Raw genomic sequence first — 56,758 nt, forward strand, 5'->3', positions numbered from 1 at the left:
CTGGCGCAGGGCGAGCTTGCCGCGCACATCGGCGTAATGGGTATGGCCTGCTCGCAGGCTGTCGATAGCAGCCTCGACGATGGGGCCCGGGGTGTCGAAGTCCGGGTCCCCCACCGACAGCAGCAGGATGTCCTTGCCCTCGGCCTGCAGCGCCAGGGCGCGGTAATGGATGTCCCAGGCGGCGGCGCCGTCGCCGGCGATACGTTGGGTCAGCTTGGCGTAATGCATGGCAATCTCCCTTCAGTACGGGGTCAGTCGACGAGAATCTTCGGGTTTGAGCTGCCCCACACGGTGTACAGGTCAGCCAGCAATGCACCGTTGATGTCTTCCATTTCGCCCTGGGTGATCTCACCCCCGGCCTGCTTGCCGAACAGCACCACCTCGTTGCCGTTCTTGACGTCGGGGAAGTCGGTGACATCGACCATCAAGGTGTTCATCGACACCTTGCCCACCACCGGCACGCGGTGGCCGTTGATCAGCACATGGCCCTTGTTGGTGAATACCCGGCGGTAGCCGTCAGAGTAGCCGACGGTGATATTGGCCAGGCGCGCGTCACGCGCCAAGGTGAAGGTGCGGTCATAGCCGACAGTATTGCCGGCCGGGTAGCTGTGCACGGCGGCCACCCGCGACTTGAACTGCATGGCGCGCTGGTACTCGGTGCGCGCCGGCACGGTATCGCCGAACAGCGCACCGCCGGTGCGGACCATGTCCAGGCGCGCCTCGGGCACCTCCAGGGTGGCGAAGGAGTTGGCCGCGTGCAGGGTCAGCTGGCTGCGGTCGAGCTTGGCATGCTTGATCAGCCAGTCGGCCTGCTGGTTGAACGCTGCCAGGCCCTTGCGTACATCGTCCTTGTCTTCCACAGCGAAGTGGGTCATCAATGCCACCAGCTTCAGGTGCTTCTGGTCGGTGATCTGCAGCGCTTCACCGCGCCCGCTCCAACTGGCCATCTCTACCCCGTTGCGGCTCATGCCGCTGGAATTGAGCGCCAGGTGAATACGCAAGGTCTTGCCATGGCGCTCGGCGATGGCGTCAGCCTGGCGGGCAAATTCGGCGCTGCCGACCAGTTCTTCCATGTCGTATTGCAAGGCATCTTCCAGCTCGCTCAGGCTGGCCAGGCGCACCCGCACCAGTTGCCCGGTAAAGCCGCTGGCCCTCACCACGCGGGCTTCCTCGTTGCTGGCCACCGCCACGCAGGGCACGCCAAGGGCAATGACCGAGGGCATCACCAAGCCGATGCCGTGGCCGTAGGCATCGGCCTTGAGCACGGCGCACAGCTTGGACTTGCCACCCAGCTCCGCTTGCAGGGTGCGGATGTTGTGTTGCAGGGCGCTTGCGCTGACCTCGACCCAGGCATTGCTGTTTTGCACGGTCAGGGCGTTGCTGCCGTTGTCCATCGACAGCGGTGGTGCGGCATACAGCGGGGCCTGGCCGGTGATCAGCAGGGCCAGGGAAGCAGCCAGAAGCGTGCGGCGAAATGGCATGGGGGTTTCTCTTGTCATGGGTAATGCGCCGCTGTCAGCAGACGCAGGTATGTTTGAGTTCGATAAAGGTCACGCCTGGCGTGGCGAAGCCGCAGGCCAGGTCTGCCTGCAAGGCATCCAGGTCGCGCGGCTGGCGCACTGCGCAGCCAAATGCGCGGGCCAGGCCGATGAAGTCGGGGTTGCGCGGCAGCACGCCAACCGGCTCGATGTCCAGGCCAAGCATGTCGTCACGGATCTGCCCGAGGGCATCGTTGTTCCACAGCAGCACCACCAGCGGCCGGTCCAGTTCCTCGACGGCGGTGGCCAGCTCCTGGGCGGTATAGAGGAAACCGCCGTCGCCGACCAGCACCAGGCCGGGGCGGTGGTCAGTGGCGAACATGCCGCCGATACCTGCCGGCAGGCCGTAGCCGAGGGTGCCGTAACCGGTGGGGTGCAGCCAGCTGCGCGGCGCCCGGCTGGCAAAGGCGTAGTTGCCGGTGTAGGCCAGTTGGGTCATGTCGCTACTGATGAAGGCGCCATCCGGCAGCACCGCTTCGATGCGATCGAGGATGGCCTGGTGAATGGCCTGCAACGGCGCATGCCCGTCACGGATGGCCTGGCGCAGGGCGGCCACCGTTGCGATAGCCTGACGAGGGTCGCGATCGCCCTCGGGCAAGGACGCCAGCAAGCCGTCGAGGGTCTGCCGCGCATCACCGTGCAGGGCCACGGCGCAGGGGTAGAAGTCGTTGAACTTGCGCGGGTCGATGTCCACCCGCAGCAACTCGCCATTGACCGGCAGGCGCTCGCGCCAGAAGTCGGTGTCGGCCATTTCGGTGCCCACCGCCAGCACCACATCGGCTTCGCTGATCAGTTGCCAGCCTGGCGCCACGCACAGGCTCGAACCGGCATTGAGCGGCGCCTCGGGAGGCAGCAGGCCCTTGCCGGCGACACTGGTGAACAGCGGCGCGGCCAGGCGCGTGCTCAGTTGCTGAAGTTGTTCGGCAGCGTGCAACGCGCCGCCGCCAGCGATGATCATTGGCCGTTTGGCTGCGGCCAGCTTCAGCGCGGCCTGGCCCAGCGTGGCCTGGTCGGGCTGGCCCCGCCCTGGCCGGCGCACCACCTCGTCGCTCCAGTCGCGGGCAACGGGCGCGGCCAGCACGTCCAGCGGCACCGAGATGTGCACCGGGCGCGGGCGTTCGCTATCGAATACCGCCCAGGCACGGGCAATCAGTTCGGGCAGGTCGTCGGCGCCCAGCGCCACGGCGGAAAACGCCGTGATCGGCGCAGTCATGGCGCGCTGGTCCTGGGTTTCATGCAGGCAGCCCCAGCCTTTGCCCAGGCTGGCCGTGTGGTTGACGCTGGAAATCACCAGCAGCGGGATCGAGTCGGCATAGGCCTGGCCAATGGCGGTGGCGGCATTGGTCACGCCTGGGCCGGTGATGACAAAGCACACCCCCGGCCTGCCACTGACCCGGGCATAACCATCTGCCATGAAGCCGGCGCCCTGCTCATGCCGGGTCAGCACATGGCGGATGCCACTGCCGGGCAAGCCGCGGTACAGCTCCAGGGTATGCACCCCAGGGATACCAAACACAGTATCCACCCCGTAGTTGGCCAGCAGCCGTACCAGCGCCTGGCCGGCAGTCATCGGGCGCTCATGCATGTTGATCTCCTTGCGGCTGGCCGAGGCGGATCAGCGCATCGACCGCGGTGGTGCCGTGGGCACCGACCATCAATGGGTTCACATCCAGTTCCAGCAATTGCCCGGCGTTTTCACAGGCGTAGTCGGCCACGGCACGGATCGCCGCCACCAGTGCCTGCAGGTCGGCCGCCGGGCGGCCACGGAAACCTTGCAACAGGCTGGCGCTGCGCAGGCCCAGCAGCGCGGCGCGGATGGCGCTGTCGGTGGTCGGCAGCAACAGGCTGACGCTGTCCTTGAGCAACTCCACCAGCACGCCGCCAGCGCCGATTACCAAGGCCAGGGCGAAATCGTTTTCACGCTTGATACCGACGATCAGCTCGGCCAACGGCGGCGGCGCCATGGGTTCGAGCAGTATCTGGTCGAACGGCACGCCTGGCGCATAGGCGCCGATGCGCTCGCGCATCTGCACCAGGGCGGCCTGTAGCGCCGCTGCATCACGCAGGTTCAGCGCAACCGCACCGGCTTCGGTCTTGTGCGGCAACTGCGCACTGACAGCCTTGAGCACCAGTGGGTAGCCCACCCCGGCAGCATCGTCCAGCGCGCGTTCAGGGGTACTCAGCACCCCGGCCGGCACCGGCAGACCAAAGGCGCTCAGGGCTTGTTTGGACTGCCATTCATCCAGCAGCCGGCCAGCGCCTTCGAGGGGCTGTGGGCTCAGCGGTACCTGCGCCGCCTCGCCCTGCTCCAGCAGGCGCTGGCGGCTGCGTTGATACGCCACGATCCGCCCCCACGCCGCCAAGCCATCTTCAACCCCTTGCAGCGCAGCGATGCCGCGCGCATGCAGGCGTTCACGGGCGGCTGCCGGCAATAGCTCGGGAAACGCCGAGGTGACGAAGCCGATCTTGCCGTGGCGCTCCAGCGCATCGCAGTACAGCGCCAGCAACAGGTCGCATTCCTTGCGCTCGCCGGTGAACTGCGCCGGGTAGTCGAGCACCAGCATGGCCGCATCCGCCGCGCCGCACAGGGTGCTGTCGAGCATGCGTTGCAGGGCCGCTTCATCGCCCCAGATCGCGGTGGTGAAATCCAGCGGGTTGACCAGGTTGGCGTAGGCCGGCAGCACGTGGGCCAGCGCGGCGACCTGCCCCTGCTCCAGGCTGGGCAGGCTCAGCTGGTTGCGCTCGGCGTAGTCGGCGATCAAACCGGCGTCACCGCCCGAACAGGCCAGCGCGAGCAGCCGGCCATCGCCAGGCAGGCGGCCACAAGCGGCGGCCTTGAGCGTCTCGACGAAGCTCACCGGGCCACTCACGCGAATCACGCCCAGGCGCTGGAACAGGCTGTCATACAGGGCATCGGAGCCAGACAGCGAGCTGGTGTGGCTGAGCGCCAGTTCCGCACCGATCTGCGACACGCCGGTCTTCAGGGCAATGATCGGCGTGCCCTGCTGCAGCGCCTTGTACGCAGCGCGGGCAAAGCCGGGCACGTTTTTCAGGCCCTCGAGGTGCAAGCCGATGGCGGTCACCCGTGGGTCGTCGAGCAGCACGTCCATCAGCTCGGCCACGCCCAACTGCGCCTGGTTGCCGACCGACGCCATGTAAGCCACCGGCAACGAACGGTCGCTCATGGACAGGTTGTAGGCGAAGTTGCCGCTTTGGGTGAGGATCGCCACGCCCTTCTCTACCTGCTTGCCACCATGGGCCACCGGCCACAGGGCGGCACCGTGCAGGTAGTCGAGCAGGCCATAGCAGTTGGGGCCGAGCAAGGCCATGTTGCCGGCCGCCGACAGCAAGCGCTGCTGCAGCAGGTGGCCTTGCTCGCCGCTCTCGGCAAAGCCCGAGGCATAGCAGATGGCACCCCCGGCACCGAGGGCGGCCAGCGCCTCGACGCAGTGCAGGGTCAGCTCACGGTTGGTGGCGATGAACACCGCGTCAGGCGCGCAGGGTAAGTCCGCCACCTGCGCTACACAGGGGATGCCCTCAAGGCTGGCGTGCTGCGGGTTGACCAGCCACAGCGGGCCGGCAAAGCCACCTTCGGCACAGCGCTTGAGGGCCCGGGCCATGCTGCGCCCGCCCACGAAGGCCAAGTGCCGTGGCGCCAGCAGGCGCTTGAGGTTGTCACGAATCGAATGCGACATGCTGATTCTCCAGGGCGATCAACGCAGCAACGGGCGCAGCAGTTCGCGGGCAATGATGTGCCGCTGGATTTCCGAGGTGCCCTCCCAGATCCGCTCGATGCGGGCGTTGCGCCAGATGCGTTCGACCGGCCCTTCGTCCATCAGGCCCATGCCGCCAAAAATCTGCACGGCTTCGTCGGCGACCTTGCCCAACACTTCGCTGGCGAACAATTTGGCCATGCCCGCTTCGCCATCGGTCATGTTGCCTTGGTCCATCTTCCAGGCGGTGTGCAGGGTGAGCAGTTCGGCGGCGCGGATCTGCGTGGCCATGTCGGCCAGCTTGAACGACACGCCCTGGTAGCTGCCGATGGGTTGGCCAAACTGCTTGCGGTCGGCAGCCCACTGCAGGGAGGCGTCGAGTGCGCGCTGGGCTTGGCCGACGCAGTTGGCGGCGACCATCACGCGGCCGGCGGTAAGCCAGGCGTTGGCCACTTCCCAGCCCTTGCCGACCTCGCCCAGCACCTTGCTGGCCGGTACCCGGCAGTCGTCGAAGAACAGCTCGTAGGTGTGATAACCCCGGTTGCTCACGCACTTGGGCCCGCGGCGGATGGTCATGCCGGGGGTATCCCGGTCGACCAGCAAGGCGGTGACCGCATTGCGCTTGCGCCCGTTGTGCTCGTAGGTGTCGGTGACCGCGAAGACGATGGCGAAGTCGGCATGGCCGGCGTGGCTGATGAAGTGCTTGCTGCCGTTGATCACGTAGTCGTCGCCCTGGCGTACGGCACGGGTCTTGATGGCGTTGGCGTCAGAGCCGGCGCCGGGTTCGGTCAGGGCGAAGCAATCGGTCTTTTCACCCTGCACGCACGGCAGCAGGTAATCGGTGATCTGTTGGTCCTTGCAGGCCATGAGAATTTTCGAGGGGCGCGCGACGAACACGTGCAGTGCCCAGGAAACCTTGGACAGCTCGCGCTCGATCAGTGCCTGGGACAGGTAGTCGAGGCCACCGCCGCCGACTTCCTCGGGCATGTTGAAGGCATAAAACCCGGCGGCGATGGCCTTGCCGCGGATCTGCGCGGCAAGCTCCGGCGACACGGCGTCGGCGCGGTCCACCGCCTCTTCATGGGGCAGCAGTTCCTTGGCCACGAAGCTGCGTACCGCTTCTACCAACATTTCTTGTTCTTGGGTCAGTTGGAAATTCATCTGCGAAGGTCCTGGAGGGGGAACGGGTTATTGGCCAACGAAGTGTGGCGGGCGGCGTTGCACCGAGGCCTTGAGCGCCTCGGCGCCGTCCTGGCTACGCCCGCACAGCAAGCCGGCCTGGCGCTCGGCCTCGAGCTGCTCGGCCAGGGTGCGTTGCGCGCCCTCGCGGATCAGCCGCTTGGTCTGCGCGTAGGCGAAGGTCGGGCCGTTGGCCAGGCGGCCGGCCAGTTCGGCAGCCACTGCAGGCAACTGCTCGTCGGCGCAGACCTCGCTCACCAGCCCCGCCGCCAACGCGCGATCGGCGCCCCACAGTTCATCGAGGAACAACAGCCGTTTGGCTTGCTCGCTGCCGATCAGCCGCGGCAGGTGCCAGCTGGCGCCGGCGTCGGGGCTGTAGGCCATGCTGGTGTAACCGGCCTTGAAACGGGCCGAGGCGGCGGCGATGCGCAGGTCGCAGCACAGGCTCAGGTCCATGCCGCCGCCGACGGCGGTGCCATTGATGGCGGCGAGGGTGGGTTTGTCGAGGGTGTGCAGGCGCAGCATCAGGGCGTGGGCGGTCTCGGTCCAGCCGTAGCTTTCCAGCGCGCCCCGGGCTTCGGCTTCGGCCCACTCGGCAAGGTCGGCACCAGCGCAGAAGCTGCGCCCGCTGCCGGTCAGCACCACCACGCGTACAGCCGGGTCGCTGTTGCAGGTGTCCAGCAGGGCATGCAGTTGCTTGAGGGTGGGGATGTCCAGCGCGTTGCGCTGTTCGGGGCGGTTGAGGGTGATCCAGGCAACGCCGGCTTCGACCTTGCTCAACAGTGACGATGACGGGGTAGTCATGGGGGGCCTCTCGGTATTGTTGTTAGGGGTGGAGGGCTTGACGAGCTGATACTAAACGAGTGTTCAACAAGGTGGAGTGGGTTGTTACAACTTTGCACAACTCGGGTTTTTGCGGTGAGCTGTGAGATAGCGGGGGGCTGCTTTGCAGCCCTTTCGCGGCGCGAGGCCGCTCCTACAGACGACCGCGTTCTGTTGGAGGAGCGGCCCCGGCAGACCCAAGCCCTACCCCACACTCGGCGCCAAGGCCCCCTGGCGCCGACGGTTCACCACGAAATACGCCGCATAGCACAGGGCAATGAAGCCAAAGCCCCAATACAACGACGGCCGCTGGGTCTCATCCATGGCCAGGAACACGAACAGCGAGCAGCACAGGGTGATGCACAGCAGCGGCACCAGCGGATACAGCGGCGCCTTGTACTTGAGGTCCTGCAGCTGCCCACCATCGCGCAGAAACGCCTTGCGGAACCGGTACTGCGCCAGGGCGATGACGATCCAGGTCACCGTGCCAGACATGCCACTCACCGCCATCAGCACCATGAACAAGGTGTCGGCGGCGATGAAGCTGGTCATCAGCGACACCAGGGCAAAGCACAGGGTGATGCTCAGGGCACGCAGCGGCACCCCGCGTTTGCTCAACGGCGACAGGCTTCTGGGCGCCATGCCCGTCTTCGACATCGCCCAGAGAATGCGTGTGGAGGCATACAGCCCGGAGTTGCCCACCGACAGGATGGCGGTGAGGATGACGAAGTTCATCAGGTCGGCCGCATAAGGAATGCCGACCATGTCGAATACCTGCACGAACGGGCTTTCCATCAAGCCGGCCTGCTCGTAGGGCACGATGGCTGACAGCACGGCAATCGCCAGCACGTAGAAGATCAGCACGCGGAACACCACGTTGCGCACGGCGCGGGGGATGCTCTTTTCCGGGTGCTCGGTCTCGCCGGCCGCCACGCCCATGATTTCGCAGCCCTGGAAGGCATACACCACGGTCATCATCACCGCGAACACCGCCGACAGCCCGTGGGGGAACACCGACTCGCCCATCAGGTTGTTCAGCATCGGCGCCGGCGCCCCGCTGTTCAGCGGGATGGCGCCAAAGATCACCAGCAGGCCGATCACGATGAAGCCGAGGATGGTCGCCACCTTGATCCCCGAGAACCAGTACTCCGCCTCGCCAAAGGCCCGCGTGGCCAAGGCATTGAGGCCGAACAGCACGACCACGAACAACGCCGACCAGTACCAGATCGGCACCTCGGGAAACCAGCGGGTCATCAACATGCCTGCAGCGGTGAACTCCAGGCCCACGGTGGTGGCCCAGCTCATCCAGTACACCCAGCCGATCATGAAGCCGGTGGCCGGGCCGATGAACTTGGTGGCGTGAGCCTGGAACGAACCGGAGACCGGCATCTGCACCGACAGCTCGCCCAGGCAGACCATCACCAGGTACATCAACAGCCCCGCCACCAGATAGGCCAGGATCGCGCCCATCGGCCCGCCCTGGTTGATGGTCACGCCCGAGCCCATGAACAGACCGGTGCCGATCACACCGCCCAGCGACAGCATGAAGATGTGCCGGCTTTTCAGCGCGCGGGTGAGCTGGATCTTGCCTTCGTGAGTGTCAGTCATGGCGCATCCCCCCGTTGCTGGGGGTGCGTGGCAACGCGGGCGCGCCGCTTACAAGCGTTGGTTCAAGGAGGGGCTGAGCGCTACGGCATGTCATTATTGTTATCTCCAATAAGCCTCATGGACCGCGTGCAACACGGTTGCCATCGATTATTGGAAACGGATGTAAGGTGCCGTTGTACGAACCGCTCGAAGATGTAAAAAGTCGTAAGTTTTTTGTACGTCAGCGCTGGGTCAGCTGTTGCAGGGTCGTGCGGGCCTGTTCCAGCTGGGCTGTCAGCGGCTCGCCGAGCGCCAGCAGCGCCTGCGCGTCGTGACGCTGCGCTGCCGCCTCAAGGCGGCGCAACAGCGCAGCCAGGCCGGCAAAACCCAGGGAATCGCAACTGCCCGCCAGGCGGTGCGCAAGGTGCAACACCTCTGTGCAGTCCATGGCCTGCAGGGCATCGGCCAACGCGGTAGCGTGTTGCTCGAGCGACTGGCGCAACACCGCCAGCAGGTCCTGAAGCTTCTGCTCACCGAGCAAGCTGCGGTGGGTTTGCAGCAGCGACCAGTCCATGCCCGCGCCATCAGCAGGCGCAGCCAGCTCGGCAGGCGCCGCCTCGGCCAGGGCCTGGCGCAGCTGGCCCAGCCGCAGCGGCTTGGCCAGTACCCCCTGCATGCCGGCGGCCAGGTAACCGGGCACCTGCGCTGGCTGCACCCCGGCGGTCAGCGCCAGGATGCGGCTGTCACGGTTTGGCCCTGGGGTGGCGCGGATACGCCGGCACAACTCCACCCCGTTCATGCCGGGCAAGTGCACGTCCAGCAGGATCAGGCCGAACCGCCGCTGGGCACAGGCTTGCAGGGCTTGCTCGGCGTCCTCGGCAAAGCACACCCGGTGGCCATCGCGGGCCAGCAAGCCGCCCACCACCTCGCGGTTCAGCGCCACGTCCTCGACCACCAGGATATCCAGGCTGGCCGAGGCTACGTGAGCGTGCTCACGGGCGACGGCAGGCTGCCCACGCGCCATGTCGAGCTCGAACCAGAAGCAACTGCCCTGCCCTGGCACGCTGTCCAGGCCTATGCACCCGCCCAGCTTTTGCACCAGGTGCTTGCAGATCGCCAGGCCCAGGCCGGTGCCCCCGTAACGCCGGGCCACGGCTTCGCTGGCCTGGATGAAGCGGTCGAAGATCTTCGCCTGCATGGCCGGTTCGATGCCGATGCCATTGTCACTGACCGACACCCGCAGCCGCTGCCCGCGTTCATCGCTGGCCAGCACCTGCACCCTCAGCGTGACCTGGCCGTGCTCGGTGAACTTGATGGCGTTGGCCAGCAGGTTGCTCAGCACCTGGCGCAGGTACTGCTCGGCGCCGTGCTGGTGCTCGGCCAGCTGCCCGTCGATCGCCACGTGCAGCGTATCGCCGCGCTCCAGGGCCATGGGTTCGAGCAATGCCAGCACCTCCCCGCACAGCTGGCGCAGCGAGAAAACCAGCGTTTCGGCGTGGCTTTCACCCTCTTCCAGGCGGGCAAAGCAAAGCACCTCGTCAAGAATGGCCAGCAGCCCCTCGCCGGCCTTGTACAGGGCCTCCAGGCGTTGCCGGTCGGTAGCGTCGAGCCGGGCCCCACGCAGCAGTTCGGCCATGCCCAGAATGCCGTTGAGCGGCGTGCGCAACTCATGGCTCATGGTCGCCAGAAAGCGCGACTTTGCCAGGTTGGCGGCTTCAGCCTCGTCCTTGGCCCGGGCCAGGCTCGCCGTGCGCCGCTCGACCATGGCCTGCAGCTCATCGCGCTTGCCCTGCAGCGCCAGGCGGTCGAGCTCGCGGCGCTCGATGTCGCTGAGGATGGCCCGGCGCATATCGTCCAGCGCATGGGCCACGGTGTCGATTTCGTCCGGGCGCGCCGAGCGGCGCCGGTCCAGGCGCAGCGGCTGCTGCCAATGCCCGGCACCGATGCGCCGGGCAAACTCGGCCATCACTTGCAAATGGCGCGTCACCAGGCGGTAGAACAACCCCGACAGCGCGACGGCCAGGCCACATAGGAAAACGCCCATCCACAGCAGGCTGGCCAGGCCTGTGGCATACAGCCGCCGGTGCACCGCGCCCAGGTCGATGCTGACCTCCAGTTCGCCAAGGTGCCGCGCGGGCCCCGAGGGCGGCTGGTAATCCAGGGGGAAGCGCTCGATGCGCAGGGGCCCCTTGGGCTCGGCATCACCGCGCAACAGGGTGAAGTCATCGCTGACCAGGCGTACCCGGGCCACATCGGAAAAGTCCACCAGGCCACGCAACTGCACATCCAGTTGCGCTTCGTCGAGGTCCCACAGGCTGCGCTCGAGGCTTGCCAGGTAACCGGCGCGGATCAACGCCATGCGCGCTTCGATATCGCGCATCTCACGGCGGTATTCGAAGTACAACTGCACAGAGCTGGCCAGCACGGTGAAGCACAGGCTGAACAGCAGGATGAACAGCAGCAGGCGCCGCAGCAGGCCATCGGTGCGCAGGCGGATCATCGCGCGTCCGCCGGCAGGTCGATCATGTCGCGGTAGGTCACTTCGCTCTGCTCCAGCCAACGGTCGATCTCGCCGGCTTCGCGCATGCGCTGCAGTTGACGGTCGATCTCGTCCATGTGCTGGCTCAACGGTGATTGCCGCGACACCGCAACGCGCAGGTAGTCCACGCTCAGGGCGGCGGGCAAGGCGCGGATGTCTTCGGCGCCGGGCAGGTGCTCGATGAACAGCTCCCCGGTGCGCCGCTCCTGAATCACGAAGTCGATGCGCCCACGGATCAGCTTGCCGAAGTTCTGCTGGCTGGACGAGACCCGCTCGATGTTCTGGTGACGGGCGACGAAACGGTCGAATTCGGCGCCATAGCTTTCACCGTAGAGCAACCCGCCACGGTACCGGGCCAGGTCTTCCAGGTGCTCGAACTGCACGGGTCGACGGCGGTTGTAAAACACCGCCACTTCCTCACGGATCACCGGCACCGAAGAAAACCGCATGCCTTGGTCACGTTGGTCGCTGTCGTAGGCCAGAACCACATCCACCCGCCCGGCGGCAACGTCCATCAGGCAACGCTTCCAGTTGCCCAGCACCATGGTCTGCACGTCTCGGCCCATCCGCGCGAACAACTCACGAACCACCGTTGGCGCCAGGCCGCGCACCTGGTGGCCGTCGCTCCAGGAAATCGGCGGGTATACCGGGTAGTCGCAGTAGCGCACCGGCTCGGCCGCTGCGGCCTGCACGCCTGGCAGCAGCAAGGCCAGGGCGAGCAGGCTGCCAGGGGTGTTCACGCCGCCACGCTGGCAGTGAACAGGTAACCGGTGCCATGGATGGTGATGATCAACTGCGGCTCGGCCGGGTCGTCGTGCAGCTTGCGGCGCAGGCGGCCGACCAGCACGTCGATGGAACGGTCGTTGGGCATCCACTCACGGTTGCGAATCTGGTCCATCAGCTGGTCGCGGCTCAAGGTATGGCCACTGTTGCGCAGGAACACGCTGAGCAACTGGAATTCGCCGTGGGTCAGCAAGGTTTGCCCGCCACGGGGGTCGATCAGGCGCCGGCGGTCAGTGTCCAGCGCCCAGTCGGCAAACTGCTTCAGCGATTGTGCGCAGGCGGGGGTTGGGTGCACCTCGCGGGCATGGCGCACGCGGCGAATCAGGTTTTTGGCGCGCGAAACCAGCTCACGGGGGTTGAGCGGTTTCATGATGTAGTCGTCGGCGCCGCACTCCAGGCCGACGATGCGGTCGATGTCGTCGTTGCGCCCGGTGATGAGGATGATGCCGACCTCCGAGCGCACCCGCAGCTCGCGGGTCAGGGTCAGGCCGTCCTTGCCGGGCAAGCGGATGTCCAGCAGCACCAGGTCGACGTCGTGGCTGCCAAGCAGCGCCTCGGCCTTTTCGGCGGTGTCGGCACAGTGCACGTCGTAGCCTTCCTGGGACAGATAGGCCTGCAGCAAGTCACGAATAAGCGGATCGTCATCGACGATCAATACCCGAGGCATCATTGCGTGTCGTCTCTTTTTTTATTGGTTTGGTCTACACACTCGCGACAGCAGCGTACTCGTTACTGAACGGGCGATCAACAGCCCTCGGGCAGGCGGAAGCGTTGCCGCCCACCGGCCTGCAAGCCATCGACCCAGGCCTCGCAGATCTGCACACCCTGGGCCGGGGTGAAGGTGCCGGGGTTCAGGCCCGATTCGAGCCACAGGCCATCGAGCAAGGCGCTCAGGCTGATCGCCGCCAGGTCGGCGTCAAAGCCCTGCCAGCCCTCTTCCACGGCCAGCGTGGCAAGCAGCCGGCTCAGCTCGTTGCGGTATTCGCCATACGAGTGTTCATGCACCTGGTTGATCGCCTCGGCGGTCTTGACGGCGCCCCAGAACGCCAGCCAGGCATCGAGCAGCTGCGGGTCGAGCAGTTCGGCGCAGAACGAGGCGCGGAAGAACGCCGACAGCCGCTCGCGGGCCGTGGGCGCGGCCTGGGCCATGGCTTCGCGCAACAGGCCCATGACCCGCCCGGTGACCGCCATGTAGGCTTCGGCCACCAGTTCGTCCTTGCCGGCGTAATGGTGGCTGATCAGCCCCACCGACACCCCGGCCTCGGCGGAAATCTTGCGGATCGAGGCCCCCTGGAAACCATGGCGTTTGAGGCAGACCAAGGTCGCTTCGACCAGGTTGGCCTTGCGCAATTGCGGCAGCATGCGGTGGTAGCGGGCTTCCTGGCTCATCGGCGGTTCTCGGGCGGTTGACGGGGCTGAACGACTGTACAACAAGCCGAACGCCATGATAAACCCTGATGGCCACTGCCCGGCGGTTACCCTGTTGCCGGGCTCACCCACAACAACAAAAGCGGCTGCCATGAACGACCTGATCACACGCGAACTGGACCAGGGCCTGCTGACCCTGACCTTCAACCGCCCCGACAAGCTCAATGCCCTGAACATCGCCATGTACCGCCAGTTTGGCGACCTGCTGCTGGCGGCGGGTGAAGACCCGCAGGTGGAGGCGATCCTCATCACCGGCGGCGCGCACTGCTTCAGCGCCGGCAACGACCTACGCGATTTCCTCGACAACCCGCCCAGCGACAGGGACAGCCCGGTGTTCCGCCTGATGCGCATTGTCATGGGCCTGGAAAAGCCGCTGATCGCTGCGGTCAGTGGCGCGGCGATCGGCATCGGTGCCACCCTGCTGCTGCATTGCGACCAGGTACTGGTCAGCCGTTCGGTGAAGCTGCGCATGCCCTTTGCGCCGCTGGGGGTATGCCCGGAGTTTGGTTCCAGCCTGTTGATGCCGCGTATGCTCGGGCATGCCCGCGCCGCCCGCTTGCTGATGGCCAACGAGCTGCTCGATGGCGAGCAGGCGGTGGCCTGGGGGTTGGCCAATGAGCTGCATGACAATGGCGAGCAGTGCCTGGCGGCTGCACGGCAACTGGCGCGGCGCCTGCAGGGTTATCCGCAGGAAGCGTTGCGGGTCAGCAAGCGCCTGCTCAAGGATGGGCTGCGTGAGGCGCTGGAGGCGACTGTGGAGCGGGAGAGCCAGTTGTTTATCGAGTGCTTGCGCACGCCGGAGGCCAGGGCGGCGTTGCGGGAGTTGGTCAGGGATTGAGGATCGGGCGCTGGTCTTGAAGTGCATGGCTTGGTTTTTCTGGCGCCTGTGAGATCGAGCGCCGCCCGCGCGGCGCTTCGCGGCGCAAGGCCGCTCCCACATCTGTTTCGGGCCAGTTATGCCTGAAGCATTGGCGCGCGGCCCCTTTGGTGCTCGCCTCGATATAGCGTCGTACAGACAAGGGGGCGCGCGCCTATATAACAGGACTCACTGGCCCGAAACCCTACCCCGTCACCACTGAGCTGGGCACCCGCACAGGCGTGGCCGCCATCCTGCGCGCCAACGAAATTCAATAAGTTCCGTTACGGCAGGTGCCAAGCCACCCGGCAAGGGCATGCCATGACCCGTCCCAACCGTTATATGGAACCTCTGCGGCCCGGTGCGATAGTGCGGCGGCGCTACTGCGTCGAATAACAACAAGAGGTAAGTCCAATGTCCGTATCGAAACGCTCCGTCGAAGACGCGCCACTCAATGCGTTCCACCGCAAGCTGACGGTCTATTCCGCTGGCGGGCCGTTCCTCGACGGCTATGTGCTGAGCATCATCGGCGTGGCCATGCTGCAGATCACCAATGCCCTGCAACTGTCCGCCTTCTGGGAGGGGCTGATTGCTGCCTCGGCGCTGATCGGGGTGTTCCTTGGCGGGTTCCTGGGGGGGTGGTTTACCGACAAGTACGGGCGCAAGGTGCTGTACCTGGTCGACCTGATCGCCATTGTCGGGTTTTCGGTGGCGCAGTTCTGGGTGGAGTCGGCCTGGGCGCTGTTTGCCTGGCGGCTGTTGATCGGTATCGCGGTGGGCGCCGACTACCCCATCGCCACCTCGCTGCTGGCCGAGTTCCTGCCACGCAAGCAACGCGGGCCGCTGCTGGCCGCGATGGTGCTGATGTGGTTCGCCGGGGCCGCCACTGCCTACATGGTCGGCGAGCTGTTGCTGCGGGTCGGCGGCGATGATGGCTGGCGCTGGGTACTGGCCAGTGCGCTGGTGCCGGGTGCCTTGTTCCTGATTGCCCGTAGCGGCACGCCGGAATCACCACGCTGGCTGCTGAGCAAAGGCCGCATTGCCGAGGCGGATGCAGTGATCAAGCGGGTTTATGGCCCGGACTACTCCATCGCCGACCTGCCGGAGCAAGTCAGCGACAAACCCGTATCGGTGTGGTCGCTGTTCCACTCCGGCTACGGCAAGCGCATGGCCTTCGTCACGCTGTTCTGGACGTGCGCCATCGTGCCGCTGTTCGCCATCTACGCGTTCGCCCCGAAGGTGCTGCAGGCGCTGAAACTCACCGGTGACTGGGCGGCCTATGGCTCGATCGCCATCACCTTGCTGTTCACCCTGGGCTGCCTGGTGGCCACCAAACTGATCAACCGCCTGGGGCGGCGCAAGATGCTGATCCACAGCTTCCTCTGGTCGGGCATGTCGCTGTTGCTGCTGGGCCTGTTCCCCGATGCATCACCCACCACCGTGCTGGTGCTGTTTGGTGCCTACGCGGTGCTGATTGGCGGTGCTCAGGTGCTGGAATACGTCTACCCCAACGAACTGTTCCCCACCGAAATCCGCGCCTCCGCCGTGGGCCTGGCCACTTCGCTATCGCGTGTTGGCGCGGCCGTGGGTACCTACCTGGTGCCGATCTCGCTGGTGTCCTACGGCATTGCCAACACCATGTTCGCCGCCGCCTTGATCTCGCTGTTCGGTGCACTGATCTCGTGGTGGCTGGCGCCAGAGACCAGCAAGCTCGACCTGCAACAGGCCGCCGCGCTGGGCAGCACCAGCGCTGCACCGTCACCATCCCACAAAACTGTCGCTCGTAAAGCCTGAAGGAGCCCTTCCATGACTCAAGTACTTACCGTTGTACGCAATGCCGCTGCTTCGCCCTTGGGCGCACCCGCCCCTGCCCGCCTGCCGATCGGCGAACCGATTGCCCAGGCCGCCACGGCGCAGGAGCAGACCGATGAAGCGGTCGGCGCCAGCATCGGCGTCTGGGAAAGCAGCCCGGGGGTGTTCCGCCGCTACCTGAAAAACCGTGAGTTCAGCCACATCGTCAGCGGCAGTTGCACCTTCACCCCCGACGGCGGCGAGCCGGTCGAGCTGCGGGCGGGCGACGCGGTATTGTTCCCGGAGAACTGCGAAGGCGTGTGGGACATCCACGAGACCCTGCGCAAGACTTACGTGTTGTTCTAGGCGTGAGACAGTTGGGATCGAGACTCAGGCGTTTGGCTGGTTTTGACAGTGCATCTGACTGAGATTTTGGGGCCGTTTGCGGCCCCAAAAAAGCTTGAGCAACACCCTACAACTCCGGGTCCAGCCCTACCTTGTCCCCATGCCAATCGAACCGCTCCACCTCGTGGCGCCGCTTGCGGAAGCTGTACGGCGTCTCGCCATACTGCTTGCGGAACCACAAGATGAAGTGCGACGCATCGGAAAACCCGCACGCCAGGGCAATGGTGGTGATGTTCTGGCTGGTATTCACCAGCAACCGCCGCGCATGGTCCAGGCGCAGCTTGCGCCAATAGTTGGCCGGTGGTTCCTGGGTGTTGGCGACGAACTCGCGGTGCAACTGGCGAGGGTGGGTGCCCACCGCCTCGGCCACGGCCTTGAGCGTCATCGATGCATCCAGGTTGGCGCGCATGAAGGCAATGGCGCGCTGCACGCGGTCGTTCTGGTACACCGAATCACTGGCGGCCTGGCCTTCTTGCTGGTCGGCGCGCTCGTCCACCAGCAGGTACTCCAGCCCTTTCTGCGCCCGCACCGCACCGCAATGCCTGCGGATCAGGTTGGCCGCCAGGTCGATCGCCGTGCCGCCCGGGCAAGTGATGATGCCACGGTCATCCACATAGCTCTTGTCGATCACTGCGGTGGACAGCGGGAAGCGCTCCTTGAACTCGTCGCGCAAGGTGAAATGCAACGCGCAACGCCGGCCATCGAGCAGGCCTGCCTTGCCCAGCACGAACGACGCCGAACACAGGGCAATGATCGGGATGTTCGCGGCATGCACCTCACGCAGCGCATCGAGCAGCCAGCCTGGCGGGTTGCGCGTTTCGCTCAACAGCCCGCCCGCCAGCACGATGTAGTCGTACTGGGCAAACAAGTTCAGCGGCTTGGTTGGCGAAATGGGCATGCCACAGCTGGCGGTGATCGGTTGGTCGTCGAGGGTCATCCAGTCCCATTGGCAGTACACCTGCTGGCTGCGGAACGACTTGTCGGCGGCGAAGCGCAGCGAGTCGACCAGCCCGGCGACGGGCACCAAGGTGAACTGATTGAGAAGGAGGAAACCGACCCGCAGTTCAGGCTTGATCTGCGAGACGGTTTCGGCGGCCTGCGGTTGTTGTAGGTATTGTTCGGCGACCATGGACGCTGCTCTCATCACATCCGAAGTGAATGCCATTCTAAGCGTACACCGGCGTCCGCCCTATCATATTCAGCACTATAAATAGAAGATCTCAGACAAGGCAGGACGCTACGGTTGACTGCCGAGATGCCCCACCAATGCCTCGCTCTTCCTTACTCTGACAAGGGTGCCAGTCCCTCGCTGAGCGAACGCCTACTTCCTATCAATTGTCATGACTGTAATATCGCCCCCCGGCCGCGCTGAGCATCATGTAGGCACAAGACAAACATGCTCAGAGGCACCCCTCATGTACCGTGGATTCTGGTATGCCCAGGCGCTGGACCTGGACAACGACCTCGCCCCTGCCCTGCAGGACTCGATTCAAGCCGACGTGTGTATCGTCGGCGGCGGCTTCCTTGGGCTGTGGTCGGCTATCCGCCTGAAGCAGGCCCACCCAGAACAGACCATTGTCATCGTCGAGCGTGACCGCTGTGGCTCGGGTGCCAGCGGACGCAACGGCGGCGTTGCCACCAACTGGTGGGGCAAGTACCTGTCGGTGCGCACCATCTGCGGCGACGCCGAAGCCAGGCGCATCTGCGAGGCCGCCGAATCGGCCATCGACGAAATCGGCAGCTTCTGCCAGGAACACGGCATCGAGGCCCAGTACCGCAAGGACGGCTGGCTGTGGACTGCCACCAACCCGCGCCAGATGAATTCGTGGCGAGTGCTGACCGACGGCCTGCAGAAGCTCGACGTCAACCCCTTCCAGGAACTGGACCGCCAGACCATTCGCGGGCGGGTCGGCTCGCCGCTGGTGCTGGGCGGCATCTACGACCCCAACGCCGCCACCGTGCAGCCCGCCATGCTCGCCCGTGGCCTGCGTCGGGTGGCGCTGAAGCTGGGCGTGCAGATATTCGAGAAGTCACCGTTCACCCACCTGCAGCGCGGCGCCAGCCCCGTGGTGCACACCGCCAAGGGCCAGGTAAAAGCCAAACAGGTGGTACTGGCTCTCAACGCCTGGGGCGCGCAGTTCCCGGAGCTGCGCCGGATGATCGCGATCATGTCCAGCGACATGGTGGCGACGGCACCGGTCAAGGCCAAGCTCGATGCCATCGGCTTCAGTGGCGGCGAATGCATGACCGACTCGCGCACCGTACTCAACTACTGGCGCAACACCCCCGACGGGCGCGTGGTGTTCGGCAAGCCACTGGGCCAGTTCGCCTACGCCGGGCGCATTGGCAACCTGTATGAAAAACCCTCACCGGCGGCCGACAAGGTCGCAGCCGAACTGCGCCGCCTGTACCCACAACTGCAAGATGTGCCAGTGGTCAGCAGCTGGACCGGCCCCATCGACCGGGCCATGAAGGGTTTGCCGAACTTCGGCTACCTCGACCACCACCAGAACATCAGCTACGGCATTGGTTTTTCCGGCAACGGCGTGGCGACCACCGTGTTTGCCAGCCGCATCATCAAGTCGCTGGTCGAACACGCCAATGACGAATGGGCCAACTGTGGCCTGGTCAACCAGAAGATGAAAATGCTGCCGCCAGAGCCGTTGCGCTTCTTTGGCGCGCACTTGGTGCGTGACGCCCTGGTACGCAAGGAAACCCTCGAAGACCATGATCAGGATGCCGGTTTCGTCACCCGCCGCCTGGTGGCCATGGCCCCGGCCGGCTACGTGCCAGCCCAGAAAAAGTAAGGAACGGACCGTGAGCGAACATATCGTACTGCTCGACGACGAGGGCCTGGCGCCCTCCACCCGCCTCAAGCGCCCCGACTGCGCGCACACCTGGCAGCAGTTTGCCTACACCTGCCCCGAGCAGATGCTCGACCACCTGCAGGACGCGACCATCGCCTTCACCTGCAGCGTGCCGCTGCGTGAGGAACACCTGCGCCAGTTGCCGAAGCTGAAGATGATCTCGCTGGCCCTCACTGGCCGCGATATCGTCGACGTCGATTACTGCGACGCCCATGGCATCGAGGTCGCCAGCGTGCCGGGCTATGCCGCCAACACCGTGGCCGAGCACAGCCTGGCGATGATCCTCGAACTGTTCCGCCGCCCGGCCGCGTTCACCCGGCTGATGCGCCAGGTGCATGCCGGCGAAAAACCGTACCAGAACATCTACTTCAACCACCGCATCCGCGATGTGCGCGACAAGCAGTTGGCGATCATCGGCAGCGGCCCGATCGCCCTGCGCCTGGCGCACCTGGCGCGAGCCTTCGGCATGCAGGTGCTGTTCGAAGACCGCGGCGGCAAGCGCCAGGGCCCGGACTGCCGGCCGCTGGCCGAATTGCTGCGCAGCTGCGACGTGCTGTCGATCAACTGCCCACTGACGCCGGCCACCTACAACCTGATCGATGCCGCGCAGTTGGCGCTGATGAAGCCCGATGCCGTGGTGGTCAATACCGGCCGTGGCGGCGTGGTCAACGAGGCTGCGCTGATCCAGGCGCTGCAGGCAGGCCGCCTGGGCGGCGTGGCACTGGATGTGGTCGAGCAGGAGCCGCTGCACCCAAGCAACCCGCTGTTCCAGCTGATCGACCGCGACGACTTCTTGCTCAACCCGCACATCGCCTGGAGCAGTGAAGATGCCATGCAGCAGTTGATGGACAGCGCCGTGGACAACATCAGCGCTTTCGTCGCCCGCCAAGCCAACGCAAAAAGGATCCGAAGCGCATGACCCTGGTCACCAAGAGCAACTATGTCGATGGCGCCTTCGTCGCGCTGGACAGCAGCAATGATGTGCTGGAAAACCGCAACCCGTCCAACCCCAGCGAGGTGGTCGAGCGTTTCGTGCGGGCCGACCAGGCGCTGACCGAGCGGGCCCTGCTGGCTGCCCGCCGCGCCGCGCCCGCCTGGGCCCGCAGCAACCCGCAGCAACGCGCCGACGCACTGGACTTCATTGGCACAGAAATACTTGCCCGCCGCGAAGAACTGGCCACGCTGCTGGCCCGCGAGGAAGGCAAGGTGCTGCGTGAGGCACTGGGCGAAGTCGACCGGGCCGGCCGTTCGTTCAAGTTCTACGCCCAGGAAGCCGTGCGCGCCGAAGGCGAAAAGTACCCATCGGTGCGCCAGGACGTGGGCATCGATGTGTTCACCCAGCCACTGGGCGTGGTCGCCATCATCGCCCCGTGGAACTTCCCGATCGCCATCCCGGCGTGGAAGATCGCCCCGGCGCTGTGTTTCGGTAACTGCGTGGTGTTCAAGCCGGCCGAACGGGTGCCCTCCTCGGCCTGGGCGCTGGCCGAGATCATCTCGCGGGCCGGCTTGCCCGGCGGGGTGTTCAACCTGCTGATCGGGCCAGGGCGCAGCGTGGGCGACACCCTGATCCGCTCGCCGCTGGTCGATGGCATCAGCTTCACAGGTTCCGAGCACACCGGCCGGCAGATCGCCAGGCTGGCCGCCGAAGGCATGAAGAAAGTGCAACTGGAGATGGGGGGCAAAAACCCGTTGATCGTGCTGGACGATGCGGACCTTGAACAGGCAGTGGAGGTGGCACTGAACGGCTCGTTCTACAGCACCGGCCAGCGCTGCACGGCCAGTTCTCGGGTAATCGTCACCGAAGGTATTCATGACGCCTTCGTGGCGCGCCTGGCGGAGCGCACCCGCGCGCTGAAGGTGGGCGATGCGTTGCAAGCGGCTACCGACATCGGCCCCGTGGTCGATAGCCGGCAGCTGGAGCAGAACCTGTCGTACGTGGCCTCTGGCCTTGAGCAGGGCGCGAAGCTGGTGTGTGGTGGGGAGCGTATCGACAACCAGGCCGGGGCCTACCTGTTCACCCCCGCCCTGTTCACCGAGGTCACGCCGCAGATGCGCATCTACCGCGAGGAGATCTTCGGGCCGGTGCTGAGTGTGCTCAAGGTGAGTGATTACGACGCGGCGTTTGTGGCTGCCGAGGACACTGCATTTGGCCTTTCGGCCGGGATCGTGACCACTTCGCTGCGCCACGCCGAGCATTTCAAACGGCACAGCTCAGCGGGGATGGTGATGGTCAACCTGCCCACGGCGGGGGTGGATTATCACGTGCCGTTTGGCGGCAACGGCGCTTCGAGCCTGGGCTCGCGGGAGCAAGGGACCCATGCGCGGCAGTTTTTTACCCGGGTGAAGACCACTTACCAATTGGCGTAAACGGCGCTTGGTGGCGCCATGCGGCGGCAACTCAGGAATTGAACTACTCGCACGTTGAGGCGCTCTTAAACACTGAGTGGTTTATTTCCTTGGGCTTCACGCTACTGGAGAATACGCTATGCGCCACCTATTCCTCGCCCCCGCGCTGCTGCTCCTGCTGCCTGCCGGTGCTGCCTTGGCCCGCGTCGACGCGGGCGACGTGGCCACCTCGGCCGGTGTTTCCGCTTCGTTGTATTCGACCTTCAAGGACGACAAACGGATCATCCCGGCCCGTGACGAGCTGTCTGCGTTCGTCGCCAGCGGTGGTGCGATCCGCGGCGCCTATGTGGAGTCGGCGCTGGAACAGGCGCGCAAGGACCATCCCGGCCTGCAGGCCAATGATGAAGAACTGGCCCGGGCCATACTCTCGCAGGACGACCCTGTCGCCGACCATTGATCACCCCGCCTCAAGCAAACCCGCACCTACCCTTTTAGCAGCATGAGCAGGTGCGGGTTTGTGCGTCAAAGATTCCGACAGGACTCGCAGCCGGCTGAAGGGGTGATAGGCTTCCAGCAACAATAACAATTGCCGCCGAGTGAGCCGATGAACATCCTCTACGACGAGCGGGTCGATGGGGCGCTGCCTGCCGTGGACCTGCCCGCCCTGCTGCAAACCCTGCATCAAGCGTTGCCGGACCTGGCGATTCTGCACCGCGCGGAAGACCTCAAACCCTATGAATGCGACGGCCTCTCGGCCTACCGCACAGTGCCGCTGCTGGTGGTGCTGCCCGAGCGTCTGGAGCAAGTGCAGACCTTGCTGCAACTCTGCCACCAGCGCGGTGTGCCGGTGGTGGCGCGCGGTGCCGGCACCGGTCTCTCTGGCGGCGCCTTGCCACTTGCCAAAGGCATTCTGCTGGTGATGGCGCGCTTCAATCGCATTCTCGAAATCAACGCCCAGGGTCGCTTCGCCCGGGTTCAGCCCGGGGTACGCAACCTAGCCATCTCCCAGGCTGCGGCGCCCCATGGCCTGTACTACGCCCCCGATCCCTCATCACAGATTGCCTGCACCATAGGCGGCAATGTGGCGGAAAATGCCGGCGGCGTGCATTGCCTGAAGTACGGTTTGACCGTGCACAACCTGCTCAAAGTGGAGATGCTCACGGTCGAGGGCGAACGCCTGACGCTCGGCAGCGACGCCCTCGACAGCCCCGGTTTCGACCTGCTGGCCCTGTTCACCGGCTCCGAGGGCATGCTCGGCATCATCACCGAGGTGACCGTCAAGCTGCTGCCCAAACCCCAGGTGGCGCGGGTGCTGCTGGCCAGTTTCGACTGCGTGGAGGATGCAGGCAGGGCCGTGGCCGAGATCATCGCCGCCGGGATCATCCCTGGCGGGCTGGAGATGATGGACAACCTGGCGATTCGCGCCGCCGAGGACTTCATCCACGCCGGCTACCCGGTGGACGCGGCGGCGATCCTGCTGTGCGAGCTTGATGGTGTCGAGGCAGACGTGCATGACGACTGCCAGCGGGTCGCAGCGGTGCTGACCCAGGCAGGCGCCCGCGAGGTGCGGCTGGCCTGCGACGAGGCTGAACGCGCGCGCTTCTGGGCCGGGCGCAAGAACGCGTTCCCGGCGGTGGGGCGCATCTCGCCGGACTACTACTGCATGGACGGCACCATCCCCCGCCGCGAGCTGCCCCGGGTGCTCAAGGGCATCAGCGAACTCTCCGAGCAGTACGGCCTGCGTGTGGCCAACGTGTTTCATGCCGGCGACGGCAACATGCATCCGTTGATCCTGTTCGATGCCAACCGCCCAGGCGAACTGGAACGCGCCGAGGCCATCGGCGGCAAGATCCTCGAACTGTGCGTGGCCGTGGGCGGCAGCATCACCGGCGAGCACGGCGTCGGGCGAGAGAAGATCAACCAGATGTGCACGCAGTTCAACCGCGACGAAATCACCCTGTTCCACGCGGTCAAGGCCGCTTTCGATCCGCAGGGTTTGCTCAACCCGGGCAAGAACATCCCTACCCTGCACCGCTGCGCCGAGTTCGGCGCGCTGCACGTGCACCACGGGCAGCTGCCCTTCCCCGAGCTGGAGCGCTTCTGATGAGCAAGGACCGCGACATGAGCCAGGCCCTGCTGGACCAGGTCAACCAGGCACTGAGGCTGGGCACCGCGCTGCGTATCCAGGGCGGCAACAGCAAGGCCATGCTGGGCCGCCCGGTGACCGGGGAGCTCGTCGATACCCGCAACCATCGCGGCATCGTCAGCTATGACCCGACCGAGCTGGTGATTACCGCACGCGCTGGCACGCCGCTGCTGGAGATCGAGGCGGCGCTGCACGAAGCCGGCCAGATGCTGCCCTGCGAACCCCCACACCTGGGCGTCGAAGCCACCCTCGGCGGCGCAGTCGCTGCGGGCTTGTCCGGGCCACGGCGGCCATGGGCCGGGGCGGTGCGCGATTACGTGCTCGGCACTCGTGTCATCACCGGCCACGGCAAGCTGCTGCGCTTTGGGGGCGAGGTGATGAAGAATGTTGCGGGGTACGACGTTTCGCGGCTGATGGCCGGCAGTTTCGGGTGCCTTGGCCTGCTCACCGAGGTGTCGCTGAAGGTATTGCCGCAGCCGCGCCAATGCCTGAGCCTGTGCCTGCCGATGGGCCGCCAGCAGGCGCTCGCGGCACTGGCCGAATGGGGCCAGCAGCCGCTGCCGATCAGCGCCGCCTGCCATGACGGCGAGGCACTTTACCTGCGCCTGGAAGGCGGTGAAGGCTCGGTGCAGTCGGCACGCCAACGCCTGGGGGGCGACGAGCTCGACAGCGGGTTCTGGCACGACCTGCGCGAACAACGCCTGGCCTTTTTCGACGACCCGGCGCCGTTGTGGCGGTTGTCCGTGCCCATCGCCAGCGGGGCGCTGAACTTGCCTGGGCGCCAGCTCATCGACTGGGGCGGTGCGCAGCGCTGGCTGAAGTCGAGCGCATCGGCCCAGTCGCTTCGTGCCGCCGTCGCCCAGGTCGGCGGCCATGTCACCGGCTACGCGCCGGGTGAGGACAGCAGCGCACCACTGCCTGCGGCCCTATTGCGCTACCACCGGGCACTCAAGCAACAGCTCGACCCCCAGGGCATTTTCAACCCTGGCCGCCTGTACCCGGACTTGTGAGGCCCTGCCATGCAAACCAATCTGAGCGAAGCCGCCAAACGCCTGGCCCGCGCCGAAGAGGCCGAAAGCATTCTGCGCAGCTGCGTGCACTGTGGGTTCTGTACGGCCACCTGCCCCACCTACCAGTTGCTCGGCGACGAACTGGACGGGCCACGCGGGCGCATCTACCTGATCAAGCAGGTGCTCGAAGGCGCGCCGGTCACCACCAGCACGCAACTGCACCTGGACCGCTGCCTGAGCTGCCGTAACTGCGAAACCACCTGCCCTTCCGGCGTGAAGTACCACGACTTGCTGGACATTGGCCGCGCCGTGGTCGAACAACAAGTACCGCGCCCGCTTGGCCAGCGCCTGCTGCGCCAGGCCCTACGGGCCGTGGTGCCGCGCCCCGCACTGTTCAAGGCCCTGAGCTTCACCGGCCAGGCGCTGCGCCCGCTGTTGCCGGCGCTACTCAAAAGCAAGTTGCCGGCCCAGGTCGCCGCACCCGGACAAAGACCGGCGCCGCGCCATGCGCGCCGGGTGCTGTTGCTCGAAGGGTGCGTGCAGCCTGCACTGTCGCCCAATACCAACGCCGCCGCCGCACGCCTGCTGGACCGCCTCGGCATCAGCGTCGAACCGATCCGCGAGGCCGGTTGCTGTGGCGCGGTGGATTACCACCTCAACGCCCAGGCCCAGGGTTTGCAGCGCGCTCGGCGCAATATCGACGCTTGGTGGCCGGCCATCGAGGCAGGTGCCGAAGCCATCGTGCAGACGGCAAGCGGCTGCGGCGCGTTTGTGCGCGATTATGCCCACCTGCTGGAGAAGGACACGCAGTACGCCGCCAAGGCTGCACGGGTCAGCGCCCTGTCCCGTGACCTGGTGGAAGTGCTGCGTGAAGAGCCGGTCGAGCAACTTGGCCTGTGCGCCGAACAACGCGTGGCCTTCCATTGCCCCTGCACCCTGCAACACGCCCTCAAGCTCAGCGGAGCAGTGGAAAGCCTGCTGACACGGCTGGGCTTCACCCTCACCGCGGTGCCGGACGGTCATTTGTGCTGCGGCTCGGCCGGGACCTACTCGCTGACCCAACCTGAGCTGTCACGGCAATTGCGCGACAACCGCCTCGACGCCTTGGAAAGCGGCATGCCGTCTATCATCGTCACCGCCAACATTGGCTGCCAAACCCACCTCGACGGGGCCGGGCGCACACCAGTAAGGCACTGGATCGAAGTCGTCGATGCAGCCTTGAACCCGGAGTACAACCAGGCATAGCAAGCCCGTGATCGGCCAGGCACACGTCGCCCACATGTTCGACGACGGCGGCCTCTGCTCGAAAATCGCCATGACGCACATGCCGTAACCCCATCTCGTCCCACCTGTAGACCTGGTAAATTTGCCAGTTGCCTGGGAAATGCCACCCCCTTACTAATGGGCAGCCGCACATTTTCCCTAAGCAGGAGCACCTCACCATGGCAAAGCTTACTCTTACACAGTACCTCAATTACCTTGGCACTGAGACTCGCACGATGGGGTGGGGTGCACTTCTGATTTATGACCGTGCCAAGACAAACGCGTTGCTGGCACAGGAGTACATAGAGCGCTTCGATAAAAATCAGTACTTTCCGCCGTTCAACGACTCCGAAGAAACCGATCAGAACGCCTGGTCCGACATGCAAGACTTCATCCTCGACAGACCTCGCCTTTCGTTCACCAATTCCAACATCGCCAGCTCACGTGCGCGTTTGAGCATGAAAGTTGTCGGCGGTAAATACGTCACCCTGGTCAAGCCCATCGGCACCCGACTAATGGATATTACCAGTATCGCGCTGATGGACCCGCTGAACGCCCCCTCGCTGCACATGGACATCCGCCTTGAAGAAAGCAATGGAGGCACTATCACCGACGAGGGACGCGTGCTCCTCGACTTGTCCAGGGGTGAAAGCTACACCTTCCATCTGTCCAGCTCGGAAGACCGCAATAGAAAACTGGGGTTGGCACTGGAACAAGAATTTCGCAGTTGGGATGATTCGCGAAAGGTTTTTGAACTCAGCCGTATCGTGGCGGGCGACGATGACCTGCAGCCCCACTCATTCGCGGTTAGAACCCACTCCGCAGCGCGTGCGGGCAGCGCATCCGTCAGCCAGGAAGACGATCAGGAAGAAGGCGCCGTGTTGATTGGCGTCGCGCTAAAGGGCATGAGCAATGGCATGTTCCCGATCAATGACAAGGACATGCCCTACTTGCTGCCGCTGGTAGGCCCAAACGAAGAACCCTATTCAATGAACATCCTGCTGTCCAATCAGCAGTGGATAGCGATCTCCTTGGGCCAGGCACTGCAGCGCCTGGAGGCCAGCCGGGCTATTGTCCTCAATTACCCTACGACCCCGACCGGTAAGATAACAGGGGTCGCCGCCAGGACCGGTGAAATCATGCCGGAAACCTTTTGTTATAACCTCCCAACGGAGTTTGTGTGGTACAGGGGGCCGCGCGCTTACTCACTGTACAGATATGAGGTCCTACCTGCGTCGATTGACATTGGCGGTGCCATTGAATTCAAGGTTATCGATGACGCCATCCATCTCATGTGGCAAAGCCCCAATACAGTCCGCCACGTGAAATTCTATGTCGAAGATAGAAAAGGTGACGTCTCAAAAACTTACCCGGCCACTGTAGACACCCACTTTAGCGTCAAGTACGCGTTTGTCATCCTCACAGAAGGCCCGGACAAAGGGAAACTCAGATTAGAACAAGTGGGCGAACTTGAAGACCACTTCACCATGGCCATAGAAGATGCAACCGGTGAATTTGATGTACTCAATCAGTTCCACAGCGGTATAGCCGCAGCTTGGCACAGTGCAATGCTCGAAACATTCAACCGGTTTGTAGCTGTCATCACAGGTGCCGAAGTGACAATCAATGCCATGCACCTCAACCATTTGCTATTCCGCAGCCAACAAGCTGCCGAACCGCGCACCGTGTATACCCCCTGTGACCTGACCTTGCTGGGCACCTTGGCGCCTGACCGCTTGCATTTCGCAATCTCACCGTTGGAACCGGTCATCGCGGCGGGCGGCGTTCAGCCCTTCTCGATCACGCCCAGCGACGCGCAAGTCAAATGGTCTGTCGACAACTTGCCGGGTGAAACGGGTGACAAAGGCGCGATCGGTGAAGACGATGGGCTCTACATCGCGCCCCCTGCAAGTAGCTTTGAAGGCGAAACCTCGCGCCGCATCCTGATCACGGCTCGCGATGGCGAAAAGTTCAGCCAGGCGCTGGTCAGCATTACGGTCAGCGATATCTCTGTTTACCCCCACCTGCAGGTGGCGCAGTTCGGCGGCGCACGTTATGTGCTGGTAGGCGGAGACGGTAATGGACAGGAACTGGATTGGGAAATGGCGCCCGGTGGCAAGGGTACCCTGCGTCGTCCTGACCCTGAGGGTTTAGATTCTGATCTGGACATCCCGGAGGGCCAGGACGTCTGCATCTACGTCAGCCCGGACCATGACCCTTCTGGTGGACAGGGGGATGTGGAGCAAGCGCTACATCTGGATCAGGTTGTGGCACGGAATGTTTCCGGTAACGCACGGACCATTGACCTGTTGGTCCCCTGGAGCAATCCTAATGCATGGTTCGAGGTGGAAGCACATCCCCAGGGTGTAAAACTGTCGATGTGGGTGGAGGCAATTGGAGGCGCTGAAGAGATCCCACCGGAAGATGCCTTCTGGTACCTGGTCAAGGGGAGCGGACAACTGAACCAGAACATCTACACACCCTCTGAGTCATCAAACGATTATGCAATAATCGCTGCAGTCGAGGACTACAGGCGATTGACGTATGCCTACATCGTGCTGCCTCTGCCCTTTATCGCGCTGCGTAAGTTCAATGCGTTACGGCACGCTGGGGAGAACGGCAAGGACAAGTGACCACCCTTAGCGCAAACTGCAACTGATCCAGGCATGCATCTACGTGCACCAAAAGGCGGGCTACAGCGCACAGACGTAGCCTGCCCAACGGCCTACTCAGACCTTTCTTACAAGCTATTCGGAATCGGCTTACTTGTGGCTTTCAGCCAGTAAAAACATGATCAGCATTCTCGATCCAGAGGAGGCTGCGCATGCACCCACAGACCCGCACCACCGCCGAACTACGCAGCGCCCTGCGTGAATTGATCGCCCACGAAATAAGCAACCCGGACGATGACCCGCACCTGTCGGGGGTGCTGTTTTTCTGCGCCACCGACGAGCGCACCCGTGAGTTGATCGAACGCATCGAGCTGCTGGCCAGCGAGGTCTTCTTCGACGCCAGTGGGCGTGCCATTACCCACAGAATGCAGGCTGTTGCGGTTGACGGGGTGCGTATCAAACAGAAGCACAAGGCGCCAACCGATGAGACGGTAATACGCATAGCACTGTCCGACATGGGCTACATCACCGTGAGCGCGGCACGCTTGTAAAGCGCCACATTCGCACTGTGCGATGAATTGCGATCCGCTATCCTCAGCATTCCCCTGCTCCGGACCGTTTCATGGAACTGCACATCCGCCTGGAAGGCCGCAAAGGCCTGGCCGACCAGCTCTACCAGCAACTGCGCGCGGGCATCGACAGCGGCCACCTGGCCGCTGGCACTCAACTGCCACCCACCCGTCTGCTCGCCGAACAACTGGGCGTGTCACGCAAGACCGTGGCCGAGGCCTACTCGCGGCTGACCTACGACAATCTGCTCAGTGGCGTGGTCGGCCGTGGCTCCTTCATTACCCCGCAACTGCCTGTGCGCACCAACGAAGTGGCCGCTATTCCACTGGCGGGTGCCGCATCCCTCGAGCGCTGGCAACAACGCGCTACCGTGCTGGGCAGGCGGCAACTGCAAGCACCGTCGCGCTATGACTTCGTCGGCGGCACCTCGAGCAAGGCGCAGTTCCCCTTCGACCAGTGGCGCAGCTGCCTCAACTACGCCCTGCGCCGCAGCCAGCGCCATCCAGAGCGGCAGTTCACTGCCCAGGGCCTGCCCGAACTGCGCGAAGCCATCGCCCACCACATCGCCTACGCCCGCGGCGTGCACTGCAGCGCCGCGGACGTGCTGGTGTGCAATGGTGCGCAACAGGCGCTCGACCTGATCGCCCGGGTGCTGATCGAACCCGGTTGCCCGGTGGCCATGGAAGACCCCGGTTACCCGCCCGCACGGCAACTGTTTCTGGCCTTGGGCGCACGCCTGCAGTCAGTAGCGGTGGATGATGAAGGGATGTGCGTCGAACAGATCGCCGATGGCACACGGCTGATCTACGTGACTCCTTCGCACCAGTTCCCATTGGGTATGCCGATGAGCGAACCGCGCAGGCGGGCCTTGTTGGCACGCGCCGCCGAGCTTGGCGCATTGATCATCGAGGACGACTACGACTGCGAATTCCGCTACCAAGGGCCGGCCGCCGACGCCCTGCAGCGCCTTGACCAACATGGCCTGGTCGCCTACGTCGGGACCTTCTCCAAGACCCTGTTGCAGGAGTTGCGCCTGGGCTATGCGGTGCTGCCACCCGCCGTGCTGCAGGCCGCCTGCGTGGCCAAGCACCTCAGCGACTGGCACAGCCCGCCCCTGCTGCAATGGGCCCTGGCCCGCTTCATCAGCGAAGGCCACCTGAACAGGCACATCCGCCGCTGCCACGACGTCTACAGCGCCCGCCGCGAACGCATCCTCGCGCGCCTGGAGGGCGACCTGGCGCCTTGGTTCAGCGCCATACCGGCCAGCGCCGGTTTCCACCTGAGTGCGCTGGCAAAGCCTGGGGTGGATGTCGAACTGCTGGCCAACCTCGCACGCAAGGTGGAGGTCGGCCTCTATTCGCTGGCACCGTTTTTCAGCGAGGTGCCGGTGCGTCCCGGGCTGGTGCTAGGCTTTGGCGCCATCGAGCTGCTCGACATCGACACCGCGCTCGACCGCGTCCGCGATACCCTGCAACGCCTCAGTTGACCGGCGCCGCCTGGCCCTTGCCCGCCGGCCGTGCGATGGCGGCGGCATAGCCGCGTGGCGCGAAACACACTGTCACCAGCAGCATTGCCAGCACCGTCACCGTCAACAGCGTCCATGACGCCTGAAAGTCGCCACTGACATCGCGCAGCCAACCGGTGATGTACGGCACGATACCGGTGATGATAAAGCCGATACCCTGGACAAAGGCCGCTAGGCTGCCAGCCTCGGCGGGCGTTTTCAGGTGCTCCAGGGTCAGCGTCAGGCTCTGGCTGAAACAGGCCCCCAGGCCGAAACCGATCATCGCGACCCACAGGCCCATCGACAGCGTTGGCGCCAGCAACAGGCCAAGGAAACCTGCCAGCTGGATCGATAGCGCCAGCCACAACCCAGGCCGACGATCCACCCAGCGACGCAGCAACAACGGCAGGCCCAGCGCGCCGGCAACCTGAAAGATCGTCATCAGCCCCACCAGGTCGCCGCCGCCCTGGGCAGTACCGCCATGCTCCAGGTGATAGGCCGGCAGCCAGGCGACCATGCTGGTGTAGCCGCCATTGATCAGGCCGAAATACAACGCCAGCAACCAGGCACGCCGCGTACCGAACCAGTGCCCGCCCGCGGCGCCCGCCAGCCTGGGCGCATCCTGGCGCGGCCGCAGCAGCGTCCAGGCCAGCATCGCCAGCAATGCCGGGATGGCCCACAGGCCCAGCCCGGCCTGCCAGTGGCCAAAGTACCCGCTTATATGCGGCCCAAGCACCGCCGCCAGGCCACCACCACTCATCAGCGCCGCGGAATACATGCCCATGGCGCCCGCCAGGCGACCCGGGAACCAGCGGTTGACCAGCCCCGGCATCATGCCTTGGACTACCGCGACGCCGAGGCCGGCGACCACTGCGCTGGCAATGAGCGCCCACGCGCTGCCCAGTTGCAGCCGCCACAGGCAGGCCAGCGCGATCGCCGCAAGGCCCGCGAGCATGCCGCCATGCTCGCTGATCCAGCGCCGCAGCCAGGGTTGCAACAACGGCACCAGGCCCATGCACAGCACCGGCAGCGCGGTCAGTAGCGCCGCCTGCTGGTAACCCAGGCCCGTGCTGGCGCGCATGGGTTCGAGCAGCGGCCCGATGCTGGTAAGGATCGGCCGCAGGTTCAGTGCCAGCAGCATCACCAGCAACAGGTTCAAGGCCGCTCTCATTGCGCGTTGGCCTGCTGCCACTCAAGGTACAGGTCGGCTTCGCCACTCGGTTTCAGCGCCCGCAATGGCAGGCTCTGCTGCTGCGGTGGGCGTGCCATCTGCGCGTAGACAGCGGCCGTGGATAACCCATAGGGCTCGCCCTCATCGTTGCCATAGGCGAACCAAGCCCGTTCGATGCCGCACAGGTGCATGGCCGCCAGGCACATCGGGCACGGGTGGCCGCTGGCATAGATTTCGGCGCCGTCCAGGCGCGCCTGGCCCAGGGCATGCGCGGCCTTGCGAATGGCCAGCAGTTCGGCATGGGCGGTCGGGTCCTGGCTGCTGTGGATCTCGTTGACCGCGCGTGCCACCACGCGCCCCTGATACACCAGCACGGCGCCAAAAGGCCGACCACCGGCCTTGATGTTGGCACGGGCCAGATCGAGCGCTTCGCGCATGTAGCGTGCTTCGGACATGAATCGGTGCTCCTGTTGCAAGACCTGGCCATTATCCCGGCTTGCTGGCGTTGACAGAAATGAAGAGATTGGATGCACGTCAGTGGCCACCTGAATGCACCGATTGGCCTCCCGGCAAACGCTGCGATTGGCTATCGGGCCGATCGACGGGCAGCGCTAAGGTAGCGCCATGTCCACCCCACACCTTCTGGAGAACACCATGAACACGCGTATCGAATGGGCCAAGCACGCACCGGAAGCCTACAAAGCCATGGTTGGCCTGGAACAGGCGCTGGCCAAGAGCGGCCTGGAAAGCTCGTTGCTCGAACTGGTGCGCCTGCGCGCTTCGCAGATCAACGGCTGCGCCTACTGCATCAACATGCATGCCAATGACGCACGCCAGGCCGGCGAAACCGAAGCACGCCTGCAGACGCTGAGCGTGTGGCAGGAAACCGCCTACTTCACCCCGCGCGAACGCGCCGCGCTGGCCTGGGTAGAAAACCTGACCCGCTTGCCGGAGCGCGGTGCGCCACAGCCTGAGTACGAGGCGCTACAAGCCCATTTCGAGCCGCAGGAAGTGGTCAACCTGACACTGGCCATCGCCACCATCAATGCCTGGAACCGCTTCGGCGTCGGGTTTGCCATGGTTCCGGCGTAAACGATTGCTGATTGCCTATACCGGCCCGTTTGCGGCCGGTACTGGCACACCTACCGCGCAACCAACCTGGCGCGATAGCTGCCCGGGCTCTGCCCCGTCCATTTCTTGAACGCCCGGTGAAACGCGCTGGGTTCCTGAAACCCCGCCAGCTCAGCCACTTCGGCGATGCTCAGTACCCCTTCGCGCAGGTGTTCAAACGCCATTGCCCGGCGCACTTCGTCCTTGATTTGCTGGTACGAACGCCCTTCCCGCTCCAACTGCCGGCGGAAGGTGCTGGCGCTGATACCCTGCAGCTGCGCCAACGCCGCCAAGGTCGGCCACTGCCCATAGCGCCGCGCACGCAGGTGGCGATAGACCTCGGCCACCAGGCCATTCTGGTTGCGAAAGCGAATCACCAGGCCTTGGGGCGCGCTACGCAAGAAGCCCTTCAAAGCTTGCAGGTTCTGCACCACGGGCAGGCGCAAGTAAGCGCTGTCGAACTCCACTTCGGTACGCCCACTGCCCAGGCGCAGGTCAGGCCCCCACAGCAGCAGGTCGTCGTCCTGGGCAGGGCGCGACACCGCCAGTTCGGTGCGGTCGATGCCAATGCGCCGCCCCGCCAGCCAGCACAGCAGGCCGATCATCAGCACCAGGTAGGTTTCCTCGGCGTATACCCGGGTCAGCGGGTCGGCGATGCTCGACTGCACGCTGATCACTGCCCTGCCCGCGCGCACCGTGAGGCTGCCACGCAGGTCACGCAGGAACAAGCCAAAACCGCCCATGCACTGACGCAGGGCTTTTTCCAGGTTCGGCTCCAGAATCAGGCCGCGGCAGATCAAGGCAAAGCTGCCCAGCGGCATGCCGTGGCTGTCGAGGCGGAAGAACTCATCGTCCAACCGTTGAATCAGCGCCAGCCACAGCTGGGCGAATGCCTTGGCCGGCACGCGGGCCTGGGGCTGGTCGAGCAGCTGTGGATCGATGCCGACCGCACGTAGGTGTGCATCGCGCACGTCCGGGCGGTCGCGCAGGGCGTGCAGCATGGCCTTGAGGAAGTACACGGCGACCGTATCGCTATCGCGCATGGCGGGTTTCGCTGTCTATGCTGAGTGGCAAAAACTGCCAGGTTGAATGAACAGATCCGGCATAGGCTCTGGCAGAGCCTTTGCCTAGACTCGGGTGGACAAAGGGATCGCCGGCCATTCTCGCAGAGCCAGGCCCGGTCCCGCCATGCCTTCGCAATCGGAGCCCTTATGAGCAGCGCAGAAATCTACGTCGTCAGTGCCGTCCGTTCAGCCATTGGTGGCTTTGGCGGCTCTCTCAAGGACCTGCCGCTGGCAGACCTCGCCACCGCCGTGACCCGCGCCGCCATCGAGCGTGCCGGCGTGGATGCCGGGCAGATCGGCCACATGGTGATGGGCAGCGTGATCCCCACCGAGCCGCGTGATGCCTACCTGGCCCGGGTGGCTGCGATGAACGCCGGCATCCCCAAGGAAACCCCGGCTTTCAACGTCAACCGCCTGTGCGGCTCGGGCTTGCAAGCCATTGTTTCGGCAGCGCAGTGCCTGCTGCTGGGCGACACCGACGTGGCCCTGGCGGCGGGCGCCGAGTCCATGAGCCGCGGCCCGTACTTGCTGCCACAGGCTCGCTGGGGCGCGCGCATGGGCGACTTGCAAGGCATCGACTACACCGTCGGCGTGCTGCAGGACCCCTTCGAACACTTCCACATGGGCATCACCGCCGAGAACGTTTCGGCCAAGCACGGCATCACCCGTGAAATGCAGGACGAGCTGGCCCTGACCAGCCAACGCCGCGCCGCACGCGCCATCGCCGAAGGCCGCTTCACCAGCCAGATCGTCCCGCTGGAACTGAAAACCCGCAAAGGCAGCGTGCAGTTCAGCGTCGATGAGCACGTGCGTGGCGATGTCACCGCAGAACAACTGGCCGCCATGAAGACCGTGTTCAAGAAAGACGGCACCGTCACCGCCGGCAATGCCAGTGGCATCAACGACGGCGCTGCCGGCCTGCTGCTGGCCAGCGGTGACGCCGTGCGCCGTCTGGGCCTGAAGCCGCTGGCACGCCTGGTGGCTTACGCCCATGCCGGCGTCGAGCCCGAGCTGATGGGCCTGGGCCCGATCCCGGCGACCCGCAAGGTGCTGGAAAAAACCGGCCTGCGTGTGCAGGACCTGGACGTGATCGAGTCCAACGAGGCCTTCGCCGCCCAGGCCTGCGCCGTAGCCCGTGCGCTGGACTTCGACCCGGAAAAGGTCAACCCGAACGGTTCGGGTATCTCCCTTGGCCACCCGGTCGGCGCCACCGGAGCGATCATCGCCACCAAGGCCATCCATGAGCTGCACCGCATTCAGGGCCGCTACGCCCTGGCGACCATGTGCATCGGCGGCGGCCAAGGCATCGCCGTGGTCTTCGAGCGCGTCTGAGGGAAACTGCCCCATGAACATTGAACAAATTGCCGTGATCGGCGCAGGCACCATGGGCAACGGTATCGCTCAAGTGTGCGCGGTGGCGGGCTACCAGGTGCTGCTGGTGGACGTGTCCGATGCCGCGCTGGAGCGTGGCGTGGCGACCTTGAGCAAAAACCTGGAGCGCCAGGTCAGCAAAGGCACGCTCGACGCCGACAAGGCCGAGGCAGCGAAAACCCGCATCCGCACCAGCACCGACTATGCCCAGCTCAGTGGCGCGCAGTTGGTGATCGAGGCGGCCACCGAAAACCTGCAGCTCAAGCAGCGCATTCTGCAGCAAGTGGCCGGCAACGTTGCCGCCGACTGCCTGATTGCCACCAACACCTCGTCGCTGTCGGTGACGCAACTGGCCGCGAGCATCGAGCACCCGGAACGTTTCATCGGCGTGCACTTCTTCAACCCGGTGCCAATGATGGCCCTGGTCGAGATCATCCGTGGCCTGCAGACCAGTGACAGCACCTATGCCCAGGCCTTGCTGGTGACCGAAAAGGTCGGCAAGACCCCGATTACCGCCGGCAACCGCCCAGGCTTCGTGGTCAACCGCATCCTGGTGCCGATGATCAACGAAGCGATCTTCGTGCGCCAGGAGGGCCTGGCCAGTGCCGAGGACATCGACACCGGCATGCGCCTAGGCTGCAACCAGCCGATCGGCCCCTTGGCACTGGCCGACCTGATTGGCCTGGATACCCTGCTGGCGATCATGGAGGCCTTCCATGAGGGTTTCAATGACAGCAAGTACCGCCCTGCCCCGTTGCTCAAGGAAATGGTCGCGGCCGGTTGGCTGGGGCGCAAAAGCGGCCGCGGTTTCTTCACCTACTGAGGAGCGATTGCCATGCCTCCGGTCAACGCTGCGATGCGCTGTGCCAGCTTTGAAGAGCGACGTGACCAGGCCATGGCGCTGTTTGCCGAAAAGGGTTTTGGCCAGGTCAGCATGCGTGAACTGGCAGCCCACGTGGGGTTGACCGCCGGTTCGCTGTATCACCATTTCCCGAGCAAGCAGGACCTGCTGTACGACTTGATCGAAGAGTTGTACGAGGAGCTGCAGGCCACCCTGGACCAAGGCCGCCGCGCCATGGCCCGGGGGGCATCGGCGTTGTCGTGCCTGATCGCGGCGCATTGGCAGTTGCATGCCGAGCGGCCCTTGCAGTTTCGCCTGGCAGAGCGGGATTTATGTTGTTTGAGCGATGCGCAACAGGTGCAGCTGGCGTCGTTACGCAAGCGCTATGAGGCAGGGTTGCTGCGTTTGATTGCACCGCAGGCGAAACTGCCCGGGCAAGCGCTGGAGGCTACTGCGCATGTGCTGGCGACGTTGCTCAACCAACTGCCGGGGTTGCTCAAGGCATTGCCTCAAGAGCAAGGCTTGGAGCTGATGGAGAACTTGCTGATCGGTGGGATCGAGCGGACGCTGCGATAGCCTGCCAGGGCCTCTTCGCGGGGCACAGCGGATCGCCGCACCGCCGCGAAGGCCAGCTGCCTCAGCGCAACAGCAATTGAATCTGTTCGTGCAGGGTATCCAGGTCGAACGGCTTGGCCAGGATCGGCGCCTTGCGCGTGATCGGGCTGCCAGATTCGAGAATCTCCGCCGGGTAGCCACTGATGAAAATCACCTTGAGCTCCGGTCGCAGTTTTACCGCGGGCTCGGCGATCTCTACCCCCGAGATGCCCCCTGGCAATCGAAAATCAGTGACCATCAAGTCCAGGTGCGGCTTGCTCGCCAGGATCTTGAAGGCCTGTTCACCGTCTTCGGCCACCAGTACGTGATAACCCTCGCCTGCCAGGTAATCACGCAAAATCATGCGAATGGCCGGTTCATCCTCGACCACCAGCACCACATCTTGTGCATCTTCACTCATGATAACGCCTTGAAATTCTTACAGTTGGCCATCTGACCCCAGGCTTACGCAGAGGTTGCCCGCGCCTGGTCGTTTTGTTGTTGGAACGTTGCCAGCGGCAATTGCAGGGTGAATGTGGCGCCCTGGCCTTCCTCGCTGTCAACCAGAATCCGCCCACCGTGGGCCTGGACGATCTGCTCGGAGATGAACAGCCCCAACCCCAGCCCACCGCTGGCCTGCTGTGCAGCGACCCGCTCGAACTGCTGGAAGATCCGCTGCTGGTTGGCGGCGCTGATACCGATGCCCTGATCCTGCACCTGTACCCAGGCCATGCCATCCTGCTCGAACACGCGAACCTCCACCGGCTTGCGTTCGCCGTAACGCATGGCATTGGACAACAGGTTGGCCACCACTTGTTCAATCCGAAACTCGTCCCACTCGCCCAGCAACGTTTCGCAGCACTGCAGCACAATGTGCGTTTCCAGCGCCGTGGCCTGGGCCGTGAAGTTTTCCACCAGGCCACGCACCAACTGGCTGATGTCAAACACCTTGGGGCGCAACGACAACTTGCCGGTACGGATACGCGAGACGTCGAGCATGTCCTCGATCAAGCGGATCAGGCTGTTGATCTGCCGTTCGTCACGCTCGACCATGGCCTGTAGCTTGTCGGCGCTGAAAGCCTCCAGGTTGCCCCGTGCCAGGTGCATCTTGCGCAGCTGGGTTTCCAGGATCAGGCCATTGAGCGGGGTGCGCACCTCGTGCGAAACGATCGACATGAAGTCGTCGCGCATGCGCACGGCATGCTCCAGCTCGCCCCGCGCCAGTTGCAGTTGGCTCAGCAATACCTCCTGCTCCTGGCGGCTGCGCTCCAGGGCTTCGAGCTGCCGACCTAGCACCTTGCGCTGGCGAAACAGGTCGACGAACACCGAGACCTTGCTTTTTACCGCCAGGGTGTCGAGCGGCTTGTGCAGAAAGTCCACCGCCCCGCTCTCATAGCCCTTGAAGGCGTAGTTCATCTCGCGCCCCGCCGCACTGACGAACACGATCGGGATGTTCTTGGTCTTGTCGGTGCCGCGCATCAACTCGGCCAGCTCGAAGCCGTTCATGCCCGGCATCTGCACATCGAGAATGGCCAGCGCGAATTCGTGCTCCAGCAGCAGCGACAACGCAGCTTCGGCAGACTGGGCCTGGTGCACCTCGCGGTCTTCGCCCTGGATCAGGGCATCGAGCGCCAGCAGGTTTTCCGGCAGATCGTCGACGATCAGCAGTTTGGCGATGGTGTGGCTTAGCATGCGCGGGTTTCCAAGGTCGCGAGCAGTTGCCCGATACCGCTCAGAGTAAGGATATGGTCGGGCTGATGCAGGGCCAGGGCGGCCTCTGGCATCAGGGCGACCTGTGCGTCGCGAGGGTCCTGGACAATTGTGCGGCCCCCATTGTTCTTGATGTAGGCAAGGCCCTTGGCGCCGTCTTCGTTGGCACCGGTGAGCAGCACGCCAAGCAGGCCGTCGCCATAGGCATCGGCCGCCGAAATGAACAGAAAATCGATCGCCGGGCGGGAGAAATGCACAGGTGCCTCCTGGCTCAGCGACAGCGTCAGGTCGTGCTCCACCGACAAGTGATAGCTCGGCCCCGCCACGTAGACCTGCCCGGCACTGATCCGTTCCTTGTCGCACGCCTCGCGCACCGGCCGGTGCAAGCGCCGCTGCAGCACTTCGGCCAGTTGGCTGTGGCGGTCGTCCGGCAGGTGCAGCACGCACAGCACCGGGAGGCTGAACGCCGGTGGCAGCGCGCCGAGCACCTCGAACAGTGCCGCCACCCCGCCCGCCGAGGCGCCAATCACCACTGCACGTACGCCGTTCATGATTTGCGGTAGATCCGTTCGGGCTTGACCAGCGGCTCGAAGCGCTCGCTGTAGGCCGAAAAATCTACCGACTCCTTGCTGCCCAGCACCAGGAACCCCCGATGGCAGAGCGACTCATGGAACAGCCCCAAGGCCCGATCCTGCAGCTCCTTGTTGAAGTAGATCAGCACGTTGCGGCACGACACCAGCTGGGTTTCGGAGAACACGCTGTCGGTGGCCAGGCTGTGGTCGGCGAAGGTCACGTTGTCGCGCAGGCTGCTGTCCATGATGGCGTTGCCATAGGCCGCGGTGTAGTACTCGGCGAAGTCGCGACGGCCACCGGCCAGGCGGTAGTTTTCTTCATACTCGCGCATGCTCTGCATCGAGTAGATACCTTGCTTGGCCTTGTCCAGCGAATGCGGGTTGATGTCGGTGGCATAGAGGATGGTGCGCTCGAGCAGGCCTTCCTCTCGCAGCAGGATGGCCATCGAGTACACCTCTTCACCAGTGCTGCAGCCGGCGACCCAGATCTTGATCGACGGCCATGTGCGCAGCAGCGGCACCACTTCATTGCGCAGCGCCAGGAAGTGGCTTGGGTCACGGAACATCTCGCTGACCGGGATCGTCAGGAACTGCAGCAACTGCATGAACATGCCCGGGTCGTGCAGCACCCGCTCCTGCAGCGCCGAGACTGTCAGGCAGTCGAACTGGCGCAGGGCATGAAGGATCCGGCGTTTGATCGAAGCGCCGGAATAGTTGCGAAAATCGTAGCTGTACTTGAGGTAGATCGCCTCGATCAGCAGCCGGATCTCGATGTCGGTGTTGCGCTCGCTAGTCAAATTCGCTCCAGTTGCGGCAGCCACACCCGGATCAACGAGAACAAGCGGTCCAGGTCGATCGGTTTGGCCAGGTAATCATTGGCGCCAGCCTGCAGGCAACGCTGCTGGTCATCCTTCATCGCCTTGGCGGTCACGGCGATGATCGGCAGCTTGCGCCAGCGCGCTTGCTGGCGGATCAGCCGGGTCGCCTCGAAGCCGTCCATCTCCGGCATCATCACATCCATCAACACCAGGTCGATGTCGTCGTGCTGCTCCAGGCGCTCGATGGCCTCGCGCCCGTTTCGGCCGATCTCGACGATGGCGCCCTTGTGCTCCAGGGCACTGGTGAGGGCGAAGATATTACGCACATCGTCGTCCACCAGCAGCACTTTGCGGCCCTCGAACACCTTGTCGCGGCTGCGAGCGGTCTTGAGCATGCGCTGGCGCTCATGGGACAGCTGCGATTCGACTTTGTGCAGGAACAACGTCACTTCGTCGAGCAGGCGCTCAGGCGAGCGAGCGCCCTTGATGATGATCGAGCGCGAATACTTGAGCAGGTCGGCCTCTTCTTCACGGGTGAGGTTGCGCCCGGTGTAGACGATCACGGGTGGGAATGAACGGATGTCCTCTGCGGTCATGCGCTTGAGCAGCTCGTTGCCAAGCATGTCGGGCAGTTTGAGGTCGATGATCATGCAGTCGTAGATGTTCTCGCGCAGCAGCGCCAGGGCGTCCTGGGCCATGGCCACGGCGGTGATCTCGACATCGTCGTCGCCGATCAGGCGGGCGATGCTTTCACGCTGCAGGTCGTCATCTTCCACCAGCAGGATGTGCTTGAGCTTCTGGGTCAGTTTGGCTTCCAGGCGGGCGAACACTTCCTTGAGCTCTTCGCGGCTGGTCGGCTTGACCGCGTAACCCACCGCGCCCATGTGCATGGCCGCCTCGACGCGGTCTTCGACCGAAATGATGTGCACCGGAATGTGCCGGGTGCCGGCCAGCTCCTTGAGGCGCTGTAGCACGGTAAGGCCGGAGTGGTCGGGCAGGCGCATGTCCAGCAGCACGGCATCGGGAATGTAGCGCGCGGCCAGCTCGAAGCCTTCGTCGGCGCCCTGGGCCACCAGGCAGCTGTAGCCCAGTTCGTGGGCCAGGTCGAAGAGGATCCGGGCGAAGTTCGGCTCGTCTTCGATCACCAGGATGCAGCGGTTGTCGAACGGCGCCCGGTCGCGGTCATCGGCGAAGGTAAGCGCCGGCAGTTTCGGTGCCGTGGCGGTGGAAACCTTGGGCGCCGGCGGCAGTGTGTCGACCGCAGGCCGCAGGCTGAGCGCCTCGACCTCCTCGCTTTCAACCTCGTAGCGCTCCGGTACGATCAGGCTGAACACGCTGCCTTGGCCCGGGCTGCTGTCGACGCTGATCTGCCCACCCAGCAAATGCGCCAGGTCGCGGGAAATCGACAGGCCCAGCCCAGTGCCGCCATAGCGGCGGTTGCTGCTGCCGTCAACCTGGTGGAAAGCGCCGAAGATCGCCTGCTGCTGGTCGGCGGCGATGCCGATGCCAGAGTCGCGGACGGCGAACACGATGCCGGTGCCGGCCTGGTAGCTGATGGTCATGTCGACCTGGCCCTGGTCGGTGAACTTGATGGCGTTGGACAACAGGTTCTTGAGGATCTGCTCCAGCCGTTGCCGATCGGTGAACAGTGTCACCGGCACCTGGGGTTCGAGCTTGACCTCGAAGGCCAGCCCCTTGTGCTCGGCCAGTGGCAGGAACATGCCGCGCAGGCCTTCGACCAGGCGCGCCAGCTGGGTGGTTTCTGGCCGCACTTCAAGCTTGCCGGCCTCGACCTTGGCGATGTCGAGGATATCGTTGATCAGGTTGAGCAGGTCGTTGCCAGCCGAATAGATGGATTCGGCGAACTTGATCTGCTCCCCGGTGAGGTTGCCCTCGCCGTTTTCCGCCAGCAGCTTGGCCAGGATCAGCGAGCTGTTGAGGGGCGTGCGCAGCTCGTGGGACATGTTGGCAAGGAATTCGGACTTGTACTTGCTTGAACGCTGCAGGTCATCAGCACGGGCCTGCAGCTCTTGCTGGGCCTGGCTGAGCTCGTCGTTCTTGCGGTCCAGGGCATCGGTGCGTTCGGACAACTGCTCGTTGGTCTGCTCCAGTTCGGCCTGCTGGGTCTCCAGGTGAGCCTGGGACTCCTTGAGCACGCGGGACTGTTCTTCGAGCTCTTCGTTGGCGGTTTTCAGCTCTTCTTGCTGCACTTGCAGCTCTTCGTTCAACTGCTGGGTCTCGGCCAGCACTTCCTGCAGACGCTGGCGATAACGCGCACTTTCGATGGACATGCCAAGGTTGCCGCCAACCCGCTCCATCAGCTCTTCATCGCGCGCCTGCAACGGGCGCAGGAACCCCAGTTCGATCACGCCGTTGATCTGCCCATCATCGGTGGCGGGCATCAGCAGTGCGCTGCGCGGCAGGCCATTGCCAAGGCCGGAACTCAAGCGGTAATAGTCGTCGGGCAGGTCCTCCAGGCGCAACAGCCGACCTTCACGCACAGCTTGGGCCAGCAAGCCATCGTGGTCGCCCTTGATCTGCTCGCGGGCCTGCTCTTCGGCGCTCAGGCCATAGCTGGCCACGCGCACCAGGCTGCCATGCTCATCGCGCACATACACCGCGCCGACCACGCTGCCCAGCGCCGCCGCGAAGAAGCGCAGGATGTTGTCGCCGAGCATCGGCAGGGTCAGTTGCCCCAGTACCTGCTGGGCCAGTTGGGTCTGGCCGTTGCGCAGCCAGGCCTGGTGTTCCAGACGCTCAGCGGCGCGCCGCTGGGCCTCGAGGTTTTCCGCGTAGCTGCTCGACAGCGCCAGCAGGTCGCGGCGCCCGAGGTAGGCCAGCAAGGCACTGAGGCCGACGATGAGCAGCACGAAAACCGAGATCGCGGTCACGGTGACCGAGCTGACTTTCTCGTTACGGGCCATGCGCAGTTGCTGCTCGGTGCTGATCAGGCCGTCGAATTCCTTGCGGATCTCGTCGGTGATGCGCTTGCCCCGCCCGTTGCCGATCGATGCCTGGTAGTCGCCCTGGTTACGGCGCAGGGTAATCATCTGGTTGCCGAAGTCGTTCCAGGCCTGCTGCAAGGCCATCAGCCGGTCGATACGGTCAACCTGCTGCGGGTTGTCCTCGACCATTGCGCGCAGGCTCTGAAGGCTGCCGAGAATTTTCGGCTTGGCCACCTCGTAGGGGTCGAGAAAGCGTTCGTCCCCGGTGATCAGGAAGCCGCGCATGCCGGTTTCCATGTCGATCGACAGCTTGACCGTCTCGTTGGCATTGCCGATCACCCGATCGGTATGCTCGACCCATTGCATGGCCGAGAGCAGGTAGTTGATCACCGCGACAAACGCCACGGCCCCGAAAAGCCCTACCCCAAGGGGCAGGCCGATGTTGCGGCTCAACAGCTTGCGGAAGCTTTGCTGGTCTATCGAGGCTGCTTGAATCATGTGATGACGCCCGAGCGAAAAAGTCCATTAAGAAGTGCGGCGAAAGACCGTTATTATTGCCTGCCACTGTGCTCACTGATAACAGCGAGTCTAACCAGCTTTGCCGAGCCTGGCAGGGCATTTAGCCAGTATTTGAAGGCTGGGTTTGCCAATCGTTCCATCTGATTGCAAGGATCGGTATCCTCGGGAACTTCTGCCGGCGTGCAGCGTACAGATTAAAGACATTCATTTGCACAGGAACCCAACCATGCACCTTCTGGTAGTCGAAGACGACGACATCGTACGCATGCTGATGGTCGAAGTGCTCGCCGACTTGGGCTACGAAGTCATCGAAGCGCAAGACGCCACCACCGCCTTGCGGGTGCTCGAAGATGCTTCGCAGGCCTTGGCGCTGATGATGACAGACGTGGGCCTGCCGGACATGCGCGGCGAAGAGCTGGCGCACCGTGCACGCGCACTGCGCCCGTTACTGCCGGTACTGTTTGCCAGTGGCTATGCCGAGAATGTCAACGTGCCGGAGGGCATGCACATGATCAGCAAGCCGTTCGGCATTGACCAGTTGCGCGACAAGGTCATGCAGATACTGACCCCCCCCTGAACCCTGCGCGCACTCTTCGCGGCCACCCGCGAAGAGGCCCGCTCCCCAGCAATCGATTACAGCGTTCGGCGCAACAGGTAGGTGTCCATGATCCACCCCTTGCGCAATCTCTCCTGCGCCCGCACCTGCAAAATCCTCGCCTTCACCGCCTGCAACGGCCCGGCAATCAACACCTCGTCCGCGGTCCCCAGGTAGGCCCCCCAGTAAATTATCAGGTCAGGGTCATCGAGCGCAGCAAACGCGCCCTGCCCGTCGAGCATCACCACCACATTGTCGATGCGCGCCTGCTCGGCCAGGCGACGCCCCGGCAGCACGGTCAGCGGTTCACCGATACGGTTGAGCGGCACCTGATGCCGAGCGGCCAGGGCCTGGACGCTACTGATGCCGGGGACCACCTGCAGGCGCACTGCCAACCCGCCTTCGCGGACAAGGTCGAGAATGCGCAGGGTGCTGTCGTACAGGCCAGGTTCGCCCCACAACAGAAAGGCACCGGTTTCGCCGACAGCCACCTCGTCTTCGATCATGCGGGCATACAGCGCGGCGCGCTGGCGGTGCCAGTCCTGCACCGCGCCCACGTAATCCGCCGCCTGGCCGTCGCGCGAAGGGTCGGCCAGCTGCACCAGCCGGTAGCCACCCTCGGGTCGATAGCGTTCGAGAATCGCCTTGCGCAAGCGCACCAGCTCGTCCTTCTGCGTGCCCTTGTCGAGCACGAAGAAAACGCTGGCGCGACGTAGCGCCTCGACCGCTTCATAGGTGATCTGACGCGGATCACCCGGGCCGATGCCAATCAACAACAGGTCTTTCATTGCCCTGCCCTTTGCCACTACCCGTGGCCATTCTCGGCCAGCCATGGGTCTTTGGCAAAGCCACCGGTTAGAAGATGGAGAAGTTGTAACTGACGATGACGCGAGTCTCGTCCATGTCACGTGCCCACTTCTCATAGTTGCTGCGGTAAGTGGAGTTGCGCAGACGTACGCTGACATCCTTGAATGTGCCACTTTGCACCTGGTACTTGAACTCGGTGTCGCGTTCCCATTCCTTGCCTTCGCCCGTGCTGCCCGGGACCTTGATATGGTCGCCATTGATGTAACGGGTGAAGAAGGTCAGGCCGGGGACACCCAGCGCTTTGAAGTCATAGTCATAACGCAGTTGCCAGGAACGTTCCTGGGCGGCGGCGAAGTCGTTGACCTGGGCGTAGTTGACCAGATAAGGGTTGCTGCCATCCAGGTACGGCATGGCGCTGTCACCGTACATGCGCTGCCAGCCGGCACTGACCTTGTGGCCCCCCAGGCTGTAGCCGAGCATACCGCTGAAGGCACGGTGGTCGATGGCGCCTGCGCGGGCATTGCCGATGTCGTCGCTCTTGATCAGGCGCAGGTCGGCCGACAGGCTGCCCACCGCCAGCGGCTGGCTCGCCACCAGGCCGAGAAAGTGCTGGCGATAGATGTTCTCCAGCTTGGCCACCTGGTACTGGGCGCTGACACGGTCACTGAAACGGTAGTCGAGGCCCGCCAGGTCGAAGTGGTCGGCTTCAATATCGCAGGCATAGCGCTTGTTCTTGCAGTGCACGCGAATGTCCTGGCGGTCAGTGGAGTCCCGTGCGGTGTACTTGTTCAGACGCGCCAGGGTGAACTTCAGATCGTGTATTTCTTCGGAGGTCAACAGCGCGCCGTGGAACAGGGTGGGCAGCAGCCGGCCATCGTTGTATTTGATCAGCGGCATGTCCGGCATCATCGAGCCGTACTTGAAGACCGTGTTGGACACTTTGACCTTGGCCGCCAAGCCCATCTTCGCGTATTGATCCGCCGAATGCCGCGGGTCGTGGCCAGAAGACGGCAGCAGGCCGCTGTTACTGTCCGCCGGGCTGGAATCGAGCTTTACCCCGAACAGGCCGATTGCATCAACGCCAACGCCTACCGGCCCTTGGGTAAAGCCGGACTGCACATTGAGGATAAAACCTTGCGCCCACTCTTCGCGCTTGGAGGCGCCCTGGCTGGAACTGCTGTGGCCATCACGGAAGTCGCGGTTGAAGTAGACATTCCGCGCTTCGACCTTGGCGCTGCTGTCTTCAAGAAAACCGGCGGCCTGGGCATTGACGCCGGCACACAAAAGGAACAAGCCGGCAACACGGCGCCCAGGGGCGTGAGGGAGGGGGGCAAACATGCGTGGAAACATCCAGAAAGAAAGGCAAAAAAACAACCTGCAGCAAACACCTGCTGCGGTACTGCGACACGCCCGAACAGTCGCCGAGCATCATCTGAAATGATCGCGCAAAGGCTCTGGCTCAGGCCATTGGACCTTGGTCTAGAACCGTTCGCGATGGCCCTCGAACTCCTCACGAAATAGCGCCCGGAAAACCTGTAAAGTTCCGTGCTTACTTATTAAAAGTTTGCAGTTTACCCAGTAGCAATGAATGACTACACTCGATGTCAGCGAACAGCGGAACCCACCCCGTGGCCGGCGTTTTGTACTACTTCAATGTTCGTCACGCCCTGCCACGAAAGACGTACAGGAGTGATTACAGTGTCCAGACTTGCAGAGTTTCGTGCTGCCGAAAAAGCGCTTCAGGAACAAATGGCTCAACTGGAAGCGCTGAAAAAGGATGCCGGCCTCAAACGCGAAATCGAATTCGAGCAGAAACTAGTCGGCCTGATGAAAAGCTATGACAAGGGTCTGCGCGATATCATCGCCATCCTCGACCCCAAGGCGGCAACCCGGGCCACCAGTACTGCCCCCAAACAACAGCGCCGCCCGCGCGTGGTCAAGGTGTACGAGAACCCCCACACCGGCGAGCTGATTGAAACCAAAGGGGGTAACCATCGTGGGCTGAAGGCCTGGAAGGAAGAGTACGGCGCCGCCACGGTAGAAAGTTGGGTACGCTGATGAAACGTCCACATGTACTTCACACTTTTTTCACAAGGGCTGGCTCACTATCGAGACAGCTAAAGGACTAGCGACCCCACGCGCCCGCACATGCGGGCCTCTCTTCCAGCGCCCTGCCTCGTGCAGGGCGCTTTCATTTGCGCAATCGCTTCACTGCCGTATCATGGCCAGCCTGTCTGTTTTGCCGGTGCCTCGCGCCCGGCCCCGTCTCAGGAGTTCCCATGAGCCTGCACGATCTGCAAACCCTGCCTGGCGTCACCGCGCAGCCCGATACCGCCACCGCCAAATTCGTCTTCAACCACACCATGCTGCGGGTCAAGGACATCGAGAAGTCGCTGGACTTCTACACACGCGTCCTGGGCTTCCGCCTGGTGGACAAGCGCGACTTCCCCGAAGCCGCCTTCAGCCTGTACTTCCTGGCCCTGGTCGACCCGGCGCAGATCCCTGCCGATGACGCCGCGCGCCACCAGTGGATGAAGTCGATCCCAGGTGTTCTGGAGCTGACCCACAACCACGGCACCGAGCACGACGCCGACTTTGCCTACCACAACGGCAACACCGACCCACGCGGTTTCGGCCACATCTGCATTTCGGTGCCAGACGTGCGCGAAGCCTGCGCGCGCTTCGAAGCACTCGAAGTCCCCTTCCAGAAACGCCTGGCAGATGGGCGCATGAACCACCTGGCCTTCGTCAAGGACCCGGATGGCTACTGGGTCGAAGTGATTCAGCCGACTGAACTCAAGGGCTGAGCCTCAACGCTATTCGCTCGTCGGGCCGGGAACTCTCGGCCCCTTGCTGTGGTATATGAAAGTAACGGTTTCATAAGCACAGCGAGGTAAGGACGATGCAATCTCTTCACTGTGAACACCGCAAGTACACCATCACCGCCAGCGTGATGCCCCACCCCGATTCCCCCCTACCCTACGCCGCCGGGTGCCTGATCACCGACCCTGAAGGGCATACCAGCAAGCGCATCCCCATGCCGATGAAGTTCTTCTCGGACCTTGAGAAGGCCCAGCATGTGTCACTGGCGCATGGGCGTGCCTTGGTGGATCAGCAGTTGGACAAGGGCCACAAGGCGTTCTGATTGCTAACCGGTGCTGGCCCCTTCGCGGCTACCCGCGAAGAGGCCGGTAAAGAAGAGGCTGGTGAAGAAGAACCCGGTCAAGACGACCTAGCTAGATATCCCTGGCATATACCACAGCAGCTTCAACCTGCTCACGTGTCGGCCGCACGCCGGTATACAGCACGAACTGCTCCAGTGCCTGCAATGCAATCACCTCCAGGCCTGTGATCACCGGCTTGCCCAACGCCTGCGCCCGCTTGATCAAGGGCGTCTGCGCCGGCATCGCCACCACATCGAATACCCGCTCTGCCGCTGCAATGGCGTTCTCGGAAAACGCCAGCACGTCGGCCTCCGGGCCACCGGCCATGCCAATGGGTGTCACGTTCACCAGCATCGGCGGGCACAGGTCACCGAGTTCGGCAACCCACCGATAACCACAGACATCCGCCAGTTGCCGCCCAGCCTGCTCGTTGCGCGCCACGATCATGCCCTCGTTGAAGCCCGCATCACGCAGGGCGCTGGCCACCGCCTTAGCCATGCCGCCACTGCCGCGCAGGGCAAAGGCGGTGGCCGGGTCGACCTGATGCTGCTCCAGCAATTGACGCACCGCCAGGTAATCGGTGTTGTACGCCTTCAGATGGCCGCCGGTATTGACCAGCGTGTTGACCGACTCGATGGCAGCGGCGGAGGGGTCAACCTCATCGACCAGGGCCATGCAGGCCTCCTTGTAGGGCATCGACACCCCACACCCGCGAATCCCTAGAGCACGAATGCCCGCCACCGCCGCCGGCAGGTCGTCGGTGCTCATGGCCTTGTAGTAGAAGTCCAGGCCCAACTGCTGATACAGGTGGTTATGGAAACGCACGCCGAAGGTACCGGGCCGGCCGGCCAGGGAGATGCACAGCTGCGTGTCTCTGCTGGGAGTCGTCGACATAACCTGCTCCTTTTTCAGAACTGAATCGTTTTTTCAGCGTATCAGACGCAGTCGCTTGTCGTCCCTTACACAACGGTTTATGGCGGGCGTGATCGCACCGTCCTGGGAGCGCCAGCTGGTGTAGGACGGCCCGCCACGCTAGTGATCGTTGATAAAACTAATGACCACTATCGAGCAAGTTGATTTCAAACCACCGAGGCTGCTGCGTAAGGTAGGGCCATGTTCCACAGGAGGTCCCCATGGCCACTATCCAGATCATGTCCGTTGTTGGCAGCGCCGTCCCCCCTTCACTGCGTCAGCAGGGCCAGCTGGCGTGCTGGTACCTGGTGCGCAACGGCGAGCCCGTGAGCGGCCCCCTGCTGACCCGCGCCTCGGCCCAAGCCCTGGCTGAGCAGTTGCAGCCAGGTACCCTGGTCGCTTGACCTGAACGTGTTGTGCGTTGCTCCCTCTCCCTTTTGCGGCCCGCCTTTTGGCGGGCCTTTTTTTCTTCACGGAATGTTGGGGAAGTGGGGCTGCTATGTGCTTGTCGGGAGATAGGGTGATGGCGGCTAGCTGCCATCACCGTGTGCGGTAACCGAACGATTGTTGCCGACGCCTTGCATGTGCCAGCGCATACGTGCAAGGGTAAAAAAGGAACGTCAGCCACCAAAAAGGAAGATAAGCACCTTATGCTTGGAATCACACGTATCCATCGCTACGTGCGCCCATTGCCTGCAAGCCAAGCTGCAGCCAGTGGGCGTGACGTCAACGGCAAACCAGGCGCCCGCCTGGCCGCAAAGCTTACCGCCCTCCTCTGCACACCCCGCGCCGTCCCGCCCTACCTCTGGGTCGACCCCGAGCGCTCCCCTGTTGATCGCCTGCCCCCTACCTGACCGCCCATGCGCCGTCATACCGCACTCGCCATTCAGTGACTGAAGGTGGGATGTTTCACGCAAGAAAAGGGGCAACACCCAGTGATCATGTTTCAGGGCAAGAAAATTCACAGCGCCATCTTCGACATGGATGGCACGATGTTCGACACCGAGCGCCTGCGTTTCAGGACGCTAAAACAGGCCTCGCTGGAAATCTTCGGCAAAGCCTTGAGTGAGCAGACGCTGATCGGCTCGCTGGGCCTGAGCGCGAAAAGGGCCGAGGCCCTCGCCAAGGCCCACAACGGCGATGACTTCCCTTATGCGCAGATCCGCCAGCGCGCCGACGAGCTCGAGCTGGAGCACGTGCGCAACCATGGCGTGCCGATCAAGGCCGGCCTGCTCGAGGTGCTGGAGCGCCTGCGCAAGTCCGGCCTGACCCTGGCGGTCGCCACTTCCAGCCGCCGTGCCATCGCCGAGGAGTACCTGATCAATGCCAACGTGCTCAAGTACTTCGACATCACCGTCTGCGGCGACGAAGTCAGCCAAGGCAAACCCCACCCGGAAATCTTCCTGCGCGCCGCCCGCGCGCTCAATTGCCAACCCGGCCAGTGCTTCATGGTCGAGGACTCGGAAAACGGCTTGCTCTCGGCGATCCGCGCCGAGGGCCAGGCAATCCTGATCGAAGACATCAAGCCGCCCGCGCCCGAGGTCAAGGCCGGCGCGCTTAAAGCCTACCCTGGCATGCACGCCTTCCTCGCCGACTTGAGCGAGTGCGTGCCCGACCTGGGCATGCCGGCGCTCGACGATTCGTTCCCTGCTTCACTGAACCAGTTCCGTGTCGGCATCCACGGCTTCGGCGCTATCGGTGGAGGCTACCTGACCCAGGTGTTGTCCCATTGGGACGGCTACACGCGTCCCTGTGAAATCATTGCCGCGACCCGTTCACGCATGCTCCGGGAATCAGTCGCTGCGTTCGGCCGCTACAGTGTGCGCTACGGCGCCAGCGCGTTCGACCAGACCATCGACAATGTGCGCATGATCGACATGGACGACGAGGAGGCGGTGATCGAGATGTACAACGCCGCCGAAGTGGTCGGCATGAGTCTGCCCGAACAGGCAATCCATCATCAGGCCAGGGTCATTGCCAAGGGCTTGCTGCGACGCTTCGAACGCAGGGGGCGCGAGCTGACGCTCCTGATCGTGTTGAACAAGATCGGCGGTGCGGCGTTCGTCCGGCGCCAGGTGCAAGCGCAGTTGGCATTGCTGTGCACGCCACAGGTGTGCAAGCAGGTGCTGGAAAAGACCCACTTCGCCGAAACGGTAGTCAGCCGCATCGTTTCCAAGATCAGCAATGACGCGCTGGTTCGGCAGTTGCGCATCAAGTCGCAGATCTTCAGGAACAGCCTGGAGGACGAACCCACGGTCACCCGCAAACCCGCCACGCCGGCCCCTGAGTACGAACGGCTGATTGGGCACTTCAGGCCTTTTGCGCAGTCCAGCAGCGCCATGAGCCAGTTGCACCTGATCCTGTTCAACAGCGAGCCCGACATGCCGCTGTACGTGGAGCGTGGCAGTGATTTGCTGGAGCGGCTGCGCCAGGTGAAAACGGTCGCGGACATTACTCAGATCCAGATCATCAAGAACCGTTTGTGGAATGGGCCGCATGCAATCATCGCCTGGTATGCCAGCCTGCTGGGGCATACCTGGGTTGGCCAGGGGATGGGGGACGCCCGTGTCAGTGCGCTGGCAGAGCGTCTCATTCACCAGGAAGTGGCGCCGGCATTGATGGCCGAGTACCCGCAGATGTCAGAGGTTGTCAGCAGCTTTGCCAATGCCTTTCTCGAACGGTGCAAAACGTCGTTCAAGGACCCTTGCGTGCGGGTCGGGCGCGATCCGATGCGTAAATTGCAGCGTAACGAGCGCATCCTCAGCAGCATCGACCTGGCGCGCAAGCATGGCATTCAGACGCCTGCGCTGGCGTTTGGGGCGGCGTTGGCCATTCACTATGCGCTGCACGGCAACGCCAGCAAGGACCGGGAAGCCCAATTGATGAAGGCGCTGTACAAGGCCAGTGACGAACGTGTCGAGGCGGTGTTGACCCATGACGGGGACTATCACGGCAAGCCTTACCTGGGACTGGACCCGGTCAGTGATGCGGACCTGGTCGAAAGCATTTCGGCCAACTTCCGGCTGTTGCAGCAACGGGACAGGGCTGACTGGACCCTACCCTCTGCGTTGACGCGCGGATCATCTCCATCCCACCTCTGCGAAGTAACGGAATGCGACCGGTGATGGCCACGAGTTGGCCACGCTTGAAACGAGGGTAATGGGTACAGGATGGGTACAGGATTAAATTTCGTTCACGTTGCGCCCTTTAGTCATAAGGCATTCGACAGCAATTCAGCCATACTCCAGAATGCAGCGGTTTTTGGGGGAAAACCCTTGCACAGCCAACGACATACCAACCTTTAGTGAGCCTCAACGTGAAAACATCCCTGTCTATCCTCAGCCTGCTGCTGTTGCTCACAGGTACCGCGACCCTCCCGTCGACTGCTGCTGCACAACCCCCGACCCAGGTGCAACGCGACCCGGCCAAATTGCACCTGGCCTCTGGCAGCGCGCTGCTGATCGACCTGAATACCAATCGGGAACTGTATTCGAGCCATGCCGATCGCGTGGTCCCTATCGCTTCGGTCACCAAACTGATGACGGCGATGGTGGTGCTGGACGCCAAGCTGCCGATGAACGAAATGCTCACCATGACCATCGCCAACAACCCGGAGATGAAGGGCGTGTATTCACGCGTGCGCCTGGGCAGCCAGCTCGACCGCCATGAAACGTTGCTGATCACGTTGATGTCTTCGGAGAACCGCGCCGCCAACACCCTGGCCAACCATTACCCGGGCGGTTACCCGGCGTTCATCAAGGCCATGAATGCCAAGGCGCGTAGCCTGGGCATGGCGCATACCCGCTATGTCGAGCCGACTGGCCTGTCGACGCTGAACGTGTCCACTGCCCGCGACCTGTCCAAGCTGCTGATGGCGTCGCGCAAGTATCCGATGCTGAGCGAGCTGTCGACCACCCGCGAGAAGACTGTGGCGTTCCGCAAGCCCAATTACACCCTGGGCTTCCGTAACACCGACCACCTGGTGAACAAGAGCAACTGGGACATCAAGCTGACCAAGACCGGCTTCACCAATGAAGCCGGCCATTGCCTGGTGCTGCTGACCCGAATGGACAACCGCCCGGTAGCCATGGTGATCCTCGATGCGTTCGGCAAATACACCCACTTCGCCGATGCCAGCCGCATGCGTCAGTGGCTGGAAACCGGGGCAGCCAAGCCAGCGCCAGCAGTGGCCATGCAGTACAAGGCCGATCGGCAGGTCAAGGGCCGCCTGGCGTCCGAGTAACCAGCCATAACCCAAGGCTGCACGGCCTGCTAGGCCGTGCCGCTGACCATGCCGCCCGCGCTGCTGCCACCCTCTTGCTGCAGCAGCTCCAGCAACTGCGCCGTGGCAGCCATGATCTGCCCGTTGAGGGTGGCAATGCTTGCCTGCTTGGCGCCCACAGCAGCCGCCTTGGCAGCCTCGTCCATCTTGCTGTTCTGCAGCGCGGCCAGCTGCTTCTGCTCCTCGACCAGTTGCTTTTGCAGGTCCTTGATCAGCTGACGCAGCTCCTTCACGGTGTCCGAGTCGCCGTTGTCAGCCTCCGTGGATTGCGCCTGCCCAGCCCCGGCAATCTTCATGCTGTCGCTACTGATGCTCAAGGGCCCCAGTGCCTCACCGGCCTCTTGTGCCTGCGCGCGTTCGGTGGCTGCGTTGGCACTCAGCGTCTGCGCCGAGACGCCGTTGATCATCAGGTTGCTTGCCGTTATCCCGCTCATGTCGATTCCCTGCCTGAAAGATGGGTCCTTATCGTAACCCCCCTATCGGCCGCCCCATGCAGTTCTTTAGCCCGCTTAAATTCCCCCCTGCCTGGCTCGTTCCAAGAAATGTACTTGCGCAGGAGCCGGAGCCCCGGCGGGCGTCCACATTCGACCATTCAGGGAATCGCAGCCATGAGCCAGTCCTCACACCAGGAAACAATCAAAGATCTGATCGGCGTGGGCTTCGGCCCTTCCAACCTGGCCTTGGCCATCGCCCTGGAAGAACTCGCTCAGTCCCAGGGCCACGCCCTGGACGCGCTGTTCATCGACAAGCAGAAAGACTACCGCTGGCACGGCGAAACCCTGGCCACCCAGAGCGAGCTGCAGATTTCGTTCCTCAAGGACTTGGTTTCCCTGCGCAACCCGACCAGCCCCTACAGCTTCGTCAACTACCTGCACCAGAAGCAGCGCCTGGCCGACTTCATCAACCTCGGCACCTTCTACCCCTGCCGCCTGGAGTACAACGACTACCTGCGCTGGGCCGCAGAGCACTTCGCCACCCAGGCGGTGTATGGCGAGGAAGTGGTGCGCATCGAACCCGAGGTGAATGCCGGCCGGGTCGAACACCTGCGCCTGGTATCGCGTGACCAGCAGGGCCGCGAATACAGCCGCCGCACCCGCTCGGTGGTGGTCGGCAGCGGCGGCACGCCGAAAATCCCGGAAAAATTCGGCGCGTTCAAGGACGACCCGCGCGTCTTCCACCACTCCCAATACCTGAGCAGCCTGAACAAGCTGCCGTGCACCGAAGGCAAGCCGATGCGCATCGCGGTGATCGGCTCCGGCCAGAGCGCCGCCGAGGCGTTCATCGACCTCAACGACAGCTACCCGTCGGTCAAGGTAGACATGATTCTGCGTGGCTCGGCCCTCAAGCCTGCCGACGACAGCCCGTTCGTCAACGAGATCTTCTCGCCGGGCTACACCGACCTGGTCTACAACGAGCCGGCCGATCAACGCAGCAAGCTGTTGGGCGAGTACCACAACACCAACTACTCGGTGGTCGACCTGAACTTGATCGAGCGCATCTACGGCATCCTCTATCGCCAGAAGGTCGCGCACCAGTTCCGCCACAACGTGCTGTGCCGACGCCAGGTAGAAGCGGTGGTGGCCACCCGTGAAGGCCTGGAACTGACCCTGCGCGACCTGGCCACCGGCCAGCAGCAGACCCACCGCTATGACGCGGTGATCCTGGCCACCGGCTACGAGCGTCGCTCGCACCGCGACCTGCTGGCGCCGCTGGCGGGCTTCCTGGACGACTTCAGCGTCGACCGCAACTATCGGGTCCTGGCCAGCCCAGACCTGCAGGCCTCGGTTTACCTGCAAGGCTTCTGCGAAAACAGCCACGGCCTGAGCGATACCTTGCTCTCGGTGCTGCCCTCCCGCGCTGCCGAAATCGGCCAGTCGCTGTACCAGGACCTGTCGCGCCTGAACGGCCGTTCGCAGCCGGCTGTCGCCTTGACCCGCGCCTGATTGCCCGCCTCTTCAAGCCGGCCTGACGCCTCGCGCGAAGGCCGGCTTACGCCTTCTGAAACATTTGCTTGCATTTAAAACGGCAGGATTTCCATTCTCATTCGTCTTTATAGGTGCAGCCCTCTAGGTTGGGCATAAGCTCGACTACACATTTCAGAAGACGATCAGATGGCCAAATCACCGAAAAAATCCAAATCCAAGCTGTGGTTCCTAGTCCACAGTTGGCTCGCCCTACCGATCTGGTTCTTTGTGCTGATCGTCTGTTTTACCGGCATGCTCGCCGTGGTCAGCCAGGAGATCGTCTGGCTGGCCAACCCGGACGTGCGCGCCAGCAAGCCTGACGGCGATGCCGAACGCTTGAGTTATCAGCAGGTGCTCGACGCTTTGCACAAGGCCGAGCCGGACATGGCCGTGGAGTCGCTCAGGCAGCCGGATGGCTCGCACTTCGCGCTGACCGCCGATGTGACCTTCCCTGACGGCACCAGCCCAACGCTCTACGTCAACCCCTACACCGGGGCCATCCAGGGCAAGAGCCCGGACTTCAACTTCGAAGGCTTCACCCGCGCCTTGCATGGCTGGTGGCTGGTGCCCTTCACCAATGGTTTCAGTTGGGGTTGGTACCTCGTCTCGATCCTCGGCCTGCCGATGCTGGCCTCGCTGGTCACGGGCCTGGTGGTCTACAAGAAATTCTGGAAGGGCTTCTTCAAGCCAGTCCGCACCGGCCATGGTTCGCGTATCTTCTGGGGCGACCTGCACCGGCTGGCCGGGGTCTGGTCGATCTGGTTCATTGCGGTCATTTCCATTACCGGTACCTGGTTCCTGATCCAGGCGATCCTGTTCGACAACAACATCAGCATCTCCAGCCGACCTATCGTGCCGGTCATCGCCCGTGAGGATGTGCCGCAAACAGCCGATGGTAGCCAGGCGCCGCGCATTGATGTGGATGAAGCGGCGCGCATCGCCGGCTTGGCGATCCCGGGCCTGGAGATCAGCTCCGTCTCACTGCCTGCTACTGCCTACAGCCATGTCACCCTGGGTGGCCGCGGCTGGTACCCGCTGATGTTCCAGTCCGCCGCCGTCAACCCCTACACCCGCACCGTCGACAGCCAGTTCTTGATCAGCGACCGCTCTGCCCTGGAGTTTGTCACCGAGTCCATGCGCCCCCTGCACACCGGCGACTTTGGCGGCCTACCGATCAAGCTGATCTGGTTCTTCTTCGGCCTGGTCCTCACCCTGATGGTATTCAGCGGCCTGCTGATCTGGACCAAACGCACCGCCCAGGCGACCGCCGCTGCCCTCAAGCGCAGCGAGCGTGCGCCACGCGTGGCAAGCCGTGAAACCACCGTGGAGATCCGCCCATGAGCCAGGCCCAGACCCTGCC

General features: G+C 63.7%; 52 protein-coding genes (2 of these 52 only partly in view). 28 read left to right on the top strand and 24 right to left on the bottom strand.

Going from position 1 to position 56,758, the window contains the following annotated elements; all coding sequences use genetic code 11:
* From LJX93_RS16490 to LJX93_RS16540, 11 genes are all read right to left on the bottom strand, one after another.
* Positions 1–228, bottom strand: the start of a protein-coding gene (locus LJX93_RS16490) for a pyridoxal phosphate-dependent aminotransferase (protein ID WP_227696205.1). It extends 963 nt beyond the left edge of the window; the window shows 228 of its 1,191 coding nt (coding positions 1–228); it begins with the start codon at positions 226–228; the stop codon falls past the left edge of the window.
* Positions 229–251: 23 nt separating this feature from the next.
* Positions 252–1,481: an alanine racemase gene (alr, locus tag LJX93_RS16495; protein WP_033698770.1), complete on the bottom strand. Its 1,230-nt coding sequence runs from the start codon at positions 1,479–1,481 to the stop codon at positions 252–254.
* 34 nt (positions 1,482–1,515) lie between these two features.
* Positions 1,516–3,123 carry a 5-guanidino-2-oxopentanoate decarboxylase gene (locus tag LJX93_RS16500; protein ID WP_033698771.1) on the bottom strand — a complete coding sequence of 536 codons (1,608 nt, stop codon included), beginning with the start codon at positions 3,121–3,123 and terminating at the stop codon, positions 1,516–1,518.
* Positions 3,116–5,233: an acetate--CoA ligase family protein gene (locus tag LJX93_RS16505; RefSeq protein ID WP_033698772.1), complete on the bottom strand. Its 2,118-nt coding sequence runs from the start codon at positions 5,231–5,233 to the stop codon at positions 3,116–3,118. Before LJX93_RS16505 ends, LJX93_RS16500 begins: the two co-directional genes overlap by 8 nt.
* A gap of 18 nt (positions 5,234–5,251) precedes the next feature.
* Positions 5,252–6,412: an acyl-CoA dehydrogenase family protein gene (locus tag LJX93_RS16510; RefSeq protein WP_047580963.1), complete on the bottom strand. Its 1,161-nt coding sequence runs from the start codon at positions 6,410–6,412 to the stop codon at positions 5,252–5,254.
* A 27-nt stretch (positions 6,413–6,439) separates the two neighbouring features.
* The gene (locus LJX93_RS16515) at positions 6,440–7,234 is read right to left on the bottom strand and encodes an enoyl-CoA hydratase/isomerase family protein (RefSeq protein ID WP_033698775.1); all 795 of its coding nucleotides are present in this window, start codon (positions 7,232–7,234) and stop codon (positions 6,440–6,442) included.
* 222 nt (positions 7,235–7,456) lie between these two features.
* Positions 7,457–8,860 (bottom strand): amino acid permease, encoded by a 1,404-nt coding sequence (locus LJX93_RS16520; protein ID WP_047580965.1) that lies wholly within the window; start codon positions 8,858–8,860, stop codon positions 7,457–7,459.
* A 220-nt stretch (positions 8,861–9,080) separates the two neighbouring features.
* A complete protein-coding gene (locus LJX93_RS16525) occupies positions 9,081–11,339 on the bottom strand; it encodes a hybrid sensor histidine kinase/response regulator (protein WP_033698778.1) in 2,259 nt (752 codons plus the stop codon).
* Positions 11,336–12,118 carry a substrate-binding periplasmic protein gene (locus LJX93_RS16530; RefSeq protein ID WP_033698779.1) on the bottom strand — a complete coding sequence of 261 codons (783 nt, stop codon included), beginning with the start codon at positions 12,116–12,118 and terminating at the stop codon, positions 11,336–11,338. Before LJX93_RS16530 ends, LJX93_RS16525 begins: the two co-directional genes overlap by 4 nt.
* Positions 12,115–12,831, bottom strand: a complete 717-nt coding sequence (locus LJX93_RS16535) for a response regulator (RefSeq protein ID WP_033698781.1) — start codon at positions 12,829–12,831, stop codon at positions 12,115–12,117. The genes LJX93_RS16530 and LJX93_RS16535 overlap by 4 nt, the downstream gene beginning before the upstream one ends.
* 74 nt (positions 12,832–12,905) lie before the next feature.
* The gene (locus LJX93_RS16540) at positions 12,906–13,550 is read right to left on the bottom strand and encodes a TetR family transcriptional regulator C-terminal domain-containing protein (protein WP_033698782.1); all 645 of its coding nucleotides are present in this window, start codon (positions 13,548–13,550) and stop codon (positions 12,906–12,908) included.
* A 130-nt stretch (positions 13,551–13,680) separates the two neighbouring features.
* Here LJX93_RS16540 and LJX93_RS16545 point away from each other — a divergent pair, with 130 nt between their 5' ends.
* The 3 genes from LJX93_RS16545 to LJX93_RS16555 all read left to right on the top strand — a co-directional run bounded on the left by LJX93_RS16545 (position 13,681) and on the right by LJX93_RS16555 (position 16,602).
* Positions 13,681–14,427, top strand: a complete 747-nt coding sequence (locus tag LJX93_RS16545; protein WP_156311228.1) for an enoyl-CoA hydratase — start codon at positions 13,681–13,683, stop codon at positions 14,425–14,427.
* A 432-nt stretch (positions 14,428–14,859) separates the two neighbouring features.
* Positions 14,860–16,239, top strand: a complete 1,380-nt coding sequence (locus LJX93_RS16550) for an MFS transporter (protein WP_033698784.1) — start codon at positions 14,860–14,862, stop codon at positions 16,237–16,239.
* A 12-nt stretch (positions 16,240–16,251) separates the two neighbouring features.
* On the top strand, positions 16,252–16,602 hold the full coding sequence (locus LJX93_RS16555; protein WP_033698785.1) for a cupin domain-containing protein: 351 nt from the start codon (positions 16,252–16,254) through the stop codon (positions 16,600–16,602).
* 106 nt (positions 16,603–16,708) lie between these two features.
* Here LJX93_RS16555 and LJX93_RS16560 read toward each other — a convergent pair whose 3' ends face one another.
* The gene (locus LJX93_RS16560; protein WP_033698786.1) at positions 16,709–17,770 is read right to left on the bottom strand and encodes a GlxA family transcriptional regulator; all 1,062 of its coding nucleotides are present in this window, start codon (positions 17,768–17,770) and stop codon (positions 16,709–16,711) included.
* 286 nt (positions 17,771–18,056) lie between these two features.
* On the opposite strand from LJX93_RS16560, the gene LJX93_RS16565 reads away from it, so the two are divergent.
* The 10 genes from LJX93_RS16565 (at position 18,057) to LJX93_RS16610 (ending at position 30,941) form a co-directional block, all read left to right on the top strand.
* Complete coding sequence (locus LJX93_RS16565) at positions 18,057–19,448, top strand: NAD(P)/FAD-dependent oxidoreductase (protein ID WP_033698788.1); 1,392 nt, start codon at positions 18,057–18,059, stop codon at positions 19,446–19,448.
* A gap of 10 nt (positions 19,449–19,458) precedes the next feature.
* Positions 19,459–20,427 carry an NAD(P)-dependent oxidoreductase gene (locus tag LJX93_RS16570; RefSeq protein ID WP_047580973.1) on the top strand — a complete coding sequence of 323 codons (969 nt, stop codon included), beginning with the start codon at positions 19,459–19,461 and terminating at the stop codon, positions 20,425–20,427.
* Positions 20,424–21,875, top strand: a complete 1,452-nt coding sequence (locus LJX93_RS16575; RefSeq protein ID WP_227696206.1) for an aldehyde dehydrogenase family protein — start codon at positions 20,424–20,426, stop codon at positions 21,873–21,875. Before LJX93_RS16570 ends, LJX93_RS16575 begins: the two co-directional genes overlap by 4 nt.
* Positions 21,876–21,993: 118 nt before the next feature.
* The gene (locus tag LJX93_RS16580) at positions 21,994–22,311 is read left to right on the top strand and encodes a DUF2388 domain-containing protein (protein ID WP_012271811.1); all 318 of its coding nucleotides are present in this window, start codon (positions 21,994–21,996) and stop codon (positions 22,309–22,311) included.
* A 147-nt stretch (positions 22,312–22,458) separates the two neighbouring features.
* Positions 22,459–23,958, top strand: a complete 1,500-nt coding sequence (gene glcD / locus LJX93_RS16585) for a glycolate oxidase subunit GlcD (RefSeq protein ID WP_227696207.1) — start codon at positions 22,459–22,461, stop codon at positions 23,956–23,958.
* Positions 23,958–25,010 (top strand): glycolate oxidase subunit GlcE, encoded by a 1,053-nt coding sequence (gene glcE, locus LJX93_RS16590; RefSeq protein ID WP_033698795.1) that lies wholly within the window; start codon positions 23,958–23,960, stop codon positions 25,008–25,010. The genes glcD and glcE overlap by 1 nt, the downstream gene beginning before the upstream one ends.
* A 9-nt stretch (positions 25,011–25,019) precedes the next feature.
* Positions 25,020–26,255: a glycolate oxidase subunit GlcF gene (gene glcF, locus LJX93_RS16595; protein ID WP_047580983.1), complete on the top strand. Its 1,236-nt coding sequence runs from the start codon at positions 25,020–25,022 to the stop codon at positions 26,253–26,255.
* A gap of 197 nt (positions 26,256–26,452) precedes the next feature.
* Positions 26,453–28,906 carry a hypothetical protein gene (locus LJX93_RS16600; RefSeq protein WP_227696208.1) on the top strand — a complete coding sequence of 818 codons (2,454 nt, stop codon included), beginning with the start codon at positions 26,453–26,455 and terminating at the stop codon, positions 28,904–28,906.
* Between the two features lie 191 nt (positions 28,907–29,097).
* Positions 29,098–29,436 (top strand): hypothetical protein, encoded by a 339-nt coding sequence (locus tag LJX93_RS16605; RefSeq protein WP_095063594.1) that lies wholly within the window; start codon positions 29,098–29,100, stop codon positions 29,434–29,436.
* Between the two features lie 71 nt (positions 29,437–29,507).
* The gene (locus LJX93_RS16610; protein ID WP_047580987.1) at positions 29,508–30,941 is read left to right on the top strand and encodes a PLP-dependent aminotransferase family protein; all 1,434 of its coding nucleotides are present in this window, start codon (positions 29,508–29,510) and stop codon (positions 30,939–30,941) included.
* On the opposite strand, the gene LJX93_RS16615 is transcribed toward LJX93_RS16610, so the two are convergent.
* Together LJX93_RS16615 and LJX93_RS16620 are read right to left on the bottom strand one after the other, a co-directional pair.
* On the bottom strand, positions 30,934–32,130 hold the full coding sequence (locus tag LJX93_RS16615; RefSeq protein WP_033698829.1) for a cyanate transporter: 1,197 nt from the start codon (positions 32,128–32,130) through the stop codon (positions 30,934–30,936). The genes LJX93_RS16610 and LJX93_RS16615 overlap by 8 nt on opposite strands.
* Positions 32,127–32,585, bottom strand: coding sequence for a nucleoside deaminase (locus LJX93_RS16620; protein ID WP_033698830.1), 459 nt, complete (start codon positions 32,583–32,585; stop codon positions 32,127–32,129). Before LJX93_RS16620 ends, LJX93_RS16615 begins: the two co-directional genes overlap by 4 nt.
* 199 nt (positions 32,586–32,784) lie before the next feature.
* Between LJX93_RS16620 and LJX93_RS16625 the strand changes: the two genes are divergently transcribed.
* The gene (locus LJX93_RS16625; protein ID WP_033698831.1) at positions 32,785–33,222 is read left to right on the top strand and encodes a carboxymuconolactone decarboxylase family protein; all 438 of its coding nucleotides are present in this window, start codon (positions 32,785–32,787) and stop codon (positions 33,220–33,222) included.
* Positions 33,223–33,272: 50 nt separating this feature from the next.
* On the opposite strand, the gene LJX93_RS16630 is transcribed toward LJX93_RS16625, so the two are convergent.
* Positions 33,273–34,283, bottom strand: a complete 1,011-nt coding sequence (locus LJX93_RS16630) for an AraC family transcriptional regulator (RefSeq protein WP_033698833.1) — start codon at positions 34,281–34,283, stop codon at positions 33,273–33,275.
* 168 nt (positions 34,284–34,451) lie between these two features.
* Between LJX93_RS16630 and LJX93_RS16635 the strand changes: the two genes are divergently transcribed.
* Genes LJX93_RS16635 through LJX93_RS16645 form a run of 3 tightly spaced genes read left to right on the top strand, consistent with a single transcriptional unit; the run spans position 34,452 to position 37,092 of the window.
* On the top strand, positions 34,452–35,636 hold the full coding sequence (locus LJX93_RS16635; RefSeq protein WP_227696209.1) for an acetyl-CoA C-acyltransferase family protein: 1,185 nt from the start codon (positions 34,452–34,454) through the stop codon (positions 35,634–35,636).
* Between the two features lie 13 nt (positions 35,637–35,649).
* Complete coding sequence (locus tag LJX93_RS16640) at positions 35,650–36,498, top strand: 3-hydroxybutyryl-CoA dehydrogenase (protein ID WP_033698836.1); 849 nt, start codon at positions 35,650–35,652, stop codon at positions 36,496–36,498.
* 12 nt (positions 36,499–36,510) lie between these two features.
* The gene (locus LJX93_RS16645) at positions 36,511–37,092 is read left to right on the top strand and encodes a TetR/AcrR family transcriptional regulator (RefSeq protein ID WP_033698837.1); all 582 of its coding nucleotides are present in this window, start codon (positions 36,511–36,513) and stop codon (positions 37,090–37,092) included.
* A 61-nt stretch (positions 37,093–37,153) separates the two neighbouring features.
* On the opposite strand, the gene LJX93_RS16650 is transcribed toward LJX93_RS16645, so the two are convergent.
* Genes LJX93_RS16650 through LJX93_RS16670 form a run of 5 tightly spaced genes read right to left on the bottom strand, consistent with a single transcriptional unit; the run spans position 37,154 to position 43,653 of the window.
* Positions 37,154–37,531 carry a response regulator gene (locus LJX93_RS16650; protein ID WP_033698838.1) on the bottom strand — a complete coding sequence of 126 codons (378 nt, stop codon included), beginning with the start codon at positions 37,529–37,531 and terminating at the stop codon, positions 37,154–37,156.
* 44 nt (positions 37,532–37,575) lie between these two features.
* On the bottom strand, positions 37,576–38,802 hold the full coding sequence (locus LJX93_RS16655) for a hybrid sensor histidine kinase/response regulator (RefSeq protein WP_033698840.1): 1,227 nt from the start codon (positions 38,800–38,802) through the stop codon (positions 37,576–37,578).
* The gene (locus LJX93_RS16660; protein WP_033698842.1) at positions 38,796–39,371 is read right to left on the bottom strand and encodes a chemotaxis protein CheB; all 576 of its coding nucleotides are present in this window, start codon (positions 39,369–39,371) and stop codon (positions 38,796–38,798) included. Before LJX93_RS16660 ends, LJX93_RS16655 begins: the two co-directional genes overlap by 7 nt.
* Complete coding sequence (locus tag LJX93_RS16665) at positions 39,368–40,189, bottom strand: CheR family methyltransferase (protein ID WP_033698843.1); 822 nt, start codon at positions 40,187–40,189, stop codon at positions 39,368–39,370. The genes LJX93_RS16660 and LJX93_RS16665 overlap by 4 nt, the downstream gene beginning before the upstream one ends.
* Positions 40,186–43,653, bottom strand: a complete 3,468-nt coding sequence (locus LJX93_RS16670; RefSeq protein ID WP_033698845.1) for a response regulator — start codon at positions 43,651–43,653, stop codon at positions 40,186–40,188. The genes LJX93_RS16665 and LJX93_RS16670 overlap by 4 nt, the downstream gene beginning before the upstream one ends.
* A gap of 247 nt (positions 43,654–43,900) precedes the next feature.
* Between LJX93_RS16670 and LJX93_RS16675 the strand changes: the two genes are divergently transcribed.
* On the top strand, positions 43,901–44,251 hold the full coding sequence (locus LJX93_RS16675) for a response regulator (protein ID WP_033698847.1): 351 nt from the start codon (positions 43,901–43,903) through the stop codon (positions 44,249–44,251).
* Between the two features lie 56 nt (positions 44,252–44,307).
* Here LJX93_RS16675 and cobF read toward each other — a convergent pair whose 3' ends face one another.
* Positions 44,308–45,057 carry a precorrin-6A synthase (deacetylating) gene (cobF, locus tag LJX93_RS16680; protein WP_047580993.1) on the bottom strand — a complete coding sequence of 250 codons (750 nt, stop codon included), beginning with the start codon at positions 45,055–45,057 and terminating at the stop codon, positions 44,308–44,310.
* Between the two features lie 67 nt (positions 45,058–45,124).
* Positions 45,125–46,414, bottom strand: a complete 1,290-nt coding sequence (locus LJX93_RS16685) for an OprD family porin (RefSeq protein ID WP_033698850.1) — start codon at positions 46,412–46,414, stop codon at positions 45,125–45,127.
* A gap of 360 nt (positions 46,415–46,774) precedes the next feature.
* On the opposite strand from LJX93_RS16685, the gene LJX93_RS16690 reads away from it, so the two are divergent.
* The 3 genes from LJX93_RS16690 (at position 46,775) to LJX93_RS16700 (ending at position 48,221) form a co-directional block, all read left to right on the top strand.
* On the top strand, positions 46,775–47,134 hold the full coding sequence (locus LJX93_RS16690) for a histone-like nucleoid-structuring protein, MvaT/MvaU family (protein WP_033698852.1): 360 nt from the start codon (positions 46,775–46,777) through the stop codon (positions 47,132–47,134).
* 221 nt (positions 47,135–47,355) lie between these two features.
* Positions 47,356–47,883 (top strand): lactoylglutathione lyase, encoded by a 528-nt coding sequence (gene gloA / locus LJX93_RS16695; protein WP_033698853.1) that lies wholly within the window; start codon positions 47,356–47,358, stop codon positions 47,881–47,883.
* 95 nt (positions 47,884–47,978) lie between these two features.
* On the top strand, positions 47,979–48,221 hold the full coding sequence (locus LJX93_RS16700; RefSeq protein WP_095063603.1) for a hypothetical protein: 243 nt from the start codon (positions 47,979–47,981) through the stop codon (positions 48,219–48,221).
* Positions 48,222–48,312: 91 nt separating this feature from the next.
* Here the strand turns inward: LJX93_RS16700 and LJX93_RS16705 are convergent, their stop codons facing one another.
* Positions 48,313–49,134, bottom strand: a complete 822-nt coding sequence (locus LJX93_RS16705; RefSeq protein ID WP_033698856.1) for a shikimate 5-dehydrogenase — start codon at positions 49,132–49,134, stop codon at positions 48,313–48,315.
* A gap of 239 nt (positions 49,135–49,373) precedes the next feature.
* On the opposite strand from LJX93_RS16705, the gene LJX93_RS16710 reads away from it, so the two are divergent.
* The 4 genes from LJX93_RS16710 to pbpG all read left to right on the top strand — a co-directional run bounded on the left by LJX93_RS16710 (position 49,374) and on the right by pbpG (position 53,395).
* The gene (locus LJX93_RS16710) at positions 49,374–49,556 is read left to right on the top strand and encodes a hypothetical protein (RefSeq protein WP_033698857.1); all 183 of its coding nucleotides are present in this window, start codon (positions 49,374–49,376) and stop codon (positions 49,554–49,556) included.
* Between the two features lie 246 nt (positions 49,557–49,802).
* Complete coding sequence (locus LJX93_RS16715; protein ID WP_077068463.1) at positions 49,803–50,006, top strand: hypothetical protein; 204 nt, start codon at positions 49,803–49,805, stop codon at positions 50,004–50,006.
* 81 nt (positions 50,007–50,087) lie between these two features.
* Entirely contained in the window at positions 50,088–52,277 is a 2,190-nt protein-coding gene (gene mtlD, locus LJX93_RS16720) for a bifunctional mannitol-1-phosphate dehydrogenase/phosphatase (RefSeq protein ID WP_050506080.1), read from the top strand.
* Between the two features lie 191 nt (positions 52,278–52,468).
* Positions 52,469–53,395, top strand: coding sequence for a D-alanyl-D-alanine endopeptidase (gene pbpG, locus LJX93_RS16725; protein ID WP_033698861.1), 927 nt, complete (start codon positions 52,469–52,471; stop codon positions 53,393–53,395).
* Positions 53,396–53,424: 29 nt separating this feature from the next.
* Here pbpG and LJX93_RS16730 read toward each other — a convergent pair whose 3' ends face one another.
* Positions 53,425–53,868, bottom strand: a complete 444-nt coding sequence (locus LJX93_RS16730) for a hypothetical protein (RefSeq protein ID WP_033698862.1) — start codon at positions 53,866–53,868, stop codon at positions 53,425–53,427.
* 174 nt (positions 53,869–54,042) lie between these two features.
* Between LJX93_RS16730 and LJX93_RS16735 the strand changes: the two genes are divergently transcribed.
* The 3 genes from LJX93_RS16735 to LJX93_RS16745 form a co-directional block, all read left to right on the top strand.
* Complete coding sequence (locus tag LJX93_RS16735; protein ID WP_033698863.1) at positions 54,043–55,377, top strand: lysine N(6)-hydroxylase/L-ornithine N(5)-oxygenase family protein; 1,335 nt, start codon at positions 54,043–54,045, stop codon at positions 55,375–55,377.
* Positions 55,378–55,545: 168 nt separating this feature from the next.
* Positions 55,546–56,739 (top strand): PepSY-associated TM helix domain-containing protein, encoded by a 1,194-nt coding sequence (locus tag LJX93_RS16740; protein WP_047580997.1) that lies wholly within the window; start codon positions 55,546–55,548, stop codon positions 56,737–56,739.
* Positions 56,736–56,758 carry the 5' end (the start) of a hypothetical protein gene (locus LJX93_RS16745; protein ID WP_033698866.1) on the top strand. The gene runs 517 nt beyond the window's last position, so the window shows 23 of its 540 coding nt (coding positions 1–23); it begins with the start codon at positions 56,736–56,738; its stop codon lies beyond the right edge, outside the window. The genes LJX93_RS16740 and LJX93_RS16745 overlap by 4 nt, the downstream gene beginning before the upstream one ends.

It is taken from the genome of Pseudomonas sp. HN2-3, assembly GCF_020691745.1.
GTDB classification, from domain to species: domain Bacteria; phylum Pseudomonadota; class Gammaproteobacteria; order Pseudomonadales; family Pseudomonadaceae; genus Aquipseudomonas; species Aquipseudomonas capeferrum.

Bases quoted from the DNA above. Each gene is read 5' to 3' on its own strand.
- alr (WP_033698770.1), bottom strand. From the start codon at position 1,481: ATGCCATTTCGCCGCACGCTTCTGGCTGCTTCCCTGGCCCTGCTGATC.
- LJX93_RS16500 (WP_033698771.1), bottom strand. From the start codon at position 3,123: ATGCATGAGCGCCCGATGACTGCCGGCCAGGCGCTGGTACGGCTGCTG.
- LJX93_RS16505 (WP_033698772.1), bottom strand. From the start codon at position 5,233: ATGTCGCATTCGATTCGTGACAACCTCAAGCGCCTGCTGGCGCCACGG.
- LJX93_RS16510 (WP_047580963.1), bottom strand. From the start codon at position 6,412: ATGAATTTCCAACTGACCCAAGAACAAGAAATGTTGGTAGAAGCGGTA.
- LJX93_RS16515 (WP_033698775.1), bottom strand. From the start codon at position 7,234: ATGACTACCCCGTCATCGTCACTGTTGAGCAAGGTCGAAGCCGGCGTT.
- LJX93_RS16520 (WP_047580965.1), bottom strand. From the start codon at position 8,860: ATGACTGACACTCACGAAGGCAAGATCCAGCTCACCCGCGCGCTGAAA.
- LJX93_RS16525 (WP_033698778.1), bottom strand. From the start codon at position 11,339: ATGATCCGCCTGCGCACCGATGGCCTGCTGCGGCGCCTGCTGCTGTTC.
- LJX93_RS16535 (WP_033698781.1), bottom strand. From the start codon at position 12,831: ATGATGCCTCGGGTATTGATCGTCGATGACGATCCGCTTATTCGTGAC.
- LJX93_RS16540 (WP_033698782.1), bottom strand. From the start codon at position 13,550: ATGAGCCAGGAAGCCCGCTACCACCGCATGCTGCCGCAATTGCGCAAG.
- LJX93_RS16545 (WP_156311228.1), top strand. From the start codon at position 13,681: ATGAACGACCTGATCACACGCGAACTGGACCAGGGCCTGCTGACCCTG.
- LJX93_RS16550 (WP_033698784.1), top strand. From the start codon at position 14,860: ATGTCCGTATCGAAACGCTCCGTCGAAGACGCGCCACTCAATGCGTTC.
- LJX93_RS16555 (WP_033698785.1), top strand. From the start codon at position 16,252: ATGACTCAAGTACTTACCGTTGTACGCAATGCCGCTGCTTCGCCCTTG.
- LJX93_RS16560 (WP_033698786.1), bottom strand. From the start codon at position 17,770: ATGGTCGCCGAACAATACCTACAACAACCGCAGGCCGCCGAAACCGTC.
- LJX93_RS16565 (WP_033698788.1), top strand. From the start codon at position 18,057: ATGTACCGTGGATTCTGGTATGCCCAGGCGCTGGACCTGGACAACGAC.
- LJX93_RS16575 (WP_227696206.1), top strand. From the start codon at position 20,424: ATGACCCTGGTCACCAAGAGCAACTATGTCGATGGCGCCTTCGTCGCG.
- LJX93_RS16580 (WP_012271811.1), top strand. From the start codon at position 21,994: ATGCGCCACCTATTCCTCGCCCCCGCGCTGCTGCTCCTGCTGCCTGCC.
- glcD (WP_227696207.1), top strand. From the start codon at position 22,459: ATGAACATCCTCTACGACGAGCGGGTCGATGGGGCGCTGCCTGCCGTG.
- glcE (WP_033698795.1), top strand. From the start codon at position 23,958: ATGAGCAAGGACCGCGACATGAGCCAGGCCCTGCTGGACCAGGTCAAC.
- glcF (WP_047580983.1), top strand. From the start codon at position 25,020: ATGCAAACCAATCTGAGCGAAGCCGCCAAACGCCTGGCCCGCGCCGAA.
- LJX93_RS16600 (WP_227696208.1), top strand. From the start codon at position 26,453: ATGGCAAAGCTTACTCTTACACAGTACCTCAATTACCTTGGCACTGAG.
- LJX93_RS16605 (WP_095063594.1), top strand. From the start codon at position 29,098: ATGCACCCACAGACCCGCACCACCGCCGAACTACGCAGCGCCCTGCGT.
- LJX93_RS16610 (WP_047580987.1), top strand. From the start codon at position 29,508: ATGGAACTGCACATCCGCCTGGAAGGCCGCAAAGGCCTGGCCGACCAG.
- LJX93_RS16615 (WP_033698829.1), bottom strand. From the start codon at position 32,130: ATGAGAGCGGCCTTGAACCTGTTGCTGGTGATGCTGCTGGCACTGAAC.
- LJX93_RS16620 (WP_033698830.1), bottom strand. From the start codon at position 32,585: ATGTCCGAAGCACGCTACATGCGCGAAGCGCTCGATCTGGCCCGTGCC.
- LJX93_RS16625 (WP_033698831.1), top strand. From the start codon at position 32,785: ATGAACACGCGTATCGAATGGGCCAAGCACGCACCGGAAGCCTACAAA.
- LJX93_RS16630 (WP_033698833.1), bottom strand. From the start codon at position 34,283: ATGCGCGATAGCGATACGGTCGCCGTGTACTTCCTCAAGGCCATGCTG.
- LJX93_RS16635 (WP_227696209.1), top strand. From the start codon at position 34,452: ATGAGCAGCGCAGAAATCTACGTCGTCAGTGCCGTCCGTTCAGCCATT.
- LJX93_RS16640 (WP_033698836.1), top strand. From the start codon at position 35,650: ATGAACATTGAACAAATTGCCGTGATCGGCGCAGGCACCATGGGCAAC.
- LJX93_RS16645 (WP_033698837.1), top strand. From the start codon at position 36,511: ATGCCTCCGGTCAACGCTGCGATGCGCTGTGCCAGCTTTGAAGAGCGA.
- LJX93_RS16650 (WP_033698838.1), bottom strand. From the start codon at position 37,531: ATGAGTGAAGATGCACAAGATGTGGTGCTGGTGGTCGAGGATGAACCG.
- LJX93_RS16655 (WP_033698840.1), bottom strand. From the start codon at position 38,802: ATGCTAAGCCACACCATCGCCAAACTGCTGATCGTCGACGATCTGCCG.
- LJX93_RS16660 (WP_033698842.1), bottom strand. From the start codon at position 39,371: ATGAACGGCGTACGTGCAGTGGTGATTGGCGCCTCGGCGGGCGGGGTG.
- LJX93_RS16670 (WP_033698845.1), bottom strand. From the start codon at position 43,653: ATGATTCAAGCAGCCTCGATAGACCAGCAAAGCTTCCGCAAGCTGTTG.
- LJX93_RS16675 (WP_033698847.1), top strand. From the start codon at position 43,901: ATGCACCTTCTGGTAGTCGAAGACGACGACATCGTACGCATGCTGATG.
- cobF (WP_047580993.1), bottom strand. From the start codon at position 45,057: ATGAAAGACCTGTTGTTGATTGGCATCGGCCCGGGTGATCCGCGTCAG.
- LJX93_RS16685 (WP_033698850.1), bottom strand. From the start codon at position 46,414: ATGTTTGCCCCCCTCCCTCACGCCCCTGGGCGCCGTGTTGCCGGCTTG.
- gloA (WP_033698853.1), top strand. From the start codon at position 47,356: ATGAGCCTGCACGATCTGCAAACCCTGCCTGGCGTCACCGCGCAGCCC.
- LJX93_RS16700 (WP_095063603.1), top strand. From the start codon at position 47,979: ATGCAATCTCTTCACTGTGAACACCGCAAGTACACCATCACCGCCAGC.
- LJX93_RS16705 (WP_033698856.1), bottom strand. From the start codon at position 49,134: ATGTCGACGACTCCCAGCAGAGACACGCAGCTGTGCATCTCCCTGGCC.
- LJX93_RS16710 (WP_033698857.1), top strand. From the start codon at position 49,374: ATGGCCACTATCCAGATCATGTCCGTTGTTGGCAGCGCCGTCCCCCCT.
- LJX93_RS16715 (WP_077068463.1), top strand. From the start codon at position 49,803: ATGCTTGGAATCACACGTATCCATCGCTACGTGCGCCCATTGCCTGCA.
- LJX93_RS16730 (WP_033698862.1), bottom strand. From the start codon at position 53,868: ATGAGCGGGATAACGGCAAGCAACCTGATGATCAACGGCGTCTCGGCG.
- LJX93_RS16735 (WP_033698863.1), top strand. From the start codon at position 54,043: ATGAGCCAGTCCTCACACCAGGAAACAATCAAAGATCTGATCGGCGTG.
- LJX93_RS16740 (WP_047580997.1), top strand. From the start codon at position 55,546: ATGGCCAAATCACCGAAAAAATCCAAATCCAAGCTGTGGTTCCTAGTC.